This is a genomic window from Rhizobium sp. GR12, from assembly GCF_036596185.1.
In the GTDB taxonomy this organism is placed as follows: domain Bacteria; phylum Pseudomonadota; class Alphaproteobacteria; order Rhizobiales; family Rhizobiaceae; genus Agrobacterium; species Agrobacterium nepotum.
In genome coordinates this window covers 397979-452090 of record NZ_JASXTH010000001.1, presented here as the reverse complement: position 1 = coordinate 452090, position 54112 = coordinate 397979, and the positions used below count along the sequence as shown (strand labels likewise).

The 54112-nt window shown below is 58.7% G+C and carries 58 protein-coding genes, 1 tRNA gene and 2 pseudogenes (2 of these 61 cut by a window edge); 27 read left to right on the top strand and 34 right to left on the bottom strand.

Features of this window, described 5'->3' with window-relative positions; translation table 11 throughout:
- Both QSK43_RS02225 and pncB read left to right on the top strand, forming a co-directional pair.
- A protein-coding gene (locus tag QSK43_RS02225) for a hypothetical protein (protein ID WP_332302136.1) crosses the window boundary here: on the top strand, positions 1–278 show its 3' portion. Its footprint begins 82 nt before the window's first position; the window shows 278 of its 360 coding nt (coding positions 83–360); the start codon falls outside the window, past its left edge; it ends in the stop codon at positions 276–278.
- Between the two features lie 154 nt (positions 279–432).
- Entirely contained in the window at positions 433–1737 is a 1305-nt protein-coding gene (gene pncB, locus QSK43_RS02220; protein ID WP_045018136.1) for a nicotinate phosphoribosyltransferase, read from the top strand.
- A gap of 72 nt (positions 1738–1809) precedes the next feature.
- On the opposite strand, the gene QSK43_RS02215 is transcribed toward pncB, so the two are convergent.
- Complete coding sequence (locus QSK43_RS02215) at positions 1810–3204, bottom strand: leucyl aminopeptidase family protein (RefSeq protein WP_332302135.1); 1395 nt, start codon at positions 3202–3204, stop codon at positions 1810–1812.
- A 142-nt stretch (positions 3205–3346) separates the two neighbouring features.
- On the opposite strand from QSK43_RS02215, the gene QSK43_RS02210 reads away from it, so the two are divergent.
- Positions 3347–4171: a tetratricopeptide repeat protein gene (locus QSK43_RS02210; RefSeq protein ID WP_442967768.1), complete on the top strand. Its 825-nt coding sequence runs from the start codon at positions 3347–3349 to the stop codon at positions 4169–4171.
- 102 nt (positions 4172–4273) lie between these two features.
- On the opposite strand, the gene QSK43_RS02205 is transcribed toward QSK43_RS02210, so the two are convergent.
- The 9 genes from QSK43_RS02205 to QSK43_RS02165 all read right to left on the bottom strand — a co-directional run bounded on the left by QSK43_RS02205 (position 4274) and on the right by QSK43_RS02165 (position 13188).
- On the bottom strand, positions 4274–5260 hold the full coding sequence (locus QSK43_RS02205; protein WP_332302134.1) for a type II secretion system F family protein: 987 nt from the start codon (positions 5258–5260) through the stop codon (positions 4274–4276).
- A 10-nt stretch (positions 5261–5270) separates the two neighbouring features.
- Positions 5271–6275, bottom strand: coding sequence for a type II secretion system F family protein (locus tag QSK43_RS02200; protein WP_332302133.1), 1005 nt, complete (start codon positions 6273–6275; stop codon positions 5271–5273).
- Positions 6276–6290: 15 nt separating this feature from the next.
- Entirely contained in the window at positions 6291–7763 is a 1473-nt protein-coding gene (locus tag QSK43_RS02195; protein ID WP_332302132.1) for a CpaF family protein, read from the bottom strand.
- A 32-nt stretch (positions 7764–7795) separates the two neighbouring features.
- Positions 7796–9076 (bottom strand): AAA family ATPase, encoded by a 1281-nt coding sequence (locus tag QSK43_RS02190; protein WP_332302131.1) that lies wholly within the window; start codon positions 9074–9076, stop codon positions 7796–7798.
- Between the two features lie 34 nt (positions 9077–9110).
- Positions 9111–9800, bottom strand: a complete 690-nt coding sequence (locus QSK43_RS02185) for a CpaD family pilus assembly protein (RefSeq protein WP_332302130.1) — start codon at positions 9798–9800, stop codon at positions 9111–9113.
- A 56-nt stretch (positions 9801–9856) separates the two neighbouring features.
- Positions 9857–11443, bottom strand: a complete 1587-nt coding sequence (locus QSK43_RS02180) for a type II and III secretion system protein family protein (protein WP_332302129.1) — start codon at positions 11441–11443, stop codon at positions 9857–9859.
- Complete coding sequence (cpaB, locus tag QSK43_RS02175; RefSeq protein ID WP_332302128.1) at positions 11440–12246, bottom strand: Flp pilus assembly protein CpaB; 807 nt, start codon at positions 12244–12246, stop codon at positions 11440–11442. Before cpaB ends, QSK43_RS02180 begins: the two co-directional genes overlap by 4 nt.
- Before the next feature lie 126 nt (positions 12247–12372).
- The gene (locus QSK43_RS02170; protein ID WP_332302127.1) at positions 12373–12885 is read right to left on the bottom strand and encodes an A24 family peptidase; all 513 of its coding nucleotides are present in this window, start codon (positions 12883–12885) and stop codon (positions 12373–12375) included.
- A gap of 114 nt (positions 12886–12999) precedes the next feature.
- Positions 13000–13188, bottom strand: a complete 189-nt coding sequence (locus QSK43_RS02165; protein WP_332302126.1) for a Flp family type IVb pilin — start codon at positions 13186–13188, stop codon at positions 13000–13002.
- Positions 13189–13631: 443 nt separating this feature from the next.
- On the opposite strand from QSK43_RS02165, the gene QSK43_RS02160 reads away from it, so the two are divergent.
- Positions 13632–14015: a pilus assembly protein N-terminal domain-containing protein gene (locus QSK43_RS02160; RefSeq protein WP_332302238.1), complete on the top strand. Its 384-nt coding sequence runs from the start codon at positions 13632–13634 to the stop codon at positions 14013–14015.
- Positions 14016–14258: 243 nt separating this feature from the next.
- On the opposite strand, the gene QSK43_RS02155 is transcribed toward QSK43_RS02160, so the two are convergent.
- Both QSK43_RS02155 and QSK43_RS02150 read right to left on the bottom strand, forming a co-directional pair.
- Positions 14259–14345 (bottom strand) — tRNA-Leu (locus QSK43_RS02155).
- A 119-nt stretch (positions 14346–14464) separates the two neighbouring features.
- Complete coding sequence (locus QSK43_RS02150) at positions 14465–14770, bottom strand: SelT/SelW/SelH family protein (RefSeq protein ID WP_332302125.1); 306 nt, start codon at positions 14768–14770, stop codon at positions 14465–14467.
- 145 nt (positions 14771–14915) lie between these two features.
- On the opposite strand from QSK43_RS02150, the gene QSK43_RS02145 reads away from it, so the two are divergent.
- From QSK43_RS02145 to QSK43_RS02130, 4 genes are all read left to right on the top strand, one after another.
- A complete protein-coding gene (locus QSK43_RS02145) occupies positions 14916–15365 on the top strand; it encodes a DoxX family protein (protein ID WP_332302124.1) in 450 nt (149 codons plus the stop codon).
- A gap of 135 nt (positions 15366–15500) precedes the next feature.
- Positions 15501–16199, top strand: coding sequence for a type 1 glutamine amidotransferase (locus QSK43_RS02140; protein ID WP_332302123.1), 699 nt, complete (start codon positions 15501–15503; stop codon positions 16197–16199).
- A gap of 94 nt (positions 16200–16293) precedes the next feature.
- On the top strand, positions 16294–16482 hold the full coding sequence (locus QSK43_RS02135; RefSeq protein ID WP_332302122.1) for a YegP family protein: 189 nt from the start codon (positions 16294–16296) through the stop codon (positions 16480–16482).
- Between the two features lie 177 nt (positions 16483–16659).
- On the top strand, positions 16660–17757 hold the full coding sequence (locus QSK43_RS02130; RefSeq protein WP_332302121.1) for a glycoside hydrolase family 25 protein: 1098 nt from the start codon (positions 16660–16662) through the stop codon (positions 17755–17757).
- Between the two features lie 12 nt (positions 17758–17769).
- Here the strand turns inward: QSK43_RS02130 and QSK43_RS02125 are convergent, their stop codons facing one another.
- Positions 17770–18645, bottom strand: a complete 876-nt coding sequence (locus tag QSK43_RS02125; protein ID WP_332302120.1) for a DMT family transporter — start codon at positions 18643–18645, stop codon at positions 17770–17772.
- Positions 18646–18761: 116 nt separating this feature from the next.
- Here QSK43_RS02125 and QSK43_RS02120 point away from each other — a divergent pair, with 116 nt between their 5' ends.
- A complete protein-coding gene (locus QSK43_RS02120) occupies positions 18762–20174 on the top strand; it encodes an aminotransferase-like domain-containing protein (protein WP_332302119.1) in 1413 nt (470 codons plus the stop codon).
- Positions 20175–20246: 72 nt separating this feature from the next.
- Positions 20247–20567: a hypothetical protein gene (locus QSK43_RS02115; protein WP_045018172.1), complete on the top strand. Its 321-nt coding sequence runs from the start codon at positions 20247–20249 to the stop codon at positions 20565–20567.
- Between the two features lie 69 nt (positions 20568–20636).
- On the opposite strand, the gene QSK43_RS02110 is transcribed toward QSK43_RS02115, so the two are convergent.
- Positions 20637–21095, bottom strand: coding sequence for an Rrf2 family transcriptional regulator (locus tag QSK43_RS02110; RefSeq protein ID WP_045018174.1), 459 nt, complete (start codon positions 21093–21095; stop codon positions 20637–20639).
- Between the two features lie 154 nt (positions 21096–21249).
- Between QSK43_RS02110 and QSK43_RS02105 the strand changes: the two genes are divergently transcribed.
- Positions 21250–22137, top strand: a complete 888-nt coding sequence (locus QSK43_RS02105; protein ID WP_332302118.1) for an NAD(P)/FAD-dependent oxidoreductase — start codon at positions 21250–21252, stop codon at positions 22135–22137.
- A 103-nt stretch (positions 22138–22240) separates the two neighbouring features.
- Here QSK43_RS02105 and QSK43_RS02100 read toward each other — a convergent pair whose 3' ends face one another.
- A complete protein-coding gene (locus tag QSK43_RS02100; protein ID WP_332302237.1) occupies positions 22241–23023 on the bottom strand; it encodes an AraC family transcriptional regulator in 783 nt (260 codons plus the stop codon).
- A 94-nt stretch (positions 23024–23117) separates the two neighbouring features.
- Here QSK43_RS02100 and QSK43_RS02095 point away from each other — a divergent pair, with 94 nt between their 5' ends.
- Positions 23118–23525, top strand: a complete 408-nt coding sequence (locus QSK43_RS02095) for a DUF2000 family protein (RefSeq protein ID WP_332302117.1) — start codon at positions 23118–23120, stop codon at positions 23523–23525.
- 72 nt (positions 23526–23597) lie between these two features.
- Here QSK43_RS02095 and lepA read toward each other — a convergent pair whose 3' ends face one another.
- From lepA to QSK43_RS02080, 3 genes are all read right to left on the bottom strand, one after another.
- Positions 23598–25436 (bottom strand): translation elongation factor 4, encoded by a 1839-nt coding sequence (gene lepA, locus QSK43_RS02090; RefSeq protein ID WP_332302236.1) that lies wholly within the window; start codon positions 25434–25436, stop codon positions 23598–23600.
- Positions 25437–25497: 61 nt separating this feature from the next.
- A complete protein-coding gene (locus QSK43_RS02085) occupies positions 25498–26367 on the bottom strand; it encodes a carbon-nitrogen hydrolase family protein (RefSeq protein ID WP_332302116.1) in 870 nt (289 codons plus the stop codon).
- Positions 26364–26972 carry a GNAT family N-acetyltransferase gene (locus QSK43_RS02080; protein WP_332302115.1) on the bottom strand — a complete coding sequence of 203 codons (609 nt, stop codon included), beginning with the start codon at positions 26970–26972 and terminating at the stop codon, positions 26364–26366. The genes QSK43_RS02085 and QSK43_RS02080 overlap by 4 nt, the downstream gene beginning before the upstream one ends.
- A gap of 72 nt (positions 26973–27044) precedes the next feature.
- Here QSK43_RS02080 and QSK43_RS02075 point away from each other — a divergent pair, with 72 nt between their 5' ends.
- The 3 genes from QSK43_RS02075 to QSK43_RS02065 all read left to right on the top strand — a co-directional run bounded on the left by QSK43_RS02075 (position 27045) and on the right by QSK43_RS02065 (position 28662).
- Complete coding sequence (locus QSK43_RS02075; protein WP_332302114.1) at positions 27045–27446, top strand: ketosteroid isomerase-related protein; 402 nt, start codon at positions 27045–27047, stop codon at positions 27444–27446.
- Between the two features lie 94 nt (positions 27447–27540).
- The gene (locus QSK43_RS02070; RefSeq protein WP_332302113.1) at positions 27541–28122 is read left to right on the top strand and encodes a helix-turn-helix domain-containing protein; all 582 of its coding nucleotides are present in this window, start codon (positions 27541–27543) and stop codon (positions 28120–28122) included.
- A gap of 21 nt (positions 28123–28143) precedes the next feature.
- Complete coding sequence (locus QSK43_RS02065; protein ID WP_332302112.1) at positions 28144–28662, top strand: GNAT family N-acetyltransferase; 519 nt, start codon at positions 28144–28146, stop codon at positions 28660–28662.
- Positions 28663–28680: 18 nt separating this feature from the next.
- On the opposite strand, the gene QSK43_RS02060 is transcribed toward QSK43_RS02065, so the two are convergent.
- Positions 28681–29757 (bottom strand): alpha/beta hydrolase family protein, encoded by a 1077-nt coding sequence (locus tag QSK43_RS02060; RefSeq protein ID WP_332302111.1) that lies wholly within the window; start codon positions 29755–29757, stop codon positions 28681–28683.
- 142 nt (positions 29758–29899) lie between these two features.
- On the opposite strand from QSK43_RS02060, the pseudogene QSK43_RS02055 reads away from it, so the two are divergent.
- Positions 29900–30959 (top strand): annotated as a pseudogene (locus QSK43_RS02055) (helix-turn-helix transcriptional regulator).
- Between the two features lie 49 nt (positions 30960–31008).
- Here the strand turns inward: QSK43_RS02055 and QSK43_RS02050 are convergent.
- Together QSK43_RS02050 and QSK43_RS02045 are read right to left on the bottom strand one after the other, a co-directional pair.
- Entirely contained in the window at positions 31009–32112 is a 1104-nt protein-coding gene (locus QSK43_RS02050) for a TRAP transporter substrate-binding protein (protein ID WP_332302110.1), read from the bottom strand.
- Between the two features lie 185 nt (positions 32113–32297).
- The gene (locus QSK43_RS02045) at positions 32298–32771 is read right to left on the bottom strand and encodes a group III truncated hemoglobin (protein WP_332302109.1); all 474 of its coding nucleotides are present in this window, start codon (positions 32769–32771) and stop codon (positions 32298–32300) included.
- A 138-nt stretch (positions 32772–32909) separates the two neighbouring features.
- Here QSK43_RS02045 and mbfA point away from each other — a divergent pair, with 138 nt between their 5' ends.
- Positions 32910–33893, top strand: a complete 984-nt coding sequence (mbfA, locus tag QSK43_RS02040; RefSeq protein ID WP_332302108.1) for an iron exporter MbfA — start codon at positions 32910–32912, stop codon at positions 33891–33893.
- Between the two features lie 55 nt (positions 33894–33948).
- On the opposite strand, the gene QSK43_RS02035 is transcribed toward mbfA, so the two are convergent.
- Positions 33949–34563: a transglutaminase-like cysteine peptidase gene (locus QSK43_RS02035; RefSeq protein ID WP_045018199.1), complete on the bottom strand. Its 615-nt coding sequence runs from the start codon at positions 34561–34563 to the stop codon at positions 33949–33951.
- Positions 34564–34681: 118 nt separating this feature from the next.
- A complete protein-coding gene (locus QSK43_RS02030) occupies positions 34682–35470 on the bottom strand; it encodes an alpha/beta hydrolase (RefSeq protein WP_332302107.1) in 789 nt (262 codons plus the stop codon).
- Positions 35471–35658: 188 nt separating this feature from the next.
- On the opposite strand from QSK43_RS02030, the gene infC reads away from it, so the two are divergent.
- From infC to pheT, 6 genes and pseudogenes are all read left to right on the top strand, one after another.
- Positions 35659–36195 (top strand): translation initiation factor IF-3, encoded by a 537-nt coding sequence (gene infC / locus QSK43_RS02025; RefSeq protein ID WP_084686487.1) that lies wholly within the window; start codon positions 35659–35661, stop codon positions 36193–36195.
- A gap of 194 nt (positions 36196–36389) precedes the next feature.
- A complete protein-coding gene (rpmI, locus tag QSK43_RS02020; protein WP_003493355.1) occupies positions 36390–36593 on the top strand; it encodes a 50S ribosomal protein L35 in 204 nt (67 codons plus the stop codon).
- Positions 36594–36633: 40 nt separating this feature from the next.
- Positions 36634–37038, top strand: coding sequence for a 50S ribosomal protein L20 (gene rplT, locus QSK43_RS02015; protein ID WP_045018205.1), 405 nt, complete (start codon positions 36634–36636; stop codon positions 37036–37038).
- A gap of 180 nt (positions 37039–37218) precedes the next feature.
- A pseudogene (locus tag QSK43_RS02010) lies at positions 37219–38096 on the top strand (serine/threonine protein phosphatase).
- Entirely contained in the window at positions 38089–39171 is a 1083-nt protein-coding gene (pheS, locus tag QSK43_RS02005) for a phenylalanine--tRNA ligase subunit alpha (RefSeq protein ID WP_045018209.1), read from the top strand. The pseudogene QSK43_RS02010 and the gene pheS overlap by 8 nt, the downstream one beginning before the upstream one ends.
- Positions 39172–39195: 24 nt before the next feature.
- The gene (pheT, locus tag QSK43_RS02000; RefSeq protein WP_332302106.1) at positions 39196–41619 is read left to right on the top strand and encodes a phenylalanine--tRNA ligase subunit beta; all 2424 of its coding nucleotides are present in this window, start codon (positions 39196–39198) and stop codon (positions 41617–41619) included.
- A gap of 54 nt (positions 41620–41673) precedes the next feature.
- Here the strand turns inward: pheT and QSK43_RS01995 are convergent, their stop codons facing one another.
- Positions 41674–42678: an aldo/keto reductase gene (locus QSK43_RS01995; RefSeq protein ID WP_045018213.1), complete on the bottom strand. Its 1005-nt coding sequence runs from the start codon at positions 42676–42678 to the stop codon at positions 41674–41676.
- A 175-nt stretch (positions 42679–42853) separates the two neighbouring features.
- Here QSK43_RS01995 and QSK43_RS01990 point away from each other — a divergent pair, with 175 nt between their 5' ends.
- The gene (locus tag QSK43_RS01990; protein ID WP_332302105.1) at positions 42854–43744 is read left to right on the top strand and encodes a LysR family transcriptional regulator; all 891 of its coding nucleotides are present in this window, start codon (positions 42854–42856) and stop codon (positions 43742–43744) included.
- Between the two features lie 11 nt (positions 43745–43755).
- On the opposite strand, the gene QSK43_RS01985 is transcribed toward QSK43_RS01990, so the two are convergent.
- The 4 genes from QSK43_RS01985 to QSK43_RS01970 form a co-directional block, all read right to left on the bottom strand.
- Positions 43756–44199, bottom strand: a complete 444-nt coding sequence (locus tag QSK43_RS01985) for a GNAT family N-acetyltransferase (RefSeq protein ID WP_332302104.1) — start codon at positions 44197–44199, stop codon at positions 43756–43758.
- A 1-nt stretch (position 44200) separates the two neighbouring features.
- Positions 44201–45151 carry an aldo/keto reductase gene (locus QSK43_RS01980; protein ID WP_332302103.1) on the bottom strand — a complete coding sequence of 317 codons (951 nt, stop codon included), beginning with the start codon at positions 45149–45151 and terminating at the stop codon, positions 44201–44203.
- Positions 45152–45260: 109 nt separating this feature from the next.
- On the bottom strand, positions 45261–46244 hold the full coding sequence (locus QSK43_RS01975; RefSeq protein ID WP_332302235.1) for a GlxA family transcriptional regulator: 984 nt from the start codon (positions 46242–46244) through the stop codon (positions 45261–45263).
- Complete coding sequence (locus tag QSK43_RS01970; protein WP_332302102.1) at positions 46244–46804, bottom strand: isochorismatase family protein; 561 nt, start codon at positions 46802–46804, stop codon at positions 46244–46246. Before QSK43_RS01970 ends, QSK43_RS01975 begins: the two co-directional genes overlap by 1 nt.
- 182 nt (positions 46805–46986) lie before the next feature.
- Here QSK43_RS01970 and QSK43_RS01965 point away from each other — a divergent pair, with 182 nt between their 5' ends.
- Positions 46987–47970: a Gfo/Idh/MocA family protein gene (locus QSK43_RS01965; protein WP_332302101.1), complete on the top strand. Its 984-nt coding sequence runs from the start codon at positions 46987–46989 to the stop codon at positions 47968–47970.
- Here the strand turns inward: QSK43_RS01965 and QSK43_RS01960 are convergent.
- On the bottom strand, positions 47967–48338 hold the full coding sequence (locus tag QSK43_RS01960; protein WP_332302100.1) for a hypothetical protein: 372 nt from the start codon (positions 48336–48338) through the stop codon (positions 47967–47969). The two genes, QSK43_RS01965 and QSK43_RS01960, sit on opposite strands and share 4 nt — an antisense overlap.
- A gap of 12 nt (positions 48339–48350) precedes the next feature.
- Positions 48351–48593, bottom strand: coding sequence for a hypothetical protein (locus QSK43_RS01955; RefSeq protein ID WP_045015305.1), 243 nt, complete (start codon positions 48591–48593; stop codon positions 48351–48353).
- Between the two features lie 190 nt (positions 48594–48783).
- On the opposite strand from QSK43_RS01955, the gene xseA reads away from it, so the two are divergent.
- On the top strand, positions 48784–50382 hold the full coding sequence (gene xseA / locus QSK43_RS01950) for an exodeoxyribonuclease VII large subunit (protein WP_332302099.1): 1599 nt from the start codon (positions 48784–48786) through the stop codon (positions 50380–50382).
- On the opposite strand, the gene QSK43_RS01945 is transcribed toward xseA, so the two are convergent.
- The 3 genes from QSK43_RS01945 to QSK43_RS01935 all read right to left on the bottom strand — a co-directional run bounded on the left by QSK43_RS01945 (position 50383) and on the right by QSK43_RS01935 (position 52957).
- Positions 50383–51585: a mandelate racemase/muconate lactonizing enzyme family protein gene (locus QSK43_RS01945; protein WP_045018231.1), complete on the bottom strand. Its 1203-nt coding sequence runs from the start codon at positions 51583–51585 to the stop codon at positions 50383–50385. It lies immediately after the preceding gene.
- A gap of 53 nt (positions 51586–51638) precedes the next feature.
- Positions 51639–52346 (bottom strand): FadR/GntR family transcriptional regulator, encoded by a 708-nt coding sequence (locus tag QSK43_RS01940; protein ID WP_332302098.1) that lies wholly within the window; start codon positions 52344–52346, stop codon positions 51639–51641.
- Between the two features lie 110 nt (positions 52347–52456).
- On the bottom strand, positions 52457–52957 hold the full coding sequence (locus QSK43_RS01935) for a MarR family winged helix-turn-helix transcriptional regulator (protein ID WP_045018235.1): 501 nt from the start codon (positions 52955–52957) through the stop codon (positions 52457–52459).
- Between the two features lie 81 nt (positions 52958–53038).
- On the opposite strand from QSK43_RS01935, the gene pecM reads away from it, so the two are divergent.
- On the top strand, positions 53039–53905 hold the full coding sequence (pecM, locus tag QSK43_RS01930) for a 4-hydroxybenzaldehyde efflux transporter PecM (protein WP_332302097.1): 867 nt from the start codon (positions 53039–53041) through the stop codon (positions 53903–53905).
- A gap of 6 nt (positions 53906–53911) precedes the next feature.
- Here the strand turns inward: pecM and QSK43_RS01925 are convergent, their stop codons facing one another.
- A protein-coding gene (locus QSK43_RS01925) for an aminopeptidase (RefSeq protein ID WP_332302096.1) crosses the window boundary here: on the bottom strand, positions 53912–54112 show its final stretch. Its footprint extends 1038 nt past the window's final position; the window shows 201 of its 1239 coding nt (coding positions 1039–1239); its start codon lies off the right edge, out of view; its stop codon occupies positions 53912–53914.

Below are 54112 nucleotides of genomic sequence, written 5' to 3'. Positions count from 1 at the left end.
TCCAGAACGGTTTTGCCCCGGCGCCCGACGCCTATGCGAACCTGCCCGGCGTCAAGGACCCGCGAACGCTGCAACCCAAGGTCCGCTACAACTGCCACAGTGAACTTGGTACGACCGGCTATTCACGAGGTCCCCACCGGGATGTTTTCGGCAGCCGCGGACTTCCCGTTCAGGGTTACCGCTGCACCGATGAAAACGGCGTTTCCAGCTTTGGCGGCAGAAATCCGGTCTCCAGGGATTGGTATCCCGGCATCAATCCCGTCGATCCGACCTTCTGAAGTAATATGACTTAAAGCGGCGTTTGCGCCGCCCGCACTCTGGACTTGTTGTCGCTTTTTCAGATAAATCTTTGACATGACAGGTTGATACCTGTCGAGGCGCGGGGTGACGTCGGCCCTGCCGATGTTGCGGCCGATGTTAGGGAATGCGAGCATGACGAAGACCGATATAGCAACCCGTGTCCACAATCACACCTGGAAGCTCGATCCGATCGTCCGCAGCCTGATCGATACGGATTTCTACAAGCTTTTGATGTTGCAGATGATCTGGAAGCTCTATCCGGAAGTCGACGCGACATTTTCTCTGATCAATCGCACCAAGACGGTGCGGTTGGCGGAAGAGATCGACGAGATGGAACTGCGCGAGCAACTCGATCACGCGCGCACCCTGCGCCTCTCCAAGAAGGAAAACATCTGGCTTGCGGGTAACACCTTTTATGGCCGCTCACAGATATTCGAGCCGGAGTTCCTCTCCTGGCTTTCGAGCTATCAATTGCCGGAATATGAGCTTTTCAAGCGCGACGGGCAGTATGAGCTGAATTTCCATGGCCGCTGGATGGACACCACGCTCTGGGAGATCCCGGCGCTTGCAATCATAAACGAGCTGCGTTCGCGCAGCGCCATGCGCTCGCTCGGTTATTTCACGCTGGATGTTCTCTATGCCCGCGCCAAGGCCAAGATGTGGGAAAAGGTTGAGCGGCTGCGGGAACTGCCGGGTCTGCGCATTTCCGATTTCGGCACCCGCCGCCGCCACAGCTTCCTGTGGCAGCGCTGGTGCGTCGAGGCTCTGAAGGAAGGCATCGGGCCTGCCTTTACCGGCACGAGCAACGTCCTTCTCGCGATGGATTCCGATCTCGAAGCCGTCGGTACCAATGCACATGAATTGCCGATGGTGGTTGCGGCGCTCGCCCAGACGAACGAGGAACTGGCCGCAGCGCCCTATCAGGTTCTGAAGGACTGGAACCGGCTTTACGGCGGCAACCTGCTGATCGTGCTGCCCGATGCCTTCGGCACGGCGGCTTTTCTGCGCAACGCGCCGGAATGGGTGGCGGACTGGACGGGCTTCCGTCCCGACAGCGCGCCGCCGATCGAAGGCGGGGAAAAGATCATCGACTGGTGGCAGAAGATGGGCCGTGACCCCCGTAAGAAGATGCTGATCTTCTCCGATGGTCTCGATGTCGATGCCATCGTCGACACCTACCGGCATTTCGAAGGCCGGGTGCGCATGAGCTTCGGCTGGGGCACCAATCTGACGAATGATTTTGCCGGATGCGCGCCGAAGACCATCGCCAGCCTCAAACCGATCTCCATCGTCTGCAAGGTCAGCGATGCCAATGGTCGGCCGGCGGTGAAACTCTCCGACAATCCGCAAAAAGCGACGGGTGAGCCGGCCGAAGTGGAGCGCTATCTGAAGTTCTTCGGCGAGGAAGACCTCAAGGAGCAGAAGGTTCTGGTTTGAGAGAAATGGAAGCGTTTCCCGTGAGGGGAAACGCTCCGTGGCAGTTCCGCTAAGAAACCATTTCTCGCTTTTTCACTTTACGAAGTGATGCGCGATGTAATGGAAGAGCGCGCGGATGCCCTGGGCTTCTCCGCCGATGGAGGAATGGTGCCTCTCGCTCAAGGACCAGCCGTAAATATCGAAATGCGCCCATTTTTTCGTGTTGGTGACGAAACGCTTGAGGAACAGGGCGGCGGTGATCGATCCGGCCATGCCGCCGGAAGGTGCATTGGTGATATCGGCGGCGCGTGAGCGAATATCCTTGTCGTATCCCATGTAAAGCGGCATGCGCCACAACGGATCGTCGGTATCGATGCTGGCTTCGGCGATGTCATGGGCCAGATCGCTGTCATCGGTGTAGAACGGCGGCAGGTCCGGGCCGAGAGCGACACGGGCAGCACCCGTCAGCGTCGCCATGTCGATCATCAGGTCCGGAGCATCCTCGTCGGCATAGGCCAGCGCATCGGCCAGAACGAGACGGCCTTCAGCATCCGTATTGTCGATCTGTACCGTCAGCCCCTTGCGGCTCCTGTAGATATCGCCGGGGCGGAAGGCGTTGGACGAGATCGAGTTTTCGACGGCGGGCACGAGGACGCGAAGATCGACCGGCAGCTTCGCATCCATGATCATCAGCGCCAGACCGAGAACATTGGCCGCACCACCCATATCCTTCTTCATCAGGGCCATGGAGGCGGCGGGCTTGATATCGAGACCGCCGGTATCGAAGCAGACGCCCTTGCCGATAAGAGTCAGGCGCGGATTGCCCTTCTTGCCCCAGTTCATTTCCAGAAGGCGCGGCGCGCTTTCGCTGGCGCGGCCGACGGCATGGATGAGCGGGAAATTTTCCTTCAGCAGGTCGTCGCCGGTAATGACGCCAACTTTTGCCTTATAGTGGGCGGCAAGGCTGCGGAAAGCGATCTCAAGCTCGTCCGGTCCCATGTCGTTGGCCGGGACATTGATGAGGTCGCGTGCAAGGAAGACTCCGGCCAGGACGCGCTTGATCTCGCCGTCTTCGGCATCCTGCGGAATGAGAAGCTTCGCCCCGCTGGTTTTGGTGGTCTTGTATTTGTCGAAGCGGTAGCTGCCGAGGCCGAAACCGAGCGCCAGCCGGTTGGCCGTCAATGGTGCGGTTTCGATATGCCACTCGCCTTCGGGCAGTTCGCGGGCCAGTTTCCCGGTGATGAACGGGATTTCGGACGGATTGCCGCCGAGGCCGAGAAGAACCCCGCCCAGCGAACCGTCGGAGGAGGGAACGAGCAATACGGCGCCTGCCTCTGCCTTGAAGCCCGCCTTTTTCGCCCAGTCCAGAGCAACAGGATCGATGGCGCCCTGTTCGATATGGGCTGGCGTGACGGCGAAAACCGGCAGCGTGCTGCCGGCCTTGGAGCTGAAAGGGGTCGGGCGTTCGATGAACTGATAGGGCGCCATGGTCTGCTTTCGTAACTGTCGAGAATCGGTGCGATTAACATTCTATTAGGGTTAACAGATTATTGCTTAATCGAAAGTTGCGTCATGTGAGTCTGTCGTATGTCGGGCGCAAGATCGATAATTCTTGGGCGGGGGCGCTGCCATGACTGCATTTTCTTTGAGAGAGACGGGTCGGGCGGGATTGCTGCGGGGAGCATGTCTCGCGGCGCTGGTTCTAACCGTTTCCGGCTGCGCGAGCACCAACAAGCCGGATCGCATGTCGACCGGCTCCATTCCCGCTGCCACGCGCTCCTATGACCACATGAATATGGATCAGCTGCGGCAGGCGGAAGAGACGGCGGGCAAAGCCTACGAACGTAGCCCCAAGGACAGGTCCGTCGGCATGAACTATGCCAACGTGCTGATGATGACCGGCAAGAACACGCAGGCGCTCGCGGTGATGCAGCAGATCGCCATCGCCAATCCGGCCGACCGTGAAGTGCTTGCCGCCTATGGCAAGGCGCAGGCAGCGTCAGGTCAGCTCGAACAGGCCCTTTCGACCATCCAGAGAGCGCAGACACCCGACCGTCCCGACTGGCGGCTTTATTCCGCCGAAGGCGCCGTGCTCGATCAGCTTGGACGGTCGAACGAGGCGCGCACCAAATACCGGCAGGCACTTGATCTCAAGCCGAACGATCCGAGCGTGCTTTCGAACCTCGGAATGTCCTACGTCCTGTCGAGCGATCCCCGTACCGCCGAAACATATCTGCAATCGGCCATCGCCCAGCCTGGCGCCGACAGCCGCGTCCGCCAGAACCTCGCGCTCGTGGTGGGTCTCCAGGGACGCTTTGCCGAAGCCGAACGCATCGCGGTTCAGGAACTCTCGCCACAGCAGGCGCAGGCAAATCTCGGTTATCTGCGTGCGATGCTTTCGCAGCAGAATTCCTGGCAGCAACTGGCGAAGAAAGACAAAAAGCCGGCAGGCTGATGAGTTTTTAGATGTCCCCCATCAATGCCGGCACGCGGATAAATTATTCACAGTTCCGCTTCGCGTTGCGCTGCCGCCTGAAATGCCGGCGCGTTTCCTGTGTCAGAACGTATCGGCAACGCGAATCCCGGCCGGCCCAAGAATGACCGCGATGAGCACCGGCAGGAAAAATATGATCATCGGCACTGTCAGTTTCGGCGGCAGGGCGGCGGCCTTCTTTTCAGCCTCGTTCATCCGCTCGTCGCGACCTTCCTGCGCGAGAACACGCAGCGCCTGAGCCAGCGGCGTGCCATATCGTTCCGCCTGGATAAGCGCCTGTACCACGCTTTTGACGCCATCCAGCTGGGTACGCATGCCAAAATTCTCAAGCGCGATGCGCCGGTCCTGGAGGAAGGACAGTTCCGCTGTCGTCAGCATCATTTCCTCCGCCAGTTCGGGTGACTGCTCGCCCATCTCTTCCGCCACGCGACGCATGGCAGCCTCCATGGACACGCCTGATTCGATGCAGATCAGCATCAGGTCCAGCGCATCCGGCCACGCCCGCTTGATTGACGCCTGCCGCTTGTTCATGCGGTTCGAAACATAGATATTGGGCGCATAGAAACCCAGATAACCGAAAATCAGCACCGCCATCAGCCGGACGACGAAAGCCTTGTCCGCGAGGTTTCCAAGAACGAAGACCCAGGTAAAGGCCACGACAAGAAAAACGAACGGCAACAGAAACCGGGCGGCAAGAAACGTGTTGAGCGCGTTTTGTGAACGAAAGCCAGCCGCGCGTAGCTTGTTCATCGTGTTCTTGTCGGCAAGCGCTTCCTGGAGGTTGAATTTCTCGACGATGCGGCGTGCGGATTTGTTGTTGTTGCCTCGCAGGGAAGCCTTGCCGTCTCTGGTGGCGGTGGCCAGACGTTCGCGCTCGCGGCTGCGAATGAGATCGCGCTCCGATGACACGGCTTTCATGCGCTTGGCGAAGTCTTTTCGCTCGAAGAACGGCATGATGAGCGTATAGAGGGTCGCAAAAACCGCAAGCGTGACGAGAATGGCGATGATCGTCTGCGGGTCCGTCAGGCTGGAAAAGAGGCTTCCTGTCATGGTCGTGCCCTCATATGTCGAAATTGATCATTTGACGCATGATGAAGATCCCGATCAGCATCCATAACCCCGACGCGCCCAGAATGATGTGCCCGCGTATGTCGGTAAAGAGCACCGACAGATAGTCGGGCGAGGTGAAGTGGACCAGCATCATGACGATGAAAGGCAATGCGCCAATGATAACCGCAGAGGCCTTCGCCTCCATCGACAACGCGTTGACTTTCGCACGCATTTTCCTGCGGTCACGCAGGACTTTCGACAGGTTTGACAGTGCTTCCGAAAGGTTGCCGCCCGCCTGCGCCTGAATATTGATGACGGTGCTGAAGAAGCTCACTTCGAAAAGCGGCATGGTCAGCATCATGCGCTCGATGCCCTGAGGAATGCCGATCCCGACCTGTTGTGCATCGACGACACGCTGAAACTCCGATTTCACCGGTTCCTGGCCGTCGGATGCGATCAGTCGCACGGCGTCGTTCAGCGGCAATCCGGATTTGATCGACCGGCACATGACATCCAGTGCATTCGGAAATTCCTCGAGGAATTTTTTCTGCCGGCGTTTGAGTAGATATGCCAATACCCATCGCGGCAGCCCCAACGCCACGACGGCTCCTATGAGCAGAGCCATAAGCAGCGACAGGCCATAAAGAAGCGCGATGAGGATGGAGAAGGCGGCCGCGCCTGCACTCAGCAGGTGGAATTGCCGAACGGAAAGTTGCAGCCCCGCCTGAACCAGCTTGTCACGCAAACCGACATTCTTTGCTTTCTTCGCTTTTTCGCTTTGTTTCTTTTCCATATCGCGCAGGTTGTCCTGCATGGACTTGCGGCGTTTGCCGAGTTCCTGGACCCGGTCCCGCGCAGCTTTGATGTTTGCGTGATCCGTTTCGGCGGCCTTGACCCGCTTGAAGCGGCTGGTGGTCTTTTTTTCGACCTCTATCTGCTGGAAAAGGAAGGCGTAAGCCAGCGCCCCTGCCGAAATTGCGACAAGTGCGGCCAGTAACAGGATTGTGGGGTCCATGGCGGTCGCCTTCCCTTAGGATGTCTTTTCCATTTCATCGAGCGCGGTCGCCAAGCGTTTTTCCTCGCCGTAATAGCGTGCGCGATCCCAGAAATGGGGCTTGCTGATGCCCGTGGAAACGTGTTTGCCGATCAGCTTGCCATGCGCGTCTTCACCGTCGATTTCGTATCGCATCAGATCCTGGGTCACGATGACGTCGCCTTCCATGCCCATCACTTCGGTGATCTGCGTTATCCGGCGCGAGCCGTCGCGCAGGCGCGCAGCCTGAATGACGATATCGATCGAGCCCGAAATGATTTCGCGCACCGTCTTTGCCGGCAGTGTAAAGCCGCCCATGGCGATCATCGATTCGATGCGGCTGAGGCATTCCCGCGGCGTATTGGCGTGGAGCGTACCCATCGAGCCGTCGTGACCGGTGTTCATCGCCTGAAGAAGGTCGAAAACCTCCGGTCCGCGGACTTCGCCGACGATGATGCGTTCGGGCCGCATGCGAAGGCAGTTCTTGATCAGATCACGCATGGTGATCTCACCTTCTCCTTCGATATTCGGCGGGCGCGTTTCCAGCCTCACCACATGCGGCTGCTGAAGTTGCAGTTCGGCGGTGTCCTCGCAGGTGATGACGCGTTCATCCTTGTCGATGAAGCTTGTCAGGCAATTGAGAAGAGTGGTCTTGCCTGAGCCGGTGCCGCCCGAGATGACGACATTGCAGCGGACGCGGCCGATGATCTTGAGCAGGGTTGCGCCTTCGGGCGTGATCGCGCCGAAACGCACGAGCTGGTCGAGCGTGAGCTTGTCCCGTTTGAATTTTCGGATCGTCAGCGCCGGACCGTCGATGGCGAGTGGCGGTGCGATGACGTTGACACGCGATCCATCGGGTAAGCGGGCGTCGCATATCGGGCTAGATTCGTCCACGCGCCGGCCGACCTGACTGACGATGCGCTGGCAGATGGAAAGCAATTGATTATTGTCGCGGAAGCGGATGTCGGATTCGATGGTCTTGCCGCCGACTTCGATGAAGGTCTGGCCGGAACCGTTGACCATGATATCGGCAATGTCGTCGCGCGCCAGAAGCGGCTCCAGCGGCCCGTAACCAAGAACGTCGTTGCAGATGTCTTCGAGCAGCTCTTCCTGCTCGGCGATGGACATGGCGAAATTCTTGATCGTGATGATGTCATTGACGATATCACGAATTTCCTCGCGCGCGCTCTCCGCGTCCAGCTTGGCGAGCTGTGAAAGGTCGATCGTATCGATGAGCGCGGAAAACACCTGGCTCTTGGTATTGTAATAATCTTCCGTGCGGGCACGTTTTTTCTGCGGCGATTGCGCCGATGCCTGCGCGTTGCGCGTCGCCGGCGATTGGCCGGGCTCCAAAGTGTCGATCGTCAGAGACCGGGGCTCGGACGTCGTCGTCGCCTGCGGCATGGCAGGCACGACAAACTCCGGCTTTATGGTTCTGACCGGGCCTTCTGGCCCCCGTTTTCCGAACATTGGCGTTTCCGTCTAAAGGCGCAAAAGGGAGCCTATTTGCGCTTGAGAATATTCTTGAGCTTGTCCAGGCCGCCGCGCCTGCTTTTGCGCAGAACGGTACGGCCTGTGATGGTATGGGCGATTTGCGAGAAGGTTTCCGCGATCTGGGATTTTTCGTCCATCTCGCTGATCATGCGCCCGCTGTTGGCAGCATTTCCGAAGAGCACGGTGTCGAATGGAATGATCGCGATCGGTTCGATTTCCAGCGGGTCGAGAAAATCCGCCGGGGCGATCTCCGGGCGTTTCGGCATGCCGACCTGATTGAGAATAAGGTGCGGCAACTTGTCGTTGGGTCTCAGTTTTATCAGTGCGTCGAACAGGTTCTTCGTGTTGCGCAGATTTGCGAGATCCGGCACTGCCGTAATGACCACCTCGTCCGCTTCCGCAAGCACCGCCCGCGTCCAGTCGCACCATTGGTGGGGAAGGTCGAGGACCGCGACGGGCGCGCTACGCTGCAAAACCTCCAGGATCGGCAGGAAAGCCTGGCGATCGAGATCGTAGGTCCTGTCGAGGAGTGACGGCGCCGCCAGCAGCGACAGGTGGTCGGAACATTTCGTCAGCAGACGGTCGAGGAATACCTCGTCCAGCCGTTCCGGCGAGAAGACCGCTTCCGCCATGCCCTGTGCGGGATCCTGATCGAAATCGATGTTGGCCGTGCCATAGGCAAGATCCATATCCGCCAGAATGGTTTCGGTGGAAAACAGGGTGGAGATGCCGAAGGCGCAATTATGCGCGATCGTCGACGAACCCACCCCGCCTTTTGCACCGATGAAGGCGATGTTGCGGCCAAGCGGCTCTGCCTCCGGATCAACGAAGATCGTCGTGATCGAGGCCAATAGATCGGCCATGTTGATTGGGGCGACGAGATATTCGGATATGCCGTTGCGGATGAGATCGCGATAAAGCGTTATGTCGTTGTGCCGGCCGACGATGATGACACGAGTGGTGGGGTCGCAAACTTCCGCCAGAGGGGCGAGATCATCCAGCAGCGAAGCCGGTGAACTTACCGTTTCGAGAACGATGAGATTGGGCGTGGGTGAGGCGGAAAACATGGTCGCCGCCGCGTTGATATCACCCTTGGTTACCCGCAGGGTGACCTTGCTCATGCGCCTGTCGCTGGACAAGGCATCCATCACGCGCTGCATGTTTTCACTGACGCAGAACGCATGGACGGAGATGCGGGGCAGGGGCCGCAGGCGATCTATATCCGCGGCACGCGCAGGCTCGGCTTCTGCGTCGCCGCCTGACTTGATATCGTATTCTACAGCGCTCATCGTCTTCCCTGCCGTGACAGTTGTTGGAACCGCATCAGTCTGTTGCCGCCGGAGTCTTGCCGCGATAGGTATCGATGACGACCGCACGGCGCTCCGCATCGATCGGGCTCATGCCGCGCGGGCCAACCAGATCCATCGGATTGGCAATCTGTGCCGCGAGATTGCTTTGGGATGCGCATCCGAAATTGTACCAGTTCTTGTTGGCAGAGGTGTTGTCCGAAAGATCTTCGGGCCACTGGCCGCACTGACCGGTCATGGCGGTCACGGCCACGTAGCTCAGGCGAATGGGGGCGGCGTCGCCGTTCGGGGATGCGGCGTAACGCGTTTCCATGATCTTGCCCGAGGGCACACCGGCGCCGGAAAGCGTGGAGCGGATTTGTTTCGCCATTCTGGATGCCGTCGCCGAATTGGCCGAACCCGATGGCGTCTGAATATTGATGATCCCCGTCGACATCGAGGCATAATTCTGTGCGAAACCTCGGACGTTATCCGCCATCGCTGTGGTCAGCCGGCCATCACCCGCTGAAACCGGAATATCCAGCGAATGCTCGGCTTCCGACAGGGTGATCGGATGGCGTGTGCGATAATCGTCGGGAATGGCGTTGGTCGTCATCGGGTCGCGCGCGCAGCCCTGCAACAGACTGGCGGCAAGCGCGACGATGGCGACGAGACCGGCCCGTCTGCCGGAAAGGCTGAGGTAAAAGGAGGAAGAGGTTTCCTGCATGACGTTTCCTGCCCGGACCGGGCTTGCTCTGAGAAAGGGATTTCGTGCGCGTGTCGTCATTTGTAGATGAACCCCACTGATCCCTGATAGGGAGCCGCCTGAACCTGATCTTTACGGCCGTAGACCTTGTTGACACGGTTCATGAAATACATGGCGGCATCGTTTTCCGGGTTGAAGTTGTCATCCGGCCGGGCGATCTGGTTGCGCGCAACGGGCCGCACCAGATAGGGCGTTGCAATGATGACAAGCTCCGTCTCGTTGCGGATGAAATCCTTGCTGCGGAAAAGCGTACCGAAGATCGGTATCTTGGAAATGCCGGGCAGACCCGACATGCCCTGGCGGACATTGTCCTGAACCAGACCCGCGATCACGATCGATCCACCCGACGGAAGTTCGACGCTGGTCGATGCCTCGCGCTTGCGGATCGACATATAGGTACTGCCCGGAATTCCCCGTGTGTTGTTACCGCTTACGCTACTGCCTTCGTAAGTTGGCTCGGAAACATTCGTTTCGATTTTGAGGCTGATACGACCAGGAGAAAGCACAACCGGACGAAAATTTAACGTAATCCCGTAATCGACCGTCTCCGTCGAGCGCGTTACTATCGGAACACCTTTGTCGTCAGCTTCCACGCCCTGATTGCTCGCCAAGCGAAATTCCCCGCCGACGTAGAATTTGGCTTGCTCGCCGGATATGGCTGTCAAGCTGGGCTCAGCGAGAGTACGCATCACGCCAGCTTGCTCCATTGCATTGATGTAGCTGCTTAACACCATACCGCCGATGGACCCCGATGCTAGAGGCAGTGTACCTCCCAAGCTGTTCGTGAGTCCGGCAGCATGGCCCAAGTTGGAGGGGTTTTGGAATGTTATGCCATTGCTTCCATCGTAAGCGCTACCATTGAAGCCGAGCTGTTTCAGCACCTGCCGGCTGACTTCAGCAACGGTGACTTTCAGCGTCACCTGATCTTCGCCTTCGATCGTCAGCATATTAACGATCTGCGATGTCTGACGTCGTTCCGCAAAAATCGCCGCATCGCCGCCATTGTCGCCACCCGTCAGCGATATGTTACGGGTGGTGGCTTCGCCGCCCTTTAGAAAAGCGTCGGCGAGCTGTACGGCGCGTGCGGAATCCTGCGGTGTGCGCACCGATCCCGTGAGAACGATATTGTCGGAAACGATTTCGATCTTGATGTCGGATTCGGGAATAAACCGGCGAATATTGGCCTCAAGGCCGGCGATATCGCGCTCGACTTCGAGGTCAAGACTGACGATTTCCCGACCGCCTTCGCCGAAAATGAAAATATTGGTCTGCCCCACCGTTTTTCCGAACAGATAAATCCGTCTGGACGTGCGAGTCACGGCATCGGCAAGGCTTGGATCGGCGACAAGAATGTCATGGGCATCGTCCGGCAGGTCGATGACCAACGCCTTGTTGAGGCCGAGCTTCAGGCGCTTGCGGATGCCTGTGCCGCTTTCGGTGATCCGCACGATGCTGGCGGTCTGCGCCTCGGCTTCGCTGATACGCAAAAATGCGGGCGAGTGCTGACCCGGAATGCCTGAAAAAGCCAGGCAAAATGCAAGGCCGCCCGCGATCGAGGAACGCAGGTGTTTTTTGGTGCGCTTTGCCATTGAAACCCCGGTCATTGCGATGCTCCCTGTCCGCCCTTGACGATCGAACCGGATTTGATCACCTGAATCTCCGGCTGCCCGGAGCCGCCGTTGAGAAGATAACCGGCCGAAAGCGTGTCATTTTCCTGCGCATCGGCAACAGAGCGCAAAGCGAGCGTGAGGCGATCCGCCATCTGTTGCGCCACGGTTATGATCTTGGCCTGCTCGGGTGTCAGTTCCAGCGTTGCGGTGGCACCTACGACTGCGGAGGTGCCGTCCTCGCCTTCCTTGATCTGCTGATCGATCGCCAGAACGCGGACATTATTAAGAACATTCTCGGTCAGAAAGTTGCCCGTATCGCCCTTGCGGACCATGATGACGTCAACCCGGTCATTTGGCAGTACGAAACCGCCGGCACCCGTCGAGACGGAAATCTCGGTGGCGACGGCGCGTTTGCCGGCTGGCAAAAGCGAGGACATGATGCGGGTGCTGGAATCGACCACTTTTTCCGGCCGCACCGGTTCGCCCTCAAACAGGGGCAACCGTACGACGGCGCCGGAAAGTTCGGTGATGGCGTTAGGGCTTTTTGTTTCCGTTATGAAACTGTCGATGACATTGCCCCTCGGCCAGGGCGTCCAGCGCACGGAACTATCGTTCAGGCGGCTGCCGACGGGCAGGTTGACCGAGGAAACGAGAACGTTGACCGTCGGCTCCTTCTCGATGATCGTTTCCGCTTTTTCGATGACCTGCTTCGTGCCGGAAATCTGCATGGCGACGATACCGGCAAGACCGGCGGCGACCAGGGCAACGGAGAGGATGACGATACGCGACGGTTTCATGCTCGATCCTTGAGGGAATCAGATTGTTCTTCCCTCAGGATGGCGCGTGATTGGTATAATTATGGTTAATATTATGCTTGGATTTCTGGTTAACAGGCCTTTAACCTGTGAGGGGCGCATCTTTTTTTAAGAAAGACTTGCGATGGCGGCTTTTACAAGCGGTGTATCGCCATAGGTCAAGAACCCGGCAATGGCGATGCCGATGCCGTAAGGGATTTTTTTCGCCACCAGCAGGGAATCCGGAATGGGGATGCCGGCCGCCATGATTTCCTGCGAGCGCGAGCGCAAAAGCAGGATACCGATCGTCAACACGCCGCCGAGGAATGCTACCCCGAGTAAAAACTCCACCAGCGATATATTGAAACCATACCAGATTGCGGCAGCAGTGAGGAGTTTAGCGTCTCCTCCACCCATGACATTGGCTGCGAAGAGGGCAAAACAGGCAAAAAAAACGGCGGCAGCGGCGGCAATGCTCAAAGCGAAAGTCTGCCAATCCATTCCCGTAAAGGGCGCAGCCACAATGAAGGATAGTAGAAGTACGAGTGGTATTCTATTGGGTATGGTCATGCTGAACAGGTCATTCAGCCCAGCAAAGGCGAGACATAGAGGCAAAATCAGAAAAATTGCTGCTACGACCATTAGATCAATTCCACAAGGGATTCGTTATATGAATGGCAACCATACGCGGTGGATGCCAAAAATACTAAAATGACCGCCCGTTTCGGGGCGGCCATTCAAACAGGTTCGTAGCGATCACTCGCCCGACTTGGTGGCAGCCGTCGTCATCTTCGTACCGATGTTTGTGAAAAGCGTTCCGATTTGGCTGCCAACGGTAGTTGCACCACCGATGATGGCAACAGAAATAAGCGCTGCGATCAGGCCGTATTCAATTGCCGTTGCGCCGGACTCGTCCTTCAGGAAGCGAGTGAAAATCTTGGTCATGGGTCTCTCCTAATTCTTGTGTTGGTTCAGCACGCCGACAACTGTTTTCCGTTGTTCGGTTGCATTCAAATTACAGGTGAGCGATTTCCAAGCGCTTAAAGAAGAGGATTAATCCAAAGTAAATGGCAGGATGAGTTTCTGTTGGTAAATAAAAACAAAAAGTATTGCCTTTATTTTTATAGTTGCTGATAAACAAATATATTCCGGGGTTGACCCTTTCCTGTTTCTGGCCAAGTGTTCTCTTAACGAGACGCAGTTGTTCAATTTTGATGCGGGGCAGTGAGAACCGAAAAATGCCGTGACATCACGAATGGTTACCGCCAGCACTATGGATTTCCGTCATTTAACGCTTCATTCACTAAAACCGCGCATTCTATCGCGTAGTAAAGTGCAGATAGTGAGCAAGGGCCAAACGCGTGTCATCCGGAAAACTGGCGAAAATCGTGGTCGGCTTGTCCGTCATTCTAGGGGCGGCGTCGCAACCCGTTTTTGCTCAGGAAGACATATTGCGCGTTTCTATGAACCACGCCCGTGTCCTTCGCCTCGACCGCCCCGTGAGCAAGGTTATTGTCGGCAATTCGAAAGTCGCCGACGCCACGGTTGCCGATGCCACCACGATCGTGCTGACCGGCCGCAGTTTCGGCACGACAAATCTTGTTCTTCTCGATGCTGAGGGCAATCCGATCGTGGACGAACGCATTCTCGTCTCTATTGACGAGGGCAACACGGTCCGCGTTTTCCGCCAGACGGAACGAACCGTGCTTTCCTGTACGCCGAACTGCGAACAGCATTCGCAAAACAGCGGCGATAAAGACGCCCAGCCGTAACCGGGGCTTGGGCCTAATCAAATCTGAGTAATAGATTGCAATTCCGCATGCGAGAGCAGCGGGCTTTTGTCCAAGGTGACAAAGGCCTCGTAGTCGCCATGCGCTGCTGTTTTGCATGGAAAGATTTGGGCTGATTATCAGCAGAACGAAAAACCGCAACATGTTCCCCTGCGTTCTGCAGGAGGACTGAATGTTGCTGTTTTTTCGTCTAAGTATTTGATCTGGCTAGGATCAAAAAAGGAATGGTGCCCAGAAGAGGACTCGAACCTCCACACCCTTGCGAGTACCAGCACCTGAAGCTGGCGCGTCTACCAATTCCGCCATCTGGGCGACGGAGAGCGATGTACGAGGGCAGCCGCCCGGTGTCAACAGACTTTTTGAAGTTTTATGACGATCATTGATTTTAAAGGGAAAAAACTTGTTTGACACTGTTGAAACATTTCGCTGCGTCAATTGTCGAGCCCTTCATGCTTCGTCCTGTCCACGTGACCGAGGTCGCGTTCCGGGTCGATGACATCGCGGATTCTCTGTTTGAGTTCTTTAGGACCGGGAAAACCGCCGTCGCGTTTGCGCTCCCATATGGTTTCGCCGTTGACGGTGATCTCGAACAGACCGCCCGTTGAGGGAACAAGGGTAACTTCGCCGATGTCCGAGGCGAAGGTTTGCAAAATCTCCTGCGCCATCCATCCTGCACGAAGCAGCCAGTTGCATTGTGTGCAGTAGCGGATGGTGATGCGGGGCTTGGTCTCGGTCATAGTCATGTCTCCTTCAACGCCCAGCGACAATAATGCTCACGATAATGTCAACTACAACACTCATGTTTTTACCCGGTGCATGCTTGTTCTTATCATGGAGCTTTGCGAACAGATAAGCCATCGATGGCTGAAACGTGGAGATCCTATGGCCCAGTTCGACAATAATCGTCAGCGTCTTTTCGTTCCGGCGGTCGCACCGCTTTATAATGCGACGCATGATCTGGTGGAGACCGTTCTGCGCGTCGTGGCCGGGCTTCTTCTCGTCACCCATGGTTTCGGCAAAATCCTCAACCCTTTCGGGGCTGCCGGCATGGTGGAGAGCCTCGGCTTTTATCCCGGTGTATTCTGGTCGCCCCTTCTGGCCGCCACCGAGTTTTTCGGAGGAATTCTCGTGGCCATCGGCCTGTTCACGCGGCCGGCGTCATTTGCCGCGATGATCGTCCTTTTGGTAACGGTCTATTTCCACGGCATCGTAAAGGCGGAAGGTCTGGGCGGCGCGGAAAAATCAGTTCTCTGGGCTGCCATTTTCCTGTTCTTCGCCGTTCGCGGTGGCAACCGGCATTCGCTCGACGCGAAGCTGTCGCGGGAATTCTAAGGCACACCAGGTCAACCTGTCGCTTATTGTCTTGCTGATGATGTTGCGCCTCTTGAAAATCCGTTTTTCTCGTGGTGAAGCTGAATTCGATCGGCGATGTCAGTCGATCGAATTCCGTCGTCGGCAAGAGGCCCCATGCGCGTTGCAATTATCGAAAACATGGCGGGCACCCCGCATGGACAGCTGGGCGTCGCTCTGGAGGAGGCCCAGGCGCAAGTGGATGTCATCCGCGCCTATGCGGGAGAGCCTCTTCCCACCAGTGCGGCTGGTCATGATGCGCTTGTCGTTCTCGGCGGTGAGCAGAACGCCCTTGACGATATGCTTTGTCCCTATCTTCCGGACCTTGCGCTTTTGATGAAAGCCTTTGGCGATGCGGGCAAGGCCGTGATGGGCGTCTGCCTCGGCAGCCAGTTGCTGGCGCGCGCCTATGGCGGCGAGAATATTCTGGCCGGCCCGCCCGAATTCGGCTGGGAAGACGTATCCCTGACGGAGGAGGGCGTGTCCGATCCTCTATTGTCAGGGCTGGAGAAAGTGTTTCCCATCTTTCAGTGGCATTGCGACACATTCACGCTTCCGCCCGAGGCGGCGCGGCTTGCGACCAATGGCGCAACGCGAAATCAGGCGTTTCGTATCGGCCGGGCGGCCTATGGCACGCAATTTCATTTTGAGGCATCCGCGGCCGTGGTCGATGGCTGGTGCGAGACATTCCCGGCTTCCGTCGAAAAAATGGCGCCCGGCTGGATAGACAATTACCGTGAGCACCGCGGCCGGCGTGCGGATATGGCCGATGCGGCCGGTCTGGAAATTGCCCGCGCATGGGTTCGGCTTGTCTGATCTGACAATTTGTCTGATCCGGCAATTATCGGTTGCGAATATCGCTGGGGCCGCTCAGAATTGGGACCGGTTCACCTCAGGAGGCGCAAGGATCATGTATAAATTTGAGATCTATCAGGACAGGGCAGGTGAATATCGCTTCCGGTTCAAGGCATCCAACGGAGAAGCGATGTTTTCGTCCGAAGGCTACGAGACGAAGGCATCGGCCATCCACGCCATCGAATCGATCAAGAGAAATTCCCCCGGCGCCGATACCGTCGATCTGACCACGATGACCGCCTGAACCTCCCCGTTTTGCAAAACCTCGAAGCATTTCGCCTGTCAAAATTGACGGGCGCATTGGCGGGTGCGGGCGTAAAGATAAGATTCAGTCTTTTTTGATAATCTTCCGTTAGCAATTGTATTTCGAGGTCCCCGGGCGGCGTCAGAGTGCCCCCGATTGTTTTGCGTACGGGTTTTCATGCGTTCATCGGCTGTGCCAGCATTTCTCTTCGGTTGCCTTCTGCTTGGTGGCTGCACGTCCAGTTCCGGGCCGGAAAGCCTGATGGCTGGGCTGCCTTCGAAGGAAACGACGAGTTCGGTTACGCCATCCGCGCCGGTGCCGCAGGCAAGCGTGGGCAGCCAACCCATCCCCGCCCAGCCGCGACAGCAAGTTCTGGCGTGGGGTGGGCCGGTACCCGAAGAACCCAAGGCCTTTTCCGCCGTCACCCCACGGGCATCCGTGCCGCAGAATGCCCCGGAAATCCGTTTGCCGATCCCGTCACAGGCCGGAATGGTGCCGCCTGTGGAGCGCCCGATGGAACGTCCGGTGCAATTGGCGATGGCCGTCGCCCCGGCGGCGAGCGCCGGCGCACAGATCCGCTCGCGCATTTTCCGTTCCAGCTTCAGCGATGCCAAGCCGATCAATTTCGGCAGGGTCCAGCCGCGTCATTTTCAGGTCCACGGAGTGGATGTGTCGCGCTGGCAAGCAAATATAAACTGGCCGCAGCTGCGCACACGCGGCGCCAACTTCGCATTCATCAAGGCGACGGATGGCGGTGATCATCTGGATCCAATGTTCCGCACCAACTGGCGGCGTGCAAAGGAAGCGGGTCTGCGCCGTGGGGCCTACCACTTCTTTTACTGGTGCCGCTCGGCCGGCGAGCAGGCGGACTGGTTCATTCGCAACGTGCCGCGTGATCCGGATGCGCTGCCGCCGGTGATCGACGTGGAATATAACGGCGAATCGAGCTGCAAGATGCGCCATTCCCGCGAGCGCATCCTGGAAAAGATGCGCGTGTTCATGGACAAGCTCGAGCGCCATTACGGACAGCGCCCGATCATTTATACGGCGCCCGATTTTTATAAGGACAATCTTACCGGCGAGTTCCAGGATTATCCCTTCTGGCTGCGCGCCGTCGCCCAGCATCCGTCCGTGGTCTATCCCGGTCGCAAGTGGCTGTTCTGGCAATATTCCGGCTCAGGCCTGTCGCATGGCGTCGATGGCCGCATCGATCTCAATGTCTTTAACGGCAACGAGGAAGCTTGGCATCGCTGGGTGGGCCGCCGCTCCAGCTGATGATGGCGGGCGTCAGCGTGCGAATTTCCGCGCGCCCGCAACGCAGAGCACGACGACAAGGGTAATCCCGATCATCGCTGGACTGACCTCCTCGTGAAGCAGGGTCGCTGCAAGCACCAGCCCGAAGAACGGCTGCAACAATTGCAACTGTCCCACCGCAGCGATGCCGCCAAGCGCCAGCCCGCGATACCAGAAGATGAAACCGATCAGCATGCTGAACAGGGAAACATAGGCAAGGCCACCCCAGGCCTGCGGATTGATGTCGGCAAGCGTTTCCGGCCCTGTGAAAAAGGCAAGCGGCAACATCACCGGCAGGGACAGAACCAGCGCCCATGAGATGACCTGCCAGCCACCCAGTTTGCGGGAAAGGGCGGCACCTTCCGCATAGCCAAGCCCGCAGACGATGATGGCACCCAGCATCAGCAGATCGCCGGTAAGCGAGGCTCCGAGCCCGGAGGCTAGCGAATTCGACAATGAGAATCCGGCTACCAGAACGCTGCCGAGACAGGAGAAGATCCAGAAGGCGGGGCGCGGGCGCTCCCCGCCGCGCAGCACGGCAAAAACCGCTGTTGCAAGCGGCAACAACCCGACGAAGACGATGGAATGCGCCGATGTGATGTGCCGCAGCGCCAGCGCGGTCAACAGCGGGAACCCCACCACCACGCCGAAGGAGACGATGAAAAGGGATATCAGATCACCGCGCGCCGGGCGTTTCTGCCTGAACAGTAAAAGCAAGACGAGCGCCAGAACGCCGGCAATGCTGGCGCGGGCGAGGGTCAGGAATATCGGGTCGAACCCCGTCACCGCAACGCGTGTGGCGGGCAGCGAACCGCTGAATATCACCACCCCGGCCAGACCGCTCAGCCAGCCGCTTGTCGTCTTGTCCATGATCGTCTCCTGCGTCTCGCCTTTCTTGATCCGGAATGGCTGGTGAAAACAGCGACAGTCCTGTACAATTTCAAGAAACTGTTGTGGTTGTTAAGGCAATACGGTTGGAGAATAACGTGGACGGGCAAGTCTTTGCGGGAACGCGCATAGAAAGGGTGATGGCAAGTGTGCGGCAGCGCATTGCGTCACGCAGCCTCGTTCCGGGGGCCAGATTGCCGTCCGTCAGGGCGTTGGCAAAGGCCATGCAGGTGTCCACCTCCACCGTTGTCGAGGCCTATGACCGCCTTGTGGCGGATGGCACCATTAACTCACGTCCGGGCTCGGGTTTTTTCGTGGCGGGTCCGCTCGCGCCCCTGTCGCTCGCCGATATCGAGCCCCGGCTGGACAGGGCGGTGGATCCGCTCTGGGTGTCGCGGCAGGCGCTGGACGAGGGGGCGAACCTTGCCAAGCCGGGTTGCGGCTGGCTTCCCACATCATGGATGCCGGAACAGGCGCTGCGGCGGGCGATGAGGGGACTTGCCCGCGCGGATGCCTCGTTGCTGACGGATTATGCGAGCCCCATGGGCCTGCTGCCGTTACGCCAGCTCTTGTCCCGCAGGCTTGCCGAACATGGCGTGCAGGCGGGCGCCAGCCAGATCATGCTCACCGATTCCGGCACGCAGGCGATCGATCTCCTGTGCCGTTTCCTGCTACAGCCGGGGGATACGGTGATTGTCGACGACCCCTGCTATTTTAACTTCCACGCCCTCTTGCGGGCGCATCGGGTGAAAATCGTCGGCGTGCCCTATACGCCGGTAGGACCGGATCTGCCGCTTTTCGAGCAGGCACTGAAAGAGCACCAGCCGCGTCTTTATATCACCAATTCCGCGATCCATAATCCGACAGGCGCGAGACTTTCCGCTGTTTCCGCCCATCGCCTGCTGGTGTTGGCTGAACAGGCGGGCCTGACCATTATCGAGGACGATATTTTTGCCGATTTCGAAACGCAGGCGGCACCACGGCTGGCTGCTTTCGATGGCCTGAACCGGGTGGTGCAGATCGGTAGTTTTTCAAAAACACTATCGGCCTCCGTACGGTGCGGTTTCATCGCTGCGCCTCCGGCATGGGTGGAGGCCTTGACCGATCTGAAGATCGCCACCGCTTTTGGCGGAGCGCATTTTTCGGCAGCTTTGATCCTGTCGCTTTTGACGGATGGCAGCTATCGCAAGCATGTCGAGGCCCTTCGCCAGCGTCTTGCGGCGACGGTGCCAGAGGTCGCAGCGCGTTTGAAGGCGATCGGATGTGTGCCCTGGATCGAACCGCAGGCGGGCATGTTTTTATGGTGCCGACTGCCGGAAGGTGTCGATGCCGGCGATGTCGCGCGCCGGGCCCTGTCGCAGCAGGTGGTTCTGGCGCCAGGTAATGTCTTCAGTTCCTCCCAGAACGCATCGGGTTTCATGCGCTTCAATGTGTCGCAGATGGATGGCCCACAGGTGATGGCGGTGCTGACGGATGCCCTGCGCCAGGGGCTGGATCGTCGCCCATCCTGATAGCGCGGAGGAGAGGCGGAACAAAATCCTGTGAACGCCGTTTTCTCCCCAGAGTGAAGAGGAGGAAATACCATGACATTCGATCCCAACAACCCGCGCCCGGACCGCGATCTTCGCCCGGAACTGAATATCAGCAATGAACCGCGTGCGCGCACGTCGCCGTCCTGGGTGCCGTGGCTGGCGATTATCGTCGTCGTATTGGTGGGCGTTTTCGCTTGGTCGCAGATGAGCGGCCCGACCACTGATCCGGCCACGACGTCCTCAACCACAACGCCGCCTGCGGCAACGGATCAGGCACCGGCGCCCGCGACGCCGACAGTCCCGGCAACGCCGCCTGCCAACGATGCCGCACCGGCAAGCCCGAATACCGGCGGCACGCAGACGCAGCCGTAACCGGTTCAATGAACTGATAAAACCGCCTGCCTTCGAGGCAGGCGGTTTTGTTGCGACCTCTCTCTGGCCTCAGAGTTGCTCCATGGCGGAGGGGTGGTTGGACAGTTCGGACCAGCGGGTGATCGATTGTTCCGCGAGCGACGCAAGCGTAATGCTTCCGAACCGGGACAGGAGAATTGTCTCCGCTTCGTTCATCGCGTCGAAAAGTGCGGCATTGACGGCCTGCTCGATGACACAGTTCGGATTGTCGCCCGCCAGCCCGATCGAGAACAGTTCCGGCGCGCCGAGCGCCCGGTAGATATCGAGCAGCGTGATTTCGCTGAGCGGCCGTGCCAGAACCCAGCCGCCGCCATGGCCTTTTTCCGACGATACATAACCGCGCTCCCGCAGGCCTGCCATGGTTCTGCGCACCACCACCGGGTTGGTCTGAAGCATGGCCGCGATGCTTTCGGAGGTCGCGGCACCCTCGTGTTTTTCCATATGGATCAGAATATGCAGCACCCGTGAAAGGCGCGTGTCGTGTCTCATTGCTGCGTCCGTCTGTTTTTTGGCGATGCTACCAGTTTCCATGTGACGTAACAATATAAGTTGCATGACTATTGACTCCAAAAATCACGTAACAATATAAGTGTCGTGAATTTGACGAGCGCTTCCGGCTCAGTTTTTAAACGATAGGTGCATCATGAAATACGACGTCATCATCATCGGCGGCAGCTATGCCGGCCTGTCCGCCGCCTTGCAGCTCGGCCGTGCCAGAAAAAACATTCTGGTGGTGGATGCGGGCGAGCGGAGAAATCGCTTCGCCAGCCACTCCCACGGTTTTCTCGGGCAGGACGGCAAGGCGCCGGGCGACATCATCGCTGAGGCTCGGCGTCAGATCGAGCGCTACCCGACAATACACTGGGCAAAGGGCAGGGTGACCGATGCCGAAGGGGCCTTCGGTGATTTCGTCGTCGAGATCGACGGCGCCCGCCGCGAAAGGGCGGCCCGGCTCGTCCTTGCCATGGGCGTTACCGATGAATTACCTGAAATCGCCGGGCTGAAAGAACGTTGGGGCCTCTCCGTCTTCCATTGCCCCTATTGCCATGGATACGAGCTGAACCAGGGCAAGATCGGTGTCATCGCGGCCTCTCCGCTGGCCATCCATCATGCGCTGATGCTTCCCGACTGGGGCGAGACGACCTTTTTCACCAACGGCGTTTTCGTGCCGGATACAGATCAGAATGCGCTTCTATCGGCGCGGGGCGTTCGGGTCGAAAAAGACCGTATCGAAGAAATCGCGGGGCATGCGGATGTCGTTCTCGCGGACGGGCGCAGCATTGCGTTGGCCGGCCTCTTCACGCAACCGAGATTGAGGATCGCCTCGGACTGGATCGAAAAGCTCGGTTGCACCATTGAAGAGGGGCCGATGGGATCAACCATCGTTACGGACGCCATGAGACAGACTACGGCCCGCGGCGTCTTTGCCTGCGGCGATGTGGCAAGGCCCGCCGGCTCGGTCGCTCTTTCGGTGGGGGATGGCGCCATGGCAGGTGCTGCGGCTCACCGGTCGATCCTGTTCCCGGAATGACTAGAGCATTTCCAATAAAAGTGCGTAACGGTTTTACGTCCGGATAATGCGATAAAACAAAGAGATAGAGCACGTCCAACGATTCTGTTTAGACGGACGTGCTCTAGTGCGAAACAAGGTTTAGCCAGCGTCCCGGAGGCATGCCGAAGGCGCTCTTGAAGTGGCGGGTAAAATGCGCCTGATCCGCAAAACCACAGGCAAATGCCGTTTCGGCAAGGCCCGCACCCGCGCGCATCATGTCTTTGCATTTTTGCAGGCGTCGCATGATGAGATAGCGGTGCGGGCTCGTGCCGAACAGACAGCGGAAGTGCCTGAAGAGCGTGAAGCGATCAAGCCCGCTTATTTGCTCCAGCTCCTCTGAGCTGACCGTGACGGCGCTGTTCTCCAGCAAATAGTCCCGGCAACGGAAAACGGCGATCCGGTCCAGCCGCTTGATGGCTCTCTCGGTTCCGTTCGAATGTTTCCAGAGCAGATCCGCCAATCGCGATTGCCAGTCGGTCAATAACAGACTGTCCGGCTCGCCTTCGAGATTACCGAGAGCCTCTATCAGACATTGTCGGAATTCGTGGTCCTCAATAACGGGATTTCTTGCGAAGGGCAGCGAGTGAAATCCGGTTACCGCCTCCGTCGTTTTTTCCGGCGGAAGATAGAGCATGCGGTAGCGCAGGCCCTCATCGGTGCCCGCGCCGCCATCGTGAACTTCGTCCGGATGCAACACGATCACCTTTCCGGGCGTGCTGAAATGCGATTCACCGCGATAGGAAAAGGTCTGGACACCGGAAAGCGTAACGCCCAGCGCATAGGTGTCATGGCGATGCGGCGCATAGGCGTTGCCGTGAAAGCGCGCTTCTATGCGTTCAATGCCCTCACTGGAAGGCGCCTGCACGATCCCCTCGAATTTGCACGAACGTTCAAGATCAATGATGCGCGAAGCGTCTAGGGTCGTTTCTCTTTCGTAACCACAGCCAGATTGAGTTCGCATGTTTGATACCAAGATCGCCGTCATCCTTCGTGATGACCTTGCCGTGTGGCAAAAACTGAACGTCACCGCATTCCTCATGTCCGGGATTGTCGCCCAGACCAGGGAAGTCATCGGAGAACCATACCGCGACGGGGCGGGCAACGTCTACAATCCGCTTTCCGTCCAGCCGATTGTCGTCATGGCCACGGATCAGGAAGCGCTGCGCAAAATCCATCAGCGATCCCTGGAACGCGACGTGACGATATCGCTCTACATCGAGGAAATGTTCGCCACCGGTCATGATGTCGCCAACCGTCAGGTATTTTCGGAGTTTTCTCCTGATAATGCCAAGGTCGTCGGCATGGCACTGAGGGCAGACAAGAAAACCGTCGACAAGATCACCAAGGGCGCGAAGCTGCACGCTTGAGGATCGTGTCCAAATACGAAAAAGGGAGGCTGCAAGCCTCCCTTGTAAACGCAATGGCGATATGGGTACCGCTTATTCGTCGTTCATCTTCAGCGCAGCGATGAAAGCTTCCTGCGGAATTTCCACCTTGCCGAACTGGCGCATGCGCTTTTTGCCTTCCTTCTGCTTGTCCAGAAGTTTGCGTTTGCGCGTCGCGTCGCCGCCGTAGCACTTCGCCGTCACGTCCTTGCGCAGCGCGCGCACGGTTTCACGGGCGATGACCTTGCCGCCGATGGCCGCCTGGATCGGGATCTGGAACATGTGCGGCGGAATGAGTTCCTTCAGCTTTTCGCACATGCCGCGTCCACGCCGGTCGGCAGCCGAGCGGTGCACCAGCATCGACAGCGCATCCACCGGATCGCCGTTGACGAGGATCGACATCTTGACGAGATCGCCGGCGCGGTAGTCGGAGATGTTGTAGTCGAACGAGGCGTAACCCTTGGAGATGGATTTCAGCCGGTCGTAGAAATCGAACACCACTTCGTTGAGCGGCAATTCATAGGTGATCATCGCGCGGTTGCCGACATAGGTCAGCTCGGTCTGAAGGCCGCGCCGGTCCTGACAGAGCTTCAGGATACCGCCGAGATATTCGTCGGGCGTCAGGATCGTCGCCTTGATCCACGGCTCGCGGATTTCCTTGATCTTCACGACGTCAGGCATGTCGGCCGGGTTGTGCAGTTCCTTCTCGGTGCCGTCGGTCAACGACATTTCATAGACAACCGAAGGCGCTGTCGCGACGAGGTCGAGATTGAACTCGCGCTCGAGGCGTTCCTGAATGATTTCGAGGTGCAGCAGACCGAGGAAGCCACAACGGAAACCGAAGCCGAGAGCGGCGGACGATTCCATTTCGAAGGAGAAGGAGGCGTCGTTGAGGCGAAGCTTGCCCACCGCCGCGCGCAGGTCTTCGAAATCCGCAGCGTCGACGGGGAAGAGACCGCAGAACACCACGGGCTGCGCAGGCTTGAAGCCGGGCAGGGCCTGCGTCGTCGGGCGCTTGTCGTCGGTAATCGTGTCACCCACGCGCGTATCGGCGACTTCCTTGATCGAGGCCGTGATGAAGCCGATTTCGCCGGGGCCGAGGCTGTCGACATTGACCATCTTCGGGGTCAGCACGCCGATGCGCTCGACGCCGTATTTCGCGCCCGAGCCCATCATGCGGATCTGCTGACCCTTGGTCAGTACGCCGTCGATGACGCGCACGAGAACCATGACGCCGAGATAGGTGTCGTACCAGCTGTCGACCAGCAGGGCCTTGAGCGGTCCGTTTTCGCCAACATCGCTCTTCGGCGGCGGCAGGCGGTTGACGATTGCTTCCAGAACATCGGGAATACCAAGCCCGGTCTTGGCCGAAATCAGCACAGCTTCGGAAGCATCGATGCCGATCACTTCCTCGATCTGTTCCTTGATACGATCGGGTTCGGCGGCCGGCAGATCGATCTTGTTCAAGACCGTCACCAGCTCGTGATTGTTGTCGATCGCCTGATAGACGTTGGCAAGTGTCTGCGCTTCCACACCCTGCGACGCATCCACCACCAGCAGCGAGCCTTCGCAGGCCGAAAGCGAGCGGGAAACCTCATACGCAAAGTCCACGTGACCGGGCGTGTCGATGAGGTTCAGCACATAGATCTCGCCATTATTCGCCTTGTAGTGCAGGCGCACGGTCTGGGCCTTGATGGTGATGCCGCGCTCGCGTTCGATATCCATCGAATCGAGAACCTGTTCCGACATATCGCGCTCGGCAAGGCCGCCCGTCGACTGGATCAACCGGTCGGCCAGCGTCGATTTGCCGTGATCGATGTGGGCAACGATCGAGAAGTTGCGGATATGGTCCAGGGGAGTGCGGGTCGAATTTGTGCTCATGTCCCGCGCTATAGCAGGGGCTTCTCATGCCGCAAAGTGGGAATTTGGTTAAAAGCCTTTTAAAATGGGCTTTTTAGATCGCAAATTGCTCCGGCCAGTCGCGGCGGGTGGCAACCTGCCCCTCGGTTCTGAGCCTTGCGACAGCGGTAAGATCGATATCGGCGATCAGGAGGCTGCTTTCCGTTACCGCGTCGCTCTCGCTTTCCGCAACGATGCCGGATGCCGGCATGCCGTAATCAGGCGGCACGTAAAGTGCGGCGCGGCCACGATTTTCATCGACGGCGGGAGACCATGGGGCCTCGCCCGCAGTCGGGGAGGAGAGGACGGCATATTGGTTTTCCAGCGCCCTGGCCTGCGCGCCGATGCGCATCCGATAAGCGCCCGCCAACGTGTCGGTACAGCTGGGAGCGAGAACCAGTTCGACGCCAAGCTCTGCCAGCCTGCGGCCAAGCATCGGAAACTCGTTGTCGTAGCAAATGAGGATGCCGAGCCTGCCGATCGGCGTCTCGAAGGCTTTCAGGCCCTCGATGCCGGCATGAATGTTCCATTGCTCCCGCTCGAAGCGGGTCATGATCTGCTTGTCCTGATAGCCGATCAACCCGTCCGGGCCGAACAGCCAGGCGCGGTTGCGGAACTTGCCATCGGCGTCTTTAACCGGTGCGCTGCCCGGCTGGAACAGGATTTGATGTTGCCGCGCCAGCTCTTCGCAAAGCTCGACCCAGGAAGGGATAAGCGGCTGTATCTCCTCGATGGAGCGGTGCAGATCGGAGCGCGCATCGGGCGGCAATTGCCCGGTCAACGCCATGGCCGAATATTCCGGCAACAGCAGCAACTCGGCGCCCTTTTCTTTGGCCTCGCGCACGATGGCGGAAAGATGCGCGGCGTAACCTTCCCATGTCTCGATCAGTTCGATGGCGTATTGGCTGGCGGCGAGGCGCGTCATCTGTTTCCGTCTCCGGCGGCGATGTTCTTCATCCAGAAGGACAGGGGTTTAGGACTTTCGGTGCTCTCGTCGAGATCCCGCCAGGTGAAGCTGGTGTGCAGTTCGGGGTGGCGGCGATAGCCGCGTTTTTCCCAGAAGGAATTCAGCGGCACGTAATCCGTCGGCCGGCGCGGATGGTCGGCGGGCCGCTCGACCGCGCAAAAGGTGCACCAGTCGAAGCCGAGCCATTTTGCATGGGCCTCCCGCTCCTTGAAGAACCGCACGCCGAGGCCGTGACCGCGATAGCTGGGCAAAAGCACGCTTTCACCGAAGTAAAATATCCGGTCCGTATCGTGACCACCTTCAACGAAGGGCGCTTGCACCTCGTGGGTTTCCGCAGCCATCGGCATGCCGGTAGACATGCCCACCACCTGCTCGCCATCGAGCGCCAGCACGAAAACCGAGCCTTTCGTGTCGGCATAGGTCGCGAGATATTTGCGCTCATGCTCCAGTGTGCCGTCATAGAGATAGGGAAAGGCGCAGAACACCTCGATCCGCAGGCGCGCAAGGTCATCGAAATAGGGCGCGGCATCGATGCCGGAAAGAGACTTGATTTCGACGGTCATGGGCATTTCACTTTCGGTTGCACTGGTTATACCGTCATGGAAAACCCGCGCAAGCATTGAACGGAGAAGACGATGACCGCCACTGAGACCATCCGCGCCTATTACGATGCCTTCAACCGTCAGGACATGGATGCTTTTCTGGCGCTTCTTCATGACGAGGTGGTGCATGACATCAATCAGGGCGAACGCCAGACCGGCAAGGCCGCTTTCGCCTCCTTCATGGACCATATGAACCGCTGCTACAGGGAAAATCTCACCGACATGGTCATTATGGCGAGCGAGGACGGCAAGCGCGCCTCTGCGGAATTCATCGTGAACGGTGAATATCTCGCAACCGATGAGGGTCTGCCGGAAGCCGATGGCCAGACATACGTGCTGCCGGCCGGTGCATTCTTCGACCTGAAGGACGGGAAAGTTAGCCGAGTAACGAACTACTATAATCTGAACGACTGGATTGCCCAGGTCGGCGCCTGAGGCATCGTTTGCCGTACGGAACCGGCGTCAACAGATCAATATAATTTCCATTATAATGGATATTGACTCCATCATCTGAGAATGCAATTCTCCCATGATGGAAAACCAAGACGACATTCTCGAACGTTCGATCGGCGACCGCATCAAGATGTTGCGGGCTGAAAACGGCCTGACGCTGGACCGGCTCGCATCCGAATCTGGTGTCAGCCGCGCCATGATTTCCCGGATCGAACGTGGTGAGGCTAGTCCCACGGCCGCGTTGCTTGCCCGCATCTGCGCGGCGCTCGGCCTGTCGCTCTCCGGCTTTTTCGCCGAAAACGAAGAGGCTGTTTCCCCGCTGGTGAAAAAGCGCGATCAGCAGCTCTGGAAAGATCCGGAGACCGGTTATGTGCGCCGGTCCATATCCCCGCCACGCATCGGTTCCGATGTCGATATCGTTGAGGTCGAGTTTCCGGCAGGCGCGCGCGTCGGTTTTCCGCCGCATGTGGCAAGCCGTGGAATGACGCAATATGTCTGGCTTTTCGAGGGTGTGCTGGAAATGACGAGCGGCGGAGTTGTCCACCGGCTGGAACCCGGCGATTGCCTTTTCATGCCGGTGGGTGAGGGGCATGTTTTCCACAATCCCACCGAAAAACCCGCCCGTTATGCCGTCGTGCTGGATCAAAGACAGCGCTGATTTTTCCCGACAGGAGTTATTATGACCACCATCCGTGTGTTGAACGGGCAAGAGACCATCGATGCCTTGCCGGAACTTTGCGATGTTCTCGCCGCCTGCGTGAATGGCGGCGCATCCGTCGGTTTCATGTTGCCCTTTTTCCCGCAAGACGCCGAACCCTTCTGGCGGACCGTCGCGGAAACGGTGGGCGAAGGCGGCACCATTCATGTCGTGGCGGAAGTGGATGGCAAGGTGGTTGGCACCGTACAGGTTGGTCTTGCCTCAAAGCCGAACCAGCCGCATCGCGGTGATCTGATGAAGCTTCTCGTACATCCTCTGGCGCGTGGGCTGGGGCTTGCCCGCATGCTCATGCAAAAGGTGGAAGAGGAGGCGGCAAAACGTGGCCGTACCCTTCTGGTGCTGGATACGGCCACGGGCAGCGATGCCGAGGCGATTTATCCCCGTCTCGGCTGGGAACAGGTCGGTGTCATCCCCGATTACGCGCTGTTTCCTGACGGGCGCTTTTGCGGCACGACCCTGTTCTACAAGCGGCTCGGTTAGGCCTTTCAGACTGCCGTCTTACTGACCCGGCTTCAGCGTGCGGTTGAAGGCGGTGACGATCATCGTCTGCAATTGTGCATGAATGTCCTTGCGGTCGCGCGGCCCGGCCGGTTCGCAGATCGGATCGCGCTCGCCGACGGATTTGAGAAATGCGTCGGCATCCGGCTTGCAGAGGGGCAGGAAGCTGAAGTGATCGGCCTCATCAACCTGCTGATAGGTGGCGGCGGGAACCTGCGCCGCAAGCTTGTCCGCAAGCACGGCCGGCGGTATTTTGCCCTTGCTGCCAAGATTGATGAAGGTCAGCGGAATATCGATCTGTCTCAGGCTGTCCGGCTGGAAGGCCAGCGCCAGACCCGGATCGACCAATATGGCGGAACGGATGCGCCGATCGCGGTTCTGTTGCTCGAAACGGGCCTTGTCGATGGTTCTGAGATCGAGCTTGGGCACGCTGACCGACGTGTCATTCACATAACCGCGCCCACCTGCAAACCACTGGCAATCCATCATTGCCGCATCCTTTTCACAATAGCGCACATAGGCGTCGAGATCGGCGCGTGCACCTGATATCTCCATCGCGGCACTGCCGCCCAGCGAAAAGCCGAGAACGCCGATGCGCTGCGCATCGATCGCGCCGGACCAATTTCCTTGCGTGGTCAAGGCCGTGACGATCGTGGAAAGGTCGTTCGTCCGCTCCCAGATTTTCGGTGTATCGGCGGGGGTGGAATCGCCGCTGGTCGTGCCGGGATGATTGGTTCCCGCAACGATGAAACCTTCGCTGGCGAGTTTCGCTGCTATCCAGGCCATACCCTCAGCGCGAGAGCCGGACCCGTGCGAAATCAACACGAGGGGGAAATGGCCGTCCTTAATGGTCGCGTCCTTCCGAACCGCCGTTCCCTGAAAGATGCGGTTCTCGGCGGAAAGCGCCGGTGTGCCGTCTCCATCCTTGGCCGGGTACCAGATCGTGACATCAAGGTTTGTGTTCCGTGCCTTGGAAGAAACCGGGATCGTGGTAGACCCGACATCCTCCACAGCAAATGCCTGTGGGGAAAACGCCGCACAAATCAGAAGTGCGGCAAGGGTGCTTTTCAGTGTCATGAGAGTCTCTCCGTTTGACAAAGTGATGCTCCCGTTTTCTCTTTGGGGTGAATAAATGCGTCCTTGATCGCGTTAAAGGTCGTACCGAAACACGATCTGGTCCATGAAAGTGCAATTATCGTCGCTCCGGGATCTTTCGTCCGTGCTTTTCATTCCCCTACCTTTCGTTGTCGCACTTCTACTGGTCGTTATGTTCATCGTCTTCTTTAGAGGCGGAGACGATGTGCGGGCCAACCGGGCTTTTCTGGCGCTTATCGCCCTTTGCGCCGTGCAATCTGTTCTTGTTGGCCTGCGCTGGGGTTATGGCGTGAGCGAAGCGCGTTATGTTTTGCCGGTCCTGGCCGCCTGCCTGCCGCCTCTTGTCTACATCGCCTTTCGTGGATTGATGGGGGTTGCGGCGGAAAGCAGGAGAGCGATGCTTGCCGGCCTTCTCCTGTCACCGCTGTTTGTCGTCTTTCTGGAGTTCGTTTTCCCTGTCGCGATCGACTTTGCGCTGATCGTCATTTTTGTCGGGCACGCTGTTGCCCTGCTTTTTCTGGCAGGAAAAGGCCCGGATGGGCTGGACGAGGCGCAATTTGCCAGCGTCGCATCGGCGCACAAGGCGCTCATTATTGCCGCGGTCGCTCTTTGTGTTTCCGCGCTGTTTGATCTTCTGGTGTTTTTCGATTTCGAGTGGGCGCATGGGGAAAATGTCGCCGCACTTGTCAGCAATGCCAATCTTCTCGGGCTTCTGCTGATCGGCCTCATGGCCGCTCTGGCCGGCAAAAGCAAAGCGCCACAAATGGCGGCAGAACCGGCCGCGGAACTGCCAGCACCGGCGGAGCCTTCGGAGCAGGACCGGGATGTCGTCGAAAGGCTCGATCGCTTGATGGAGGCACAGACGCTCTACCGCGACGAGAACCTCAACCTGTCACGGCTTGCAAGACGCCTCGGCCTGCCGAGCCGGCAGATTTCCGGCGCCATCAACCGCTCCCTCGGCGTCAATGTCTCGCAATATGTCAATCAGCTCCGCATCCGCGAAGCCTGTCGCCTGCTGGAGGAGACGGAGCAGTCGGTGACCGCGATCATGCTGTCATCCGGTTTCCAGACGAAATCCAACTTCAATCGGGAATTTCGCCGCGTCACCGGCATGAGTCCGGTGGAATGGCGGGAACGGCAAGTGTGGAAGCTGGTCTCGCCAAACAAAAACGGCCACCCGGTAAATGCCGGATGACCGTTTGACGATGGGTCGCACAATGACCGGAATGGCGATCAGAGCGTGCCGTTGCGCTGCTGGATCATCATATAGGTGTCATAGGTATATTCGGCGATCTGGGCCCAGAGATAGGCATCCTTCTTGAACGCCTGCTGGCTCTCGTAGATTTTCTTGAAGCTTTCGTTCTTGGCCGAAATCTCGGCATAGGTCTCCAGTGCCGCCTTGTGGCAGACGTCGAGGATTTCCTGGCTGAACGGCCGCAGGATCGCGCCCTGCGCCACGAGTTCTTTCAGCGCTTTCGGATTGCGCGCGTCGTAACGCTCCAGCATGCTGGCGCTGCCGGCGGCGCAGGCGTCTTTCAGGATGCGCTTGTAGTTCTCCGGCAATTCGTTGAACTTCTGCAGGTTCACGAAAGCATGCACGGCCGGGCCGCCTTCCCACCATGCCGGGTAGTAGTAATATTTCGCGACCTTGTAGAAACCGAGCTTCTGGTCGTCATAGGGGCCGACGAATTCGGTGGCGTCGATCGTGCCTTTTTCCAGAGCAGCATAAACATCGCCACCGGCGATCTGCTGCGGTGTCACGCCAACCTTCTGCATCACCTGGCCGGTCAGGCCGGCAATGCGCATCTTCAGGCCCTTCAGGTCATCGATGGTGTTGATTTCCTTGCGGAACCAGCCGCCCATCTGGGCACCTGTATTGCCGAGCAGGATCGAGTAGATATTGTGCTGGGCGAGGAATTCGTTGAGCAGCTCGTTGCCGCCAGCCTGGTTGAACCAGGCATTGGTCTGGCGCGCATTGAGACCGAAGGGAACCGATGTCCCGAGCGCGAAGGTCGGGTCCTTGCCGACATAATAATAGGAGCAGGTATGCGCCATTTCGACGGTCCCGGCCGTCACCGCATCCGCTGCCTGAAGCGCTGGCACGATTTCGCCACCGGCGAAATGCTGGATGACGAAGTTGCCGCCGGAGGCTTCCTTGACGTGATCGGCGACGATCTGGCCTGCGCCAAAAAGAATATCGAGGCCCTTGGTGAAGGACGACGTCATGCGCCAGGTGATTTTTGGATTTTCCTGCGCAATGGCCGGAGCGGCCAGCACAGTTGCGGTAACACCGGCGCCAACTGCGCCAGCCTTGCGAATAAATGATCTGCGATCCATGTTGATAAGCCCTAATATGTCTGCATATTGCAGGCGAACCGCACGGTACGCCTCCCGCCGGTTACTAAACATTTATCCTTGTCGCCATCAAGAGGGAATGTTCGACCCTGTCGGGTTCCAGGCAATGCCGCTCGCCTGCTATTCCGGGCGCGATCATGTCCTTCCGCGACTATCGCCGGCGGTGGCTATGGATGTGGGCGTTTTAATGCCGGGTCATCCATTGCAGGATTGTAAAACAACGAAAGCGTCAGGCTTTTTGCGATGCGCTCCGCAGTTTCCATGAACCAGTCATGGGCTTGCCTGCTTGGCGCGATATCGTCAAGCGTGGCGGAAAAAAGCGCCAGCCATTGCGGAAACAGTTCCGCCGACATGCCTTTTACGCCGAGATGCGCCTGTACGGGCTTGCCGCCGTAACCGCCGTTTTTGAAAGCGATGGCCATCCAGAACTGTTTCATCCTGGCCATATGTTCTGGCCAGCGTCCAGTAAGCCGCGCATCAAAGACGGGGCCGAGCGTGGGATGTTCCAGAATGCGACCGTAAAATGTCTCGACCAACAGGTCGATGAAATCGGCGTCGACGCCGATCTCTGCCATGGCTTTTTCAGCCCTGTCCTGAATTTCCGCGTTGTGGGCGGCCTTTGCCGTGATCTGGTCCTGCATCGTGTTTCCTTTGCTGCAAACCTACGCGGCCCGGACGTGCTCCGCAATGCGACCATTTGGCGTATTAGAATAATTCTAAAAAGCTTGATCGGGATGCGATCCGGATGTATTTAGAATTATTCTAAAAAGGTCTCAGCCATGTTCCGCAGTCTTTTCTCCCTGTCCAAACGCCCGTTCTCCTCGCTTGGTGAACAGGAAATTCTAGCACTCGCCATCTCGTCCGAAGAAGACGATTCCCGTATCTACCGCTCCTATGCCGATCATCTGCGTGTGCAATATCCGCAATCGGCAAAGATCTTCGATGATATGGCTGAGGTCGAGCAGCAGCATCGAAACGTGCTGATCGACATGCATCGCCGCCGCTTCGGGGAAACGATCCCCCTGATCCGCCGCGAGCATGTGCGTGGTTTTTACGAACGCACACCGGATTGGCTCGTGAAGAACCTGTCGCTGGAGAAAATACGCGCTCAGGCCGAGTTGATGGAAGCCCAGGCGATCCGTTTCTACGATGAGGCCGTCAAGCGCACGAGCGATGCCTCGACGCGCAAGCTGCTGGGCGATCTGGCCGAGGCCGAGCGTGGTCATGAAGACATTGCGCATATGCTGGAAGAAAAACATCTCGACGAAAACGGCAAGACCGAAGAAGAGGAAACCGCAAAGCGCCAGTTTCTTCTGACCTATGTGCAGCCTGGCCTTGCGGGATTGATGGATGGCTCCGTCTCCACACTGGCGCCAATCTTCGCGGCCGCCTTCGCCACGCAGGATACCTGGCAAACTTTTCTGATTGGCCTGTCGGCCTCGGTCGGCGCGGGTATTTCCATGGGCTTCACCGAAGCCGCCCATGACGATGGCAAGCTTTCTGGCCGTGGCTCACCGGTAAAACGTGGCTTTGCTTCAGGCATCATGACCGCCGTCGGCGGCCTCGGCCACGCGCTGCCCTATCTCATTCCGCATTTCTGGACGGCCACCGCCATCGCCGCCATCGTCGTCTTCGTGGAACTCTGGGCCATCGCATTTATCCAGAACCGCTTCATGGAAACCCCGTTCCTGCGGGCGGTGTTTCAGGTGGTGCTTGGCGGGTCGCTGGTGCTCGCGGCCGGTATCATCATCGGCAACGCATAATGAAAAAGCCCGCAGCGTCCGCTGCGGGCTTTGTCGATCCTATGATCTCATTCGATCAGCGCAATGCGCCGACCAGAACGTCGCGGCCATCCTCGATGGAGACCCAGCGGCCCGAATTGAAGGACGCCTGCCGCTTCAGATAGGTGTAGTTGGTGTCGGTCCAGAGCTTCACGTCGTCGGTAAGATTGTCGAGAATGTAATCGCCGTCGGTGGTGCGGAGCGTCAGTACGGCATGGCCTTCGCCGTCCGGTTTACGCACGACGGTAATCAGCAGGTCGGCCACGGAAAACCCGCGCTCGATCAGCTTTTTACGCTTCAGCAGCACGAAGTCCTCGCAGTCACCGGCGGTCGTGGGATATTCCCAGACCTCTTCCTTGCCGTAGATTTCCATATCGGTCATCGCGACAACCGTGGTGTTGACGGAGGCGTTGATCTCGCGGACAACATCCCAGCCATATTCGGTAACGCGCGGCGGCGGCGTCAGCTTGCTGCGAATGTTGCACTCGCTCGCATATTTCTGACAGAACTCATAATGGCCGATCGGCTGGGACGTAATCCCGCCCGTGACCATGGCAGGGCTTCCCTTGGTTTCCGCCATCGCGGAAGCAGCAGTCATTAGCCCGGCGGCAACTGCAAACAGCAGCGCACGCGCCAGCGGTGCGTTCATCATGAAACCCGTCCCTTAATTCTTAACGAAAAGTTAAGAGGGTTGGGGGTCATGAGTCAATCATTTGCATTCGATGGCCCGCAAGACTCGTTGAATATGGTTAAGAGCGTTGCGCAAATGCCTATGTTGCAAGGGCTCTGACGGCGGCCAGCATCCTGTCGATATCCTGCGGCCGCGAAAGCCGGTGGTCGCCATCGCGGATCAACGTCAAGACGACGTCATCGGCGGGAAGGTGTTCGAGGAGCTTCAGCGCGTGCTGATAGGGAACATCGGGATCGCGCATTCCCTGCAGGATGTGAACAGGGCAGCCTGTGGTGATGATGCCGGTGAGGACGCGGTTTTGTTTTCCGTCTTCCATGAGCGCGCGAGTGAAGATGTTTGGCTCGGGGCTGTATTCGGAATGTTCCTCGAAATACCCGTTCTCCTCAAGCGACCTCCTTTCAGCCTCCGTCAGGCTGGGCTCTATCTGCTCCGCAGTGAAATCGGGCGCAGGCGCGATGAGGACGAGACCGGCGACCGATGGCGTGCCGCCCTGCTTGCGCAATTCCTCGACCATGCGAAGGGCGATCCAGCCGCCCATCGAAGAGCCTATGAGGATAACGCGCGAATGCGCCTTCGCGCGCACGACGGCAAGTGCCTCTTCCAGCCATCTCGAAATCGTGCCCTTCCTGAAGTCGCCGCCGGAAGCGCCGTGGCCGGAATAATCGAGCCGCAGACAGGCAAGGCCGTTTTCCGCCGCAAATCGGTCGAGTTCCACTGCCTTGGTTCCCGTCATGTCGGAACGATAACCGCCGAGCCAGACGAGCGTGGGAGTGTTCTTACCTGATGTCGCCTGGCGATTGAGGAAAGCGATGTCGCGGGCGTCATCGTCAGCGCCTATGCGCAGGAATTCAGCGGCTTGTTCCGTCATGTATATGCAATTCTCCTGATTTTCATGCGACAAAGGCGACGTATTTGCAAAATCCGTGGCAACAGGTGATCTTTTCGGGCAGATATGCTATTGACTTCGCCACGGCAATAACGACATTTCCGCCGCTTGTACCAAACAAGCTGTTTTTTTGCCGACGCGATCCAGAAACAGATCAGGAGAATACGACCATTCGCAGACCTTTCAAAGCCGATGCCCCCGTCAAGGAGGGCCCGCGCTCCAACCGGGAAATCCGGGTTCCAAGAGTTCAGCTTATTGATGAAGAGGGCCAGAACCTCGGTAGCATGCCGACGGACGAGGCTTTGAAAATGGCGGAGGAGTCCGGCCTCGATCTCGTTGAGATTTCGCCGAACGCTGAGCCGCCTGTATGCAAGATCCTCGATCTCGGCAAGCTTAAATACTCGACCCAGAAAAAGGCCGCTGAAGCGCGTAAGAAACAGAAGATCGTCGAGGTCAAGGAAATCAAGATGCGCCCCAACATCGACACGCATGATTATGACGTGAAGATGAAGGCGATGAACCGTTTCTTTGAAGAAGGTGACAAGGTGAAGGTGACGCTGAAGTTCCGTGGCCGTGAAATGGCCCACCAGGAACTTGGCATGAAGCTTCTCCTCCAGGTGAAGGAAGATACCCAGGTGATTGCCAAGGTTGAAGCCGAACCCAAGCTGGAAGGCCGTCAGATGATGATGGTTCTTGCGCCGAAATAACCCTTTTGCGCAGGCCGCTCCGGCGGCATGTGGCATTACCGCAAGGGGAAGTTCTCATTCCCCGTTGCGCTTTTAGCCGACTGCGGTTATAAGCGCGCGTCCGAACGGTCCGGCAGGGCATGCCGTGGCCGTTCCTGAATAGCTTGAAATAGGCCTCGTCTGCCTGTTTCGATACAAAAAAATGGAGTAGCAAAATGCCCAAGATGAAGACGAAGTCCGCTGCAAAAAAGCGGTTCAAGATCACCGCTACCGGCAAGGTTGTTGCAGCCGCCGCCGGTAAGCGCCACGGCATGATCAAGCGTACCAACAAGTTCATTCGCGACGCGCGTGGAACCATGGTTCTCGCCGAAGCTGACGGCAAAAAAGTCGTCAAGAACTACCTGCCGAACGGTCTCTGAGACTTTTCCGCGTATTTGGACACTTTAAGGAGATCATGACATGGCACGCGTAAAACGTGGCGTAACTTCCCGCGCCAAGCACACCAAGACACTCAAGGCAGCCAAGGGCTTCTACGGCCGCCGCAAGAACACCATCCGCGCAGCAAAGGCTGCCGTGGATCGTTCCAAGCAGTACGCTTACCGCGACCGCAAGGCCAACAAGCGCAACTTCCGCGCTCTGTGGATCCAGCGTATCAATGCTGCTGTTCGCGAATTCGGCCTGACCTACGGCCGCTTCATCGACGGCCTGAACAAGGCTGGCATCGAAGTTGACCGCAAGGTTCTGTCCGACATGGCTATCCATGAGCCGGCAGCATTCGGCGTGCTCGTCGAAACCGCGAAGAAGGCTCTTGAGTACCTCAAGGATGCTGGTACGACCAACGAGTTTGAAACCGCTGTAAAGTAATTACGGCGCGGACAATCTGTTGTTCATTTGAAACCCGCGCCGGTCTCCGGCGCGGGTTTTCTTTTCGAAATCCATGGCAGTCGGGCAAGAGCGTGCATCGCTTCACATTCCGACGGGCAAAAAACAAAAGGGTAGGGCATCCGGCCAGGTCTCGGCCGGGCAGGTTTCAGGGGGCAGAAAATGCTGGTTGCCGCAAGCGAGGCGGAAAAAGCGAAGGGTTTCCAAGTCCATCTCGAAGATGGCGATATCGCGGCTCTGATGCGGGTGCTGCTCAAGAACGAGCGTCGCGTACAGAACTCGAGCTTTCCACAACGACAGTCTGGATCAAGCGTCAGGGCACGGAAACGCGGTCCTGGTGGATGAAGTTGCTGACCGTTCTCGCCAAACTCCTTCCCTACACCTTCATGCGGCCTTCGACGCGGCTCGATGGCGCCGGCCTGATGCGCCGCGAACTTGAAACGCTGCAGGCCTTCAGGGGCCGGGGTTTTCCCGTTCCGCCCATTATCTATACCTCCCGCACTGCGGTCGTGCTCGGAGACGTCGGCCCCACCGTGATGGAGCGCATGGATGCGATGAAGGCCACCACCCCCGTGGAACACGATGCCCTGCTGGTGAAATCCGCCGAAGCGCTCGGCGAGTTGCGTGCGGCCGGTCTCTGTCACGGGCGGCCGCATGTGCGCGATTTCTTTCTTGAAAACGGACGCATCGGTTTCATGGATTTCGAGGAGCATCCGCAGGAGGTCATGCCGCTTGCGACGGCGCAGGCGCGCGATATCTGGCTGCTGTTTTTCCAGGTCGCGACACGCGCCTGCAACCCGCCTGAAACGTGTGATGCGGCCCTTGCCGGCTGGCGTGAAAACGCCCCGACCAGGGCACAGGACGAATTGTGCCGCCTGATCGGCATTCTCGGGCGATTTTTACCGCTTGCCCGGTTGATCGGGCGCGTGCGGATGGGTAGTGATCTGCGACGCTTTATCATGGCGACCGACTATCTGATGAATGCTGTGAACCCCGAAGCCGTTGTTAGAACAACCGGCAAGGCAGGAAAAGATGACTGAACTTGATACCTTGAAATCGCAATTGATGTCGGAGATCGCCGCCGCCGCCGATGAGCCGGCCATCGAAGCCGTGCGCGTCTCCGCGCTTGGCAAGAAGGGCTCGGTTTCAGAGCTTCTGAAGACGTTGGGATCGATGACGCCGGAAGAGCGCCAGACCCGCGGCGCTGCCATCAACCAGTTGAAGACCGAAATCACCGACCTTATCGGCGAACGCAAGAGCGGCCTGAAGGATGCGGCGATTGCCGCCCGCCTGAAGGCGGAAACGCTGGATGTCAGCCTGCCGGTCCGCCAGTCTCCCGCCGAGCGTGGCCGCATTCATCCCATCAGCCAGATCGTCGACGAGATCACGGCGATCTTCGCGGATATGGGTTTCTCGATCGCCGAAGGTCCTGACATCGAGACCGACTATTACAATTTCACGGCGTTGAATTTCCCCGAAGGCCATCCGGCCCGCGAGATGCACGATACCTTCTTCTTCCAGCCGGATGAAAACGGCGAGCGCAAGGTGCTGCGTACCCACACCTCGCCCGTGCAGATCCGCACGATGGAAAGCCAGAAGCCGCCGATCCGCATTGTCATTCCCGGCAAGACCTATCGTCAGGATTCCGATGCCACCCATTCGCCGATGTTCCATCAGGTCGAAGGTCTGGTGATCGACAAAAAGGCGCATGTCGGCAATCTGCGCTGGATACTGGAAGAGTTCTGTAAGACCTTCTTCGAGGTGGACAGCGTCGTCATGCGCTTCCGTCCGTCGTTCTTCCCCTTCACGGAGCCGAGCTTCGAGGTGGATATCCAGTGCGACCGTTCCGGCCCCATCGTCAAGTTCGGCGAAGGCAAGGACTGGATGGAAATCCTCGGCTGCGGCATGGTGCACCCGAATGTGCTGCGTGCCGGCGGGCTGGACCCGGATGAATATCAGGGCTTTGCCTGGGGCATGGGCCTCGACCGCATCGCCATGCTGAAATACGGCATGCCGGATCTGCGTGATTTCTTCAACGCCGATGTCCGCTGGATGAACCATTACGGCTTCCGCCCGCTCGACATGCCGACGCTGTTCGGCGGTCTGAGCGTTTAATCCGGTTAGCCAAGGAGCAAAGACATGAAATTCACTCTTTCCTGGCTGAAAGAGCATCTCGAAACCGATGCGACGCTGGACGAGATTTGCGAGCGGTTGACGGCTATCGGTCTTGAGGTCGAGGACGTTGACGACAAGGCGGCCTACAGGCCTTTCGTCATCGCCAAGGTCGTTTCCGCCGAAAAACATCCGGAGGCCGACCGCCTCAAGGTGCTGATGGTGGATGCCGGCGACGGCAAACCGGTGCAGATCGTCTGCGGTGCGCCGAACGCGCGCGCTGGTCTCGTTGGTGCGCTCGCGCGTCCCGGCGTCTATGTTCCGGGCATCGATGTCACGCTGGCCGTCGGCAAGATACGCGGTGTCGAAAGCCACGGCATGATGTGCTCCGAAAAGGAGCTGAATATTTCCGACAGCCACGACGGCATCATCGACTTGCCGGAAGATGCGCCGGTCGGCACATCTTTTGCCACCTATGCCGGGCTTGACGATCCGGTCATCGAGATCAATCTGACGCCAAACCGTCCGGACTGCACCTCGATCTACGGCATTGCCCGCGATCTCGCCGCATCCGGCCTTGGCAAGCTCAAGACAAGACCCGTGCCGTCCTTCAAGGTCGAAGGCGCAACTCCGGTTGATGTGAAGCTGGAGCTGGACGATGCGGCGCTTTGCCCCGGCTTTTCGCTGCGCGTCGTGCGCGGTGTGAAGAACGGTCCAAGCCCGAAGTGGATGCAGCAGCGCCTGATAGCGATCGGCCTGCGCCCCATCAATACGCTGGTGGATATCACCAACTACATGACCTTCGATCAGGGCCGGCCGATGCACGTCTTCGATGCCGCCAAGGTCTCGGGTGACCTCACGGTTCGCCGCGCCAAGGAAGGTGAGACCATCCTTGCGCTCGACCAGCGTGAATACAAGCTCGGCCCGAACAATGTCGTCATCGCGGATGAAAAGGGCCTCGAGTCGATTGGCGGCGTCATGGGCGGCGAACATTCCGGCTGCGACGAAAACACCGTCGACGTTCTGATCGAGTCCGCCCTTTGGGATCCTATCAACATCGCCAAGACCGGCCGCTCGCTCGGCATCATTACCGATGCGCGTTATCGCTTCGAGCGTGGCGTCGATCCGGAGTATATGGTTCCGGGTCTGGAACGCACCACCGAATTGGTTCTGGAACTTTGCGGTGGCGTCGCCGGCGAAGCCAGGGTCGTTGGTTACAAGGGTCATCAGCCCAAGGTGGTGGATTTTCCGCTGGCGGAAGTGAAGCGACTGACCGGTCTGGAAGTCTCGGCGGAAGAGAGCTTCACCATTCTTAGAGGTCTCGGTTTCGGTGTTGAGGGAACGGGCGAGCGGGTTTCCGTCACCGTCCCATCCTGGCGTCCGGATGTCGATGGCAAGGCCGATCTGGTGGAAGAGGTCATGCGCATCCATGGCGTTGACAACATCAAGCCGGAACCGCTGGAAAGCTTCGGTGCCGTCAACGGCCGTATTCTGACGACGCTGCAGATCCGCACCCGCACCGCGCGCCGTGCGCTCGCGAGCCGCGGCATGCTGGAGGCCGTCACATGGTCCTTCATCCCCGAAGCGCAGGCAAAGCTTTTCGGTGGCGGTTCGCCGGCGCTGAAACTGGCCAACCCCATCGCAGCCGATATGTCGGACATGCGGCCCTCTTTGTTGCCGGGCCTTCTGGCCGCCGCACAGCGCAATGCCGACAAGGGGCACGGCGATGTGGCGATCTTCGAGGTCTCCGGTACCTATGAGGGCGATACGCCGGAAGCCCAGCGCCGTGTCGCCGGCGGCGTTCGCCGTGGTACAGCCTCGCTCGCAGGCAGCGGCCGCATGTGGTCCAATGCCGTAAAGGGCGGCGGCAAGCCGGTGGATGTCTATGACGCCAAGGCCGATGCGCTTTCGGTGCTCGAAGCCTGCGGCCTGCCCATGGCCAATGTGCAGATCGAGGCCGGCGCTCCGGGCTGGTATCACCCCGGCCGTTCCGGCACCATCAAGATGGGTCCGAAGGTCGTGCTCGGTTATTTCGGTGAATTCCACCCGAAGACATTGTCCGAACTGGATGTTTCCGGCGCCTATTGCGGTTTCGAGATCTATCTCGACGTCATGCCGGAGCCGAAGAAGAAGGCGACCCGCACCAAGCCGGCGCTTGAACTTTCGCCCTTCCAGGCGGTCAAGCGCGACTTCGCTTTCGTAGTCGACAAGTCGGTCGAGGCAGGCGCCATCATCAAGGCGGCGACGAGTGCCGATCGCAAGCTGATTACCGGCGTCAATGTCTTCGATATTTTCGAGGGCGCATCGCTTGGCGAGGACCGCAAGTCCGTCGCCATCGAGGTTCAGATCCAGCCGGTCGACAAGACGCTGACGGATGAGGATTTCGAGGCGCTTACGGCCAAGATCGTCGGCAATGTCGAGAAATCGACGGGCGGCGTTTTGAGAGCATAGGGCCTCGTCGCATAGATTGGAAAAAGCCGCGGCGACTGCCGCGGCTTTTTGTTTTTAACGGTTCGCCATCTGTGACATGCGCTCGGGATAACGTTGGCCGGCGACCTTTGTTGGAGCCAGCAACGTGCCGAGGCTGGCGACCTCGTCCGCCGTCAGCGATACGTCCGCCGCAGCCACGTTTTTCTCCAGATTGGCGATTTTTGTCGTGCCGGGGATTGGAACGATGAAGTCGCCCTGTGCCAGAACCCAGGCGAGCGCCAGTTGTCCGGCAGTGATGCCCTTTTGGGCCGCCATATCTTCCAGAAGCTTGATGAGAGCCAGATTGGCGTCGAAGTTCTCGCTTTGAAAGCGTGGCAGGCTGCGGCGGAAATCATCGGATGCAAGGCCGTCAAGCGTCTTCAGTGCGCCTGTCAGAGCACCGCGACCGAGCGGGCTGAAGGGCACGAAACCGATGCCGAGTTCACGGCAGGTTTCCAGCACGCCATTCTCTTCGGGATCACGGGTCCACAGCGAATATTCGCTCTGGATGGCCGCGATCGGGTGAACGGCATGCGCCTTGCGGATGGTCGCGGCACTGGCTTCGGAAAGCCCGAGCGCCTTCACCTTGCCCTCGCGCACCAGATCGGCCATCGCGCCCACCGTCTCCTCTACCGGCACGTCGGGGTCGACGCGATGCTGGTAATAGAGATCGATGACATCGATATCGAGCCGTTTCAGCGAGGCTTCCGCAACAGCGCGGACATTTGCAGGCGAGCCGTCAACACCCTGGATCATCTCCGCCGCTGAAGGTTTGCTGCCATCGATGCGGAAACCGAACTTGGTGGCGATGACCACCTTGTCGCGATAGGGCTTCAAAGCCTTGCCGACGAGGATTTCGTTTTTGAAGGGGCCGTAGATTTCCGCCGTATCAAAAAATGTGACGCCAAGCTCCACGGCGCGGTGCAGTGTGGCGATCGCGCCGCTTTCGTCGGCCGAAGGGCCATAGGCATGGCTCATGCCCATGCAGCCAAGCCCAAGTGCGGAAACGGAGAGGTCTTTTCCGAGAAATCTGTTTTTCATCTGTCTGTCCTTTATTAGAGTATGTCTCCCAAAAGTGTTCAGCGGTTTTGGGACAAAGACATGCGTCAAAACAAAAACTTAAATGCCCTCTGTCGAGCATGACGAGAATATAACGCCGCAAGGCGGCAAAAATAATCGCTGCAAATCCGTGCGGGTTGTTCTATCATTTAGAACAATGAACCGCGTGCAACTCTCTCAGCTGGCCGTCCTCGCCGCCGTCGCCGAAGGCCGCAGCTTCCGCAAGGCTGCGGCTGAACTTGCCATTGCACCATCGGCGGTCAGCCATGCGGTGTCGTCGCTGGAGGCGAGCCTTGGCCTGCGTCTGCTTCACCGCACCACCCGCAGCGTTTCGCCGACAGAGGAGGGCAAGCGACTTCTCGAAACGCTCGGACCGGCTCTTGCCGATATAGATACGGTCATTCAGACACTCGCCGAACATGGCGGAAGAGTTGCCGGCCCTCTGCGCGTCACCCTGCCTCGGCTTGCGGCCGAGGACCTCATCATGCCGAGGCTCGGTAAGTTCCTGCGGCTTTACCCGGATATCTCCCTGGAGATTTCGACGGATGATCGCTTCGAGGATATCGTTGCGAAAGGTTTCGATGCGGGTTTTCGGCTCGGTGAGCATCTCGAAGCGGATATGATTGCCGTGAAAGCCAGTGGCCCATGGCGTGGCGCGATTGTCGGTGCGCCCTCCTATTTCGCAGAAAATCCTCCGCCGCGTGAGCCGGGGGATTTGATGCGGCATCGCTGCATCCTCCGCCGCTTTTCCAGCGGCCTTCTTTACCGCTGGGAGCTTGAAAAGGACGGCAAACCTTTGGTGGTTGATGTGCGGGGACCACTCATCCTGTCGGACCAGAGCCTCATCCGCCGGGCGGCGATCGACGGGTCGGGTCTGGCCTTCGTTTTCGAACAACGCGTGGAGGACGATATAAAAGAGGGCAGGCTGGTCCGCGTGCTGGAGGACTGGTGTGCGCCCTTTGACGGTTTTTATATCTATTACCCCTCGCGCCGGCAGATGCGCCCGGCGCTGAGGGCTTTCGTTGATTTCTTCCGCTTCAGAAGTTGAGGCGCTCCGTGTCAGATCGTGATGCGATAGCGGATATGGCCGTCGCTCTTTATGTAGCTGTCGTAGAGCTTTTGGGCGCGATGGTTATGCTCGTCCGTGTTCCAGTAAAGCCGTGACCAGCCCTTTTCCTTGCAGATGGCGATGAGGTCGTCGATCAGCGCCCGGCCCGTTCCTTTGCCGCGGATCGCGCCGTTGACAAACAGGTCCTCCAGATAGCAGTCCGGCGTTTTGACCCAGGTGGAATCATGGAAGTGGTGGATGGCGAAACCTGCCATGCTGTCGCCGAGAAAAGCCGCACGCATGGAAACACGCGACGCAGGGTCGATGATGCGCTGCCATGTGTGGGCCGTCACGTCGTCGGCAAGATTTACATTGTAGAAGGCGAGATAGTCGGTCCACAGACGCAACCATTCCGCATGGTCGCCCGGCTGCGCGTCACGAATTGACAGGTCCATATTACGCACCTGCCTTGTCGAGAAGCGCCATCATCTCATCGGTCAGCTTCAGATCGACGGCGCGACTGAAGCTTTCGAGCTGCGACAGGCTGGTGGCGCTGGCGATCGGCGCCGTCACGGCCTTCTTCCGCAACAGCCATGCCAGCGCGATATCGGCAAGTTTGGCCCCGGTTTCCGCAGCAACCGCATCCATGGCGCCCAGAACGGCAAGGCCGCGTGTGTTGAGATATTCGCCCACCCGGTAGCTGCGGGCGACGCCTTCCGTATCGGCCTTGGCGCGATATTTTCCGGTGAGGAAACCGGCCGCAAGGCTGTAATAATTGATGACGCCGATCTCTTCCCTGGCGCAAAGTTCGGCAAGCGGGCCTTCGAAATCCGCGCGGTTGTAGAGATTATACTCCGGCTGCAGCACGTCGTAACGCGGAAGATTATTCTTCGCAGCCGTGTCCAACGTCTCCTGAAGCTGGCTCGCCGAATAGTTGGAGCAGCCGATGGCGCGGATTTTTCCCTGTTCCTTCAACTTTGCGAAGGCGGCAAGCGTTTCCTCCAGCGGCACGTCCGCGTCCGGCTTATGGGCGAGGTAAAGATCGATATAGTCGGTTTGCAACCGCTTCAGCGAAGCTTCGACGGCCTCTGCGATCCATTTGGCGCTGAGGCCGGTCTTCTGACCGCGATTGTCGAAACCGACCTTGGTGACGATCACCGCATCTTCGCGCTTCACGCTCGACTGTTTCAGCCACTTTCCGATGATGGCCTCGGACTCGCCGCCCTCATGCCCGTCCACCCATGCCGAATAGACATCCGCCGTGTCGATGGCGTTGAAGCCGGCGTCGAAAAATGCATCGAGCAGGGCAAAGGAAGTTTTCTCGTCCGCCGTCCAGCCGAACACGTTGCCGCCGAAGACGATCGGGGCGATGGAGAGGCCGGTGCGGCCAAGGCTTCGTTTTTCCACGGGGAATGCTCCTGTTGCTGTCTTGTGGCAAGATTAGCAACTGCTTGCCGTCATAACCATTCAATTCCTTTGATGGCATTCATCAGGCAACGGGAAAAAGCGGCTGAAATCAGGCCTGAAAGCCGCGATAGTGGCTGGGCGGGAGGCGATTGTGCTGTTGCCACACGCGCCGCAAATGTCGGGCAGAGGCAAAGCCCGCCCGCTCGGCGATGGCTTCCATATCCAGGCGGCTGTTTGCAAGAATGTCACGGGCGAGATTGACCCGCATCAGGTTGACGTAGTCGATGACACTGATCCCGGTATGCTCGCGAAACAGGCGGGACAGATGCCTTTCGCTGAGTGCGGCAATATCCGCCAACCGTTCCAGCGACCAGTCCTGAGCCGGCTCAGTCATCACCCGGTCCTGCACCCGGTGAATGGCGGGGTGGATGTGGTTGCGGCCGGTAAGCCAGGGGGAGATTTGCGGATCGTTGCCACTGCGTCTGAGATAAACGACCATGTTTTTGGCAATCCGCGCTGCGACCGCCGGCGATGTCAGGCGGGAAACGACATGCAGCATCAGATCGGTGCCGGTGGAAATACCGGCACTTGAGAAGCGGTTGCCATCCTCGACGAAAAGGCGGTTTTCGGCCACCTGCGACAGCGGCGCGATGCGGCGCAGCGCTTCGACGCAATCCGCATGTGTCGTGCAGCTCCGCCCGTCGAAAAGCCCGGCGTCGCCCGCCAGAAGCGCGCCGGAGCAGATGGAAATGACTGTGGTGTCCGCGCGCACTGCGCGGCGTAGCCATGCCACCAGCGCCTGCCGCTCCCGTCGCATCTCCGGCGCGTTGTCGAAGCGGGCGATGCTGCCGGAAATCAGCAGGAAGGCATTTTCCGGCAGGGTCGCGGGCAGGGTCTCCAGCCCGCAAAGCCCAAGGCCGATAGAGGATTGCTGTTGGTCATGCTCTGCTATGTAGCGGCAGTCGAAATGGATGTCGCGCTGTTCCCCGTTGGCGTAACGGATTACCTCCAGCGGACCGGCAATGTCGAGCAACAGCGCATGCGGCGGCACAAGCGTGTAAAAGGGAATGATACGTGTGCCGCCTTTGTCCATCATGCGGCCTTTTTGACAGTTTCCAGAACGTCGTCGACGGTCGCGATGCGTGCGAAGCGGCCGGCCAGTACCAGTTCCGTCCGCGTGCGGATATCGTCCGCACTGAACACAGTGCCGGAGGCGTGCGTCATCGGAAAGGTGAGCGTCGCCTCGGTGACGTAGTCGACGGTGTAACCGAGGTCAGATGCATGACGAGTAGTCGTTTCGCAGCATTGTTCGGTGCGGATGCCGGACACGATCAGCCGGTTGATACCCTTCTGCGTCAGCCAGATATCGAGACCGGTGCCGGCGAAAGCCGAATGGCGGTTCTTGTGAAAGGTGACGTCAGGGGTGATGCGCACACCCTCCAGCGCTCGGATATACCCGCTCTCTTCTGCAAAGGCCCGGTCGCCATCGACGTGGAAGATTTGCACGACGGGAATCCCGGCGGCTTTCGCGCCATCGATCAGCGCCTGCTGCTTCTCCAGATAGGCGGCAAGTCCGCTTTCCTCGAAATAAGGGGTATGCCGGAAGGACTCCTGAACGTCGATGACAAGAAGGGCGGTGTGAGAAGAGGACATTTCATGATTCTCCATTGGGTTCATGCATAGCATAATCCACCCTAGAAAGGATGGAGAAAAGCAGGCAAACCGACAAAGGAGGGACAAATCCAGCCATCCACTTTCGCCGTCTCGCTTTCGCACGGCTTGCCACGCTGCACGACAATGGTAAGTTTCCGGAAATTGCAGAGTGGGAGAATGGAATGTTGCGCTTCGGAATAATTTCAACGGCGAAAATCGCTCAGGATCATGTCATTCCGGCGATACAGGATGCGCAGAACTGTGTGGTCAGCGCCATCGCCAGTCGCGATCACGCCAAGGCCCGCGCGGTTGCCGACCGTTTTTCCGTGCCCCATGCCTTCGGCTCCTATGAGGAGATGCTGGCGTCGGATGTGATCGATGCCGTCTATATTCCGCTTCCCACCGCTCAACATGTGGAATGGGCGATAAAAGCCGCCAATGCCGGTAAACATGTTCTGTGCGAAAAGCCGATTGCTCTGAAAGCTGAGGCAATCGACGCTATCATCGCGGCGCGCGACAGCAATGGCGTCGTTGTGTCGGAGGCCTTCATGGTCACCTATTCTCCTGTTTGGGCCAAGGTGAAGGAATTACTGGCATCAGGTGCGATTGGAACGCTGAAGCATGTGCAGGGTGCTTTCAGCTACTTCAACCGCGATCCCGGCAATATGCGCAATATTCCCGAATTGGGGGGCGGGGCCTTGCCGGATATCGGCGTTTACCCGACCATCGTCACCCGTTTTGCCACCGGTGCCGAGCCGAAGCGCGTACAGGCGAGCGTCGAGCGCGACAGGGAATTCGGCACCGATATCTACTCCAGCGTCAGGGCCGATTTTGGCGATTTCGAACTGAGTTTTTATCTGGCGACGCAGCTTGCCGCCCGCCAGCTGATGGTTTTTCACGGTACTGACGGTTACATCGAGGTCAAATCTCCCTTCAACGCCAATCGCTGGGGTGCGGAGGAGATCGAGCTGACCAATCAGGCCCATAACCAGTCGCAAATCTTCCGGTTTCAGGATAGCCGCCAGTACAAGCTGCAGGCGGAAGCCTTTGCCCGGGCAGTGAAGGGCGAGGGTGAAGTCGTTACTCTGGAAAGTTCGAGGAAGAACCAGCTTTTCATCGACGCCATTTATCGGGCGGCCGAAAAGGACGGTTGGGAGACGGTTTAATCCCGGTCCGTCTGCTGCTTTTGCAGTCGCCGGTAGCCGTAAAGCGCCAGCGCCAGTGCTGCAAGCACAGAGAAGGCGAGCGGAACGAGCGGCTGCACCAGCGGATTGCGCCATTGCAGCAGGACGAATAGTCCGACGCCGACGGTGCGGGAGATAAGCGTGACGGCGTTCGTTGGAAAGCCGTTCACCTTGCCGGGTCCATCGCCGTTCGAACGGTTCAGCCGCCAACTCGTCACAAGCCCTGCCAAAGCTCCCGGCAGACGGGCGGCGAGCGGGTCGACTCCGATATAAAAAATCAGCAGGCAGGTGATGGCGAGGTCTACGGTCAATCCGTAAATCTCGGTCAGGGCAAAGTGGGGAAGCCGCAAGGCCGTGCGCTTTTAAAGCGTCGGCTGTGTGGAGCGCGGGCGTTGCAGCACGAGAAGGCTGATGACGACACCCACGACACCGAAATTGTAACCGGCAAGCGCCAGGAGCAGCGACATCAGGGGTACGGCCGTGGAAGAGAGCGCCATTGCGACACCATAGGCGCCGATAATCATCAGGCAGATGAAAACGATGCTGAATACCGAACGCAACGCAACTGCGGTTACGCCGAGCACTGTGGCGGTAAGAAAAATCATGGGTGCCGCCTCCTCTTTGGTTGCCGGGTCTGGGACAAGACGTAGCGTCTCCTTCCCTAACGAACCCTTGTTTTCTCCCCCATTCCTCATTTTCCTAACCCGTTAGTTGAGGATATGGTTTCATCGCCGTTAAAACAGGGCCGGTCAGCGCCGGCATTTCCGAATCGACAGGTTTTGGTTACAAACAGGCATGAGTGATTTCTTCTCCAATGCCGCATTGAGCAATCTTGCCGAGTTTTCGGTGTCCGAACTGTCGGGTTCCATCAAGCGAACGGTGGAGACGGCTTTCGATCAGGTGCGAGTGCGCGGCGAGATTTCCGGCTATCGTGGTCCGCATTCCTCGGGACACGCCTATTTTTCGCTGAAGGACGATCGTGCCCGCATCGATGCGGTGATCTGGAAAGGCACTTTCTCGCGGCTGAAGTTTCGCCCGGAAGAGGGCATGGAAGTCATCGCCACCGGAAAGGTCACCACCTTCCCGGGTTCCTCGAAATACCAGATCGTCATAGAAAGCCTCGAACCGGCCGGTGCAGGCGCGCTGATGGCGCTGCTGGAAGACCGCCGCCGGCGTCTGGCAGCGGAAGGGCTGTTCGATCCGGAACGCAAGCGCCGTCTGCCGTTCATGCCGCGTGTCATCGGTGTTGTCACCTCGCCCACGGGCGCGGTCATTCGCGATATTCTTCACCGCATCTCGGATCGTTTTCCCGTCCATGTCGTCGTCTGGCCGGTCAAGGTGCAGGGCGAAGGCTCGGGCGAGGAGGTGGCGAACGCCATTCGCGGCTTCAATGCGCTTCAACCCGGTGGGGAGATTGCGCGTCCCGATGTGCTGATCGTCGCCCGTGGTGGCGGCAGCCTGGAAGATTTGTGGAGCTTCAACGACGAAATCGTCGTGCGTGCGGCTGCCGAAAGTGAAATCCCGCTGATTTCCGCCGTAGGGCATGAAACCGATACGACATTGATCGACTACGCCGCCGATGTGCGAGCGCCGACGCCGACAGGTGCCGCCGAAATGGCCGTACCGGTGCGGGCTGAGCTGGAAGCGCAGCTTTCCGGCCTGACTGCGCGCCTTTCCGGCTCGGTCTCGCGGCAGATGGACAATCGCCGTCAGGGCGTGCGGGCGTTGGTGCGCGCGCTGCCGTCGCTGGACCAGCTTCTCGCTTTGCCGCGCCGCCGCTTCGATGAGGCCGCGAGCGGTCTCGGCCGTGGGCTTGAAATGACGACGCTGAACAAGCGCCGTGCCTTCGAACGTTCCGCCTCGGGTCTCAGGCCGGAAACCTTGCTGAATGGTCTCAAGCATCACAGGCAGCGGATTACCGAGCGCATGCACCGCGCTGAAACCTTGGTGGAGCGGCGTCTGTTGCAGGGAAAAGGCCGTGTCGATTCGTTCGATTCTTCGCTGCGTTCTCTCCCCGCTCGCCTGCTCAGCCAGCTGGAGCGGCAGAAGGAGCGGGTGGTCACCGCCGCGCGCCGGGCCGATACCGCTGTGCTGCACCGTATGGCGCAGAACCGCTCGGGCCTTGCCGCCCATGACCGCATCCTGCAATCGCTCTCCTACAAGAACGTGCTCAATCGCGGTTACGCTGTTATCCGCGACGGGGAAAACCGGCCGCTGACCCGCGCTGCCGCTATTGCATCCGGTGCTGTGGTATCGATGGAATTTGCCGATGGCCGCGTATCGGCGCTCACCACGGGCGAGGCGGAACCGTCTCCGGAGGCCGCCGTGGCACCCAAAAAGAAGCCGGTAAAACCGGCTTCTTCTGGCCCGGGCAATCAGGGCAGCCTGTTCTGATCAGATCGACGCCGCATCCGAAAAACGGCGGCTGACGGTGAAGGTCTTTTCGATATCGGGGTGCAGCTCCATGCCGAGACCGGCGCCCGGCGGCACGGTGATCATGCCGTTTTTCACCTCGGGCAATGCGGTGACGAGATCGCGATACCAGGTCTTGTAGAAGGCGCGCACACTTTCCTGCACCAGCGCATTCGGTGCATTGAGCGACAGATGCGTGGAGGCGCACAGCACCACCGGGCCGGTGCAATCATGCGGCGCGACCGGCAGATGCCAGGCCTCCGCCATCGAGGCGATCTTGCGCGCCTCGGAAAGCCCGCCGCACCAGCTGATATCCAGCATCACCACGCCGGCAGCACCGGTTTCCAGAAGATCGCGGAACGCCCAGCGGGAGCCGAGCGTCTCCGATGCGGAAATCGGCGCTGGCGAAACGGCGGCATAACGCGTCAGGCTGGAAAGGCTGTCCATCTTGATCGGGTCTTCGTGCCAGAAGGTCTGGTAGGGCGTGAGCGCCTTGGCGATCTGCATGGCGGGCAGAAGCTGCCACATGGAGTGAAATTCCACCATGATATCCATCTTGTCGCCCACCGCCTTGCGGATTTTTTCGAAAGGCTCGAGCGCGCTTTTCAGGTCCGGCATCGAGATATATTGCCCGCGCGTCTTTTCCGCCGCCGCGTCGAAAGGCCAGATCTTCATGGCCGTGATGCCGTCTTCCAGAAGCGAATGGGCAAGTTCGTCCGCCCGGTGCAGGAAGCCGTTCAGATCGTCATAATCCTTACCGCCGGACAGGCCGTAATTGGCCGTCTGCTGGCCGGTGGCCTTCTTGATATATTCCGTGCCGGCGCAGGTATTGTAGGTGCGGATTTCCTTGCGGCTGAAACCGCCGAGCAATTGGGCGATGGGCTGGTTGGTGGCCTTGCCGAAAATATCCCAAAGCGCGATATCGAAGGCCGAATTGCCGCGTACTTCCGCACCCGATGAACGAAAGCCGAGATAACCGACGAGATCCTGTGCCAGAAGGTCGATCTGCAGCGGATCGCGGCCGATCACGCGGGGTGCGATATATTCGTGCACATAGGTTTCCACCGTCGCCGCGCCGTAGAAGGTTTCGCCAAGCCCGGTAATGCCCTCATCCGTATGGACCAGAACCCAGAGCAGGTTTGCCCGTTCCGCCACGCGGACGGTTTCAAGTTTGGTAATTTTCATGAAGTGTCTCCTCCAGAGGCAGGCAGTTTTCCATCTGGAACTGCGTTGAAAAATCAGGCGATGCCGGCGGCCAGAAGCGCGTGCACGCTTTCATCGAAATGCCGCGCCATCAGCGTTGCGGCCGTTTGCGGGTCGCCTGCGGCAATGGCCTGTCCAATGGCGACGTGAAGTTCACCTGCGGCATGGCGCTGCGCGTCGGATGTGCGGCTTTTCCAGCCGATCGGCCATGTTCGGCGTGTCACATTCTGGAAGGCCCCGAGAATGAGTTCGAAAACCGGGTTCTTGGAGGCTTTGGCAATGGCGAGGTGAAAGGCCAGATCGTGTTCCATGACCTTGTCGTTGTCGCCGAAATCCCGCTCCATATTGTTGGCATGACCGAGAATGGTGAGCGCTTCCGTATCCGTTCGCCTGAGCGCCGCCAAGGTCACGGTTCTGACTTCGATGGTGCGGCGCACGTCGTAAATCTGCTGGATGTTGATCTGCTCGGTGTGAATGCCATGTTCGAACATCAGCGACATCGCGCCGTGATCCAGCGTCGCCACGGTGGCGCGCTTGCCGGCGTTGACATCGATCAGCCGCATGGCTGACAAAGACCGGAAGGCTTCGCGGACAACTGTGCGGGAGACGCCGAGCTGTTGCGAAAGCGAAAGTTCGCTTGGCAACTTTGCGCCGGGGGCAAGTTCGTTTTCGCGAATGTGGCGAGTGATTGCGCCAATCGTGCTGCTGACGAGACCGGTTTCATGCGAAATGGCGTTATACATTTTTCCTCCAACCTGTAGTACAGGTTTACGGAAAATTGCTTACAGGATTTTTTTCACGGAAACAAGCATCATCGCCGGCGCGATTGCCGGTCCCTGTCCGCGCCGCAAGCCTATTCCTCGAAATCCTGCAAGAACCGCTTGAGAAGCCGGTTCAGCGTCGTGCGTTCTTCCTCGCTGAGGTGGGCGACCAGCCGTTTCTGGTTCTCGACATGGGCGCTGACCGCGTCCTCGACAATGGCAAATCCCCGCTCGGTCAATGATATCAGCACGCTGCGACGGTCCTGCGGGTTGTGAATGCGCTCCACCAGTCCGGCTTTTTCCAGCTGGTCGATCCGGTTGGTCATGGTGCCGGAACTCACCATGGTCATGGCCAGCAGATCGCCGGGAGAAAGCCGGTAGGGTGGCCCCGCGCGCCGTAATGTCGCCAGCACATCGAAAGCGGAGGAGGAAAGGCCGTGTTTCAGCAGCACCGCCTCGACCTCGCGGCCAAGATGCGTGCTGAGCCGGTTCAAACGCCCGAGTAGCCCCATGGGCCCGACGTCGAGATCGGGTCGCTCTCTGCGCCATTGCGCCAGAATATGATCAACGTGGTCCAGCGGTTCTTTGCTCATCACCAAGGCATAACAATTGGTATCTTGACGTCAAGATAAAATTGACTAGATCGTATTTATCTTGACGTAGAGAATCTTGAAATGAAGAAAAATACGACATATGCAGCCGACGTGCTGGTGACCGCACTCGCCCCCGCAATCTGGGGGACAACCTACTTCGTCACGACCGAATTTTTGCCGCAGGGATATCCATTCCATGTCGCGATGCTGCGCGCATTGCCTGCTGGCGTGTTGTTGCTGCTTCTCGTCAGAAAACTGCCGGAAGGCATCTGGTGGCCGCGCAGCTTTATTCTCGGCGCACTGAATTTCTCGTTTTTCTGGGCGATGCTCTTTGTGTCGGCCTATCGGTTGCCCGGCGGTGTCGCAGCGACTGTGGGCGCGGTCCAGCCCCTGATCGTGATCGGCCTTTCCCGGCTGTTTCTCTCCGCGCCGGTTCGGCCGCTCGCCATCGCCGCTGGTTTTCTCGGCATTGTCGGCGTTGCGCTTCTGGTTCTGGCGCCGGGTGCTGCTGCTCTGGATGGTATCGGCGTGGCTGCGGGTCTTGCCGGTGCCGTATCCATGGCCTTCGGAACTGTGCTGACCCGGAAATGGCGGCCACCGGTATCGAACCTCACCTTTACGGCCTGGCAATTGACGGCCGGCGGCATCCTGCTCCTGCCGGTCGCATATTTCCTGGAACCGGCGTTACCTGCACCGACCACGGCCAATATTCTCGGCATGGTCTATCTCGGGATTATCGGTGCGGCCTTGACCTATTTTCTGTGGTTTCGTGGGCTCGCCCGCATCGAACCCTCCGCTGCCGCATCGCTCGGTTTTCTAAGCCCTGTCGTTGCGACTTTGCTCGGCTGGCTGGCGCTAGGCCAAAGCCTCACGCCAGCGCAGATCGTTGGGTTTGTTGCGGTGCTTTTCAGCATCTGGCTCAGTCAGCGTAGCCAGTTGCCGAGATAGGCCCCGTCAGGCCCATTCGCCCTTGCGCATCACCGGAACCGTGGAGCCATCCGGCTTCACGCCGTCAATATCCACCTTGTCGGAACCGATCATCCAGTCGATGTGGATCAGGCTGGAATTTCCGCCCTGGGTCTTGATCTGATCCTGCGACAGCGAAGCACCGTCGACGAAGCACTTCGAATAGCATTGCCCCAGCGCAATGTGGCA

What these genes read in the sequence shown, in the direction of transcription:
- pncB (WP_045018136.1), top strand. Translation starts at nt 433, where the DNA reads ATGACGAAGACCGATATAGCAACCCGTGTCCACAATCACACCTGGAAG.
- QSK43_RS02215 (WP_332302135.1), bottom strand. Translation starts at nt 3,204, where the DNA reads ATGGCGCCCTATCAGTTCATCGAACGCCCGACCCCTTTCAGCTCCAAG.
- QSK43_RS02210 (WP_442967768.1), top strand. Translation starts at nt 3,347, where the DNA reads ATGACTGCATTTTCTTTGAGAGAGACGGGTCGGGCGGGATTGCTGCGG.
- QSK43_RS02205 (WP_332302134.1), bottom strand. Translation starts at nt 5,260, where the DNA reads ATGACAGGAAGCCTCTTTTCCAGCCTGACGGACCCGCAGACGATCATC.
- QSK43_RS02200 (WP_332302133.1), bottom strand. Translation starts at nt 6,275, where the DNA reads ATGGACCCCACAATCCTGTTACTGGCCGCACTTGTCGCAATTTCGGCA.
- QSK43_RS02195 (WP_332302132.1), bottom strand. Translation starts at nt 7,763, where the DNA reads ATGTTCGGAAAACGGGGGCCAGAAGGCCCGGTCAGAACCATAAAGCCG.
- QSK43_RS02190 (WP_332302131.1), bottom strand. Translation starts at nt 9,076, where the DNA reads ATGAGCGCTGTAGAATACGATATCAAGTCAGGCGGCGACGCAGAAGCC.
- QSK43_RS02185 (WP_332302130.1), bottom strand. Translation starts at nt 9,800, where the DNA reads ATGCAGGAAACCTCTTCCTCCTTTTACCTCAGCCTTTCCGGCAGACGG.
- QSK43_RS02180 (WP_332302129.1), bottom strand. Translation starts at nt 11,443, where the DNA reads ATGACCGGGGTTTCAATGGCAAAGCGCACCAAAAAACACCTGCGTTCC.
- cpaB (WP_332302128.1), bottom strand. Translation starts at nt 12,246, where the DNA reads ATGAAACCGTCGCGTATCGTCATCCTCTCCGTTGCCCTGGTCGCCGCC.
- QSK43_RS02170 (WP_332302127.1), bottom strand. Translation starts at nt 12,885, where the DNA reads ATGGTCGTAGCAGCAATTTTTCTGATTTTGCCTCTATGTCTCGCCTTT.
- QSK43_RS02165 (WP_332302126.1), bottom strand. Translation starts at nt 13,188, where the DNA reads ATGACCAAGATTTTCACTCGCTTCCTGAAGGACGAGTCCGGCGCAACG.
- QSK43_RS02150 (WP_332302125.1), bottom strand. Translation starts at nt 14,770, where the DNA reads ATGACCGAGACCAAGCCCCGCATCACCATCCGCTACTGCACACAATGC.
- QSK43_RS02145 (WP_332302124.1), top strand. Translation starts at nt 14,916, where the DNA reads ATGGCCCAGTTCGACAATAATCGTCAGCGTCTTTTCGTTCCGGCGGTC.
- QSK43_RS02140 (WP_332302123.1), top strand. Translation starts at nt 15,501, where the DNA reads ATGCGCGTTGCAATTATCGAAAACATGGCGGGCACCCCGCATGGACAG.
- QSK43_RS02135 (WP_332302122.1), top strand. Translation starts at nt 16,294, where the DNA reads ATGTATAAATTTGAGATCTATCAGGACAGGGCAGGTGAATATCGCTTC.
- QSK43_RS02130 (WP_332302121.1), top strand. Translation starts at nt 16,660, where the DNA reads ATGCGTTCATCGGCTGTGCCAGCATTTCTCTTCGGTTGCCTTCTGCTT.
- QSK43_RS02125 (WP_332302120.1), bottom strand. Translation starts at nt 18,645, where the DNA reads ATGGACAAGACGACAAGCGGCTGGCTGAGCGGTCTGGCCGGGGTGGTG.
- QSK43_RS02115 (WP_045018172.1), top strand. Translation starts at nt 20,247, where the DNA reads ATGACATTCGATCCCAACAACCCGCGCCCGGACCGCGATCTTCGCCCG.
- QSK43_RS02110 (WP_045018174.1), bottom strand. Translation starts at nt 21,095, where the DNA reads ATGAGACACGACACGCGCCTTTCACGGGTGCTGCATATTCTGATCCAT.
- QSK43_RS02105 (WP_332302118.1), top strand. Translation starts at nt 21,250, where the DNA reads ATGAAATACGACGTCATCATCATCGGCGGCAGCTATGCCGGCCTGTCC.
- QSK43_RS02095 (WP_332302117.1), top strand. Translation starts at nt 23,118, where the DNA reads ATGTTTGATACCAAGATCGCCGTCATCCTTCGTGATGACCTTGCCGTG.
- QSK43_RS02085 (WP_332302116.1), bottom strand. Translation starts at nt 26,367, where the DNA reads ATGACGCGCCTCGCCGCCAGCCAATACGCCATCGAACTGATCGAGACA.
- QSK43_RS02080 (WP_332302115.1), bottom strand. Translation starts at nt 26,972, where the DNA reads ATGACCGTCGAAATCAAGTCTCTTTCCGGCATCGATGCCGCGCCCTAT.
- QSK43_RS02075 (WP_332302114.1), top strand. Translation starts at nt 27,045, where the DNA reads ATGACCGCCACTGAGACCATCCGCGCCTATTACGATGCCTTCAACCGT.
- QSK43_RS02070 (WP_332302113.1), top strand. Translation starts at nt 27,541, where the DNA reads ATGATGGAAAACCAAGACGACATTCTCGAACGTTCGATCGGCGACCGC.
- QSK43_RS02065 (WP_332302112.1), top strand. Translation starts at nt 28,144, where the DNA reads ATGACCACCATCCGTGTGTTGAACGGGCAAGAGACCATCGATGCCTTG.
- QSK43_RS02060 (WP_332302111.1), bottom strand. Translation starts at nt 29,757, where the DNA reads ATGACACTGAAAAGCACCCTTGCCGCACTTCTGATTTGTGCGGCGTTT.
- QSK43_RS02050 (WP_332302110.1), bottom strand. Translation starts at nt 32,112, where the DNA reads ATGGATCGCAGATCATTTATTCGCAAGGCTGGCGCAGTTGGCGCCGGT.
- QSK43_RS02045 (WP_332302109.1), bottom strand. Translation starts at nt 32,771, where the DNA reads ATGCAGGACCAGATCACGGCAAAGGCCGCCCACAACGCGGAAATTCAG.
- mbfA (WP_332302108.1), top strand. Translation starts at nt 32,910, where the DNA reads ATGTTCCGCAGTCTTTTCTCCCTGTCCAAACGCCCGTTCTCCTCGCTT.
- QSK43_RS02035 (WP_045018199.1), bottom strand. Translation starts at nt 34,563, where the DNA reads ATGATGAACGCACCGCTGGCGCGTGCGCTGCTGTTTGCAGTTGCCGCC.
- QSK43_RS02030 (WP_332302107.1), bottom strand. Translation starts at nt 35,470, where the DNA reads ATGACGGAACAAGCCGCTGAATTCCTGCGCATAGGCGCTGACGATGAC.
- rpmI (WP_003493355.1), top strand. Translation starts at nt 36,390, where the DNA reads ATGCCCAAGATGAAGACGAAGTCCGCTGCAAAAAAGCGGTTCAAGATC.
- rplT (WP_045018205.1), top strand. Translation starts at nt 36,634, where the DNA reads ATGGCACGCGTAAAACGTGGCGTAACTTCCCGCGCCAAGCACACCAAG.
- pheS (WP_045018209.1), top strand. Translation starts at nt 38,089, where the DNA reads ATGACTGAACTTGATACCTTGAAATCGCAATTGATGTCGGAGATCGCC.
- pheT (WP_332302106.1), top strand. Translation starts at nt 39,196, where the DNA reads ATGAAATTCACTCTTTCCTGGCTGAAAGAGCATCTCGAAACCGATGCG.
- QSK43_RS01995 (WP_045018213.1), bottom strand. Translation starts at nt 42,678, where the DNA reads ATGAAAAACAGATTTCTCGGAAAAGACCTCTCCGTTTCCGCACTTGGG.
- QSK43_RS01990 (WP_332302105.1), top strand. Translation starts at nt 42,854, where the DNA reads ATGAACCGCGTGCAACTCTCTCAGCTGGCCGTCCTCGCCGCCGTCGCC.
- QSK43_RS01985 (WP_332302104.1), bottom strand. Translation starts at nt 44,199, where the DNA reads ATGGACCTGTCAATTCGTGACGCGCAGCCGGGCGACCATGCGGAATGG.
- QSK43_RS01975 (WP_332302235.1), bottom strand. Translation starts at nt 46,244, where the DNA reads ATGGACAAAGGCGGCACACGTATCATTCCCTTTTACACGCTTGTGCCG.
- QSK43_RS01970 (WP_332302102.1), bottom strand. Translation starts at nt 46,804, where the DNA reads ATGTCCTCTTCTCACACCGCCCTTCTTGTCATCGACGTTCAGGAGTCC.
- QSK43_RS01965 (WP_332302101.1), top strand. Translation starts at nt 46,987, where the DNA reads ATGTTGCGCTTCGGAATAATTTCAACGGCGAAAATCGCTCAGGATCAT.
- QSK43_RS01955 (WP_045015305.1), bottom strand. Translation starts at nt 48,593, where the DNA reads ATGATTTTTCTTACCGCCACAGTGCTCGGCGTAACCGCAGTTGCGTTG.
- xseA (WP_332302099.1), top strand. Translation starts at nt 48,784, where the DNA reads ATGAGTGATTTCTTCTCCAATGCCGCATTGAGCAATCTTGCCGAGTTT.
- QSK43_RS01945 (WP_045018231.1), bottom strand. Translation starts at nt 51,585, where the DNA reads ATGAAAATTACCAAACTTGAAACCGTCCGCGTGGCGGAACGGGCAAAC.
- QSK43_RS01940 (WP_332302098.1), bottom strand. Translation starts at nt 52,346, where the DNA reads ATGTATAACGCCATTTCGCATGAAACCGGTCTCGTCAGCAGCACGATT.
- QSK43_RS01935 (WP_045018235.1), bottom strand. Translation starts at nt 52,957, where the DNA reads ATGAGCAAAGAACCGCTGGACCACGTTGATCATATTCTGGCGCAATGG.
- pecM (WP_332302097.1), top strand. Translation starts at nt 53,039, where the DNA reads ATGAAGAAAAATACGACATATGCAGCCGACGTGCTGGTGACCGCACTC.